Raw genomic sequence first — 57,671 nt, 5'->3', positions numbered from 1 at the left:
TGATTTTCATAAATCTATTTTTTTATGTGCTAAAAAATAAGGTTCTCTGACAATTTTGCACTATGTCGTTGGTGTTCCACCATAGCCGTAAGAGAAATCCTACCAATATGTAGTTCCTAACAGAACAGAATACACTCTTTCTCTCTTATTTTTACTACCAATATAAAGTTCCTATGGAACAGAAAGACAAATAACTTTTAACCTTACAGCTATGGTATTCCCACCGACAATCATCAATATTCAAGGTGCAAAAATTGTCAAACAACCAAAAATAATCCCCTTTAAAGGTGATAATCACAAAAAAAACTACTGACAAAGTTTAGAGCCGAAAAAGACAGTTTCCTATTTATAAACTGATAATTTTTTCCAACGTATAATCAATCAAATTATTGACTTCTTCTTGTGGATTCTCTGAAAACTCATGTGTGATTCGGTTGGCAAGAATAGCATTGAGAGAAAGCATTTTGTGTCCCAAAAGTCTGCCCATAGCATAATAACCTGCTGTTTCCATTTCCATATTAGTAAGTGGAAAATCTTTAATTTTATTTCTAATTTTATCTAAATAATTATCTGTTTTTGGTTTTAACCTCACTTCTCGTCCTTGTGGCGCATAAAAACCAGGGCAAGTAAGTGTATTTCCCTTTATCATCTTGACAGTTGTTGTATTTTGTGTAAAATGATTTACCAAACTTTCATCTGCCGAAACAATATAGGGATTAAAATCAACTTGTGCATTTTCTTTGATTTTTTGAGAAATTTCTTGTTCTTTTTGGCTTTGCTCTAACCTATAAAACTGCATTAAAGTGTCCATTCCTACAGCATTTTGAGAAGCTAAAAGTGTCCCAACTGGAATACTTTCTTGTAAAGAACCTGAAGTTCCAACTCTAATAATAGTAAGTGAAGTTAGTTTCTTTTTTATTTCTCTTGTTTTGAAATCTACATTGACAAGTGCATCTAATTCTGTCATCAAAACTTCTACATTATCTGTTCCCATTCCTGTCGAAATTACAGAAATTCGTTTTCCTTTATACGTTCCTGTATGTGTAACAAATTCTCTTTTATGGATTTTGACTTCTATTGTATCAAAAAATTGACTTACAAAAGGCACACGTTCGGGATCGCCAACAGTAATAATTATATCTGCTAATTGATGAGGTTGAAGATTGAGATGATAAATAGAATTATCAGAGTTGATGATGAGTTCGGAAAATGGAATCATAGATGTTTTTTTGTGTTATTGGTGTCTCCACCATAGCCGTAAGGCTATTGAGAAATTTTGATTTTTACTCCGTTAGGAGTTGTATGTTGGTAGTAAAATATGAAAAATTAGATTCATTTACTCCGTAGGAGTTTGATATTGGTAGCATTTTTTGTGTTGAACATCTTAGAATACTACCAATATGTAGTTCCTAACGGAACACCTAAAGTGTAACGAAAGCAGCGAAGCTAAAAAATCAAATAAATTTTTAACCTTATGGTTATGTTAAGGACACCAACAAGGGCAAAGTTGTTTTGGAATTAAAAAGTAAAACTACTAATTTATGATAAACAAAGTAAAAAAATAGCACAAAAAAACCTTTTCATTTTCAGAAAAGGTTTTTGGCAGAATAAAATTTTTAATTCAAATTATTCTTTTTTAGGAATAGTATTTTGAATAAATTTGATAATTGTATTTTCGGCTGTCAAATCGATATAAAACATATCTTCTTTTTTTTCTTCATCTTCTTTAGGATTTTTGAGAAGGGAATGTTTTCCAATAGCTTTTGCACAAGGATTATCTGAAAAGACAATATCTAAAGTATCTTTTTTAGTTTTGAGTCGCATTGCATATTTGGGCATCATCATACACTTTTTTTCTACATCAGAAATATAATTTGTAGTATCCAGAAGTGCTGTTTTGATACTGTCTGACTGTTCCGATGAAGTCGGAATTTTTTCGTAGGCTTCATAATCACACAAATAAACTTTACTTGTATCTTGTTCTGTGGGATTAGTTGGCGTATTTTGTATCAAAAAAAGCTCTATATCTTCTGATTCTTTGATGATTTTTTGCATGGCTTGTAATTCTTTTTCTTTACAACTACTCAGAATAAATAATGATAATCCAAAAACAAAAAAAGCAAGATAAAAAAACGTTCTTTGAGTAAGTTTCATAAGTAATGTATTTAATTTTGAAAAAATCATTTTTTAGGAATAGGAATTAAATAAACTACTTACTTCAAAATATTAAGTTATTGATATTCAATGTATTAAATTCGTAATTCGTAATCTTTAATTCGTAATTGTTTCTTATCTTTTACTGATTTTGGTGTAATAAACTGGATTTTGAGTAGTACAATTTCTACAACCATCATTTGTTTTCTTAACTGTATTTGTTTGAGATTTTTTCAAGATATTATCCCAAGAAGGTTCTTGTGTTTTGAGATAACTGATTTCTTCGTGAAATGCTTGTAAAAAACTAAGTGTAAAGAATCCACCATTGACACTATTCGACCAAGAAACTTGACCAGCTTGAGAAGAAGTAACAATCATATTTCCTTTGGTAGCCAAAAATAATTTTTGTAGTTTTTCTATGTGAGGAGTTTGGTACGAACGTCCAGCCAAAAAACTCGTTTCAGTCATTTTATTGATACCAATATCAGAATTACAACAATCTGTAATGACAATATTTAAGCGTGCGCCTTTTTTATCTAAAAGGTTATAAACCGATGAAACGGAAAGTGTTGTTTCTGCTGAAAGTTTGGTGTAAGGAGAAGCACGAATATCCATTTGAGGATAAGCATCTGTTTGGTCAGACCAACGAAAACCGTGTCCACTATAATAAAAAACAACAATATCATTACTTCCAGGGTTGAGTCCATTCAAAACTTGCATAGCATTTGTTTTGGTAAAACTACTCCCTTTGACTTCATATTTTCTAAAATCTACCTTCAATGCTGCTGCAATATCTTCAAATTCTTTAGTCATATTTCGGCTGTCTGTTTCGCAGCTTGCTCCAATATCTCCAATACTGCTATTGACAAGCATGACCAAGTGCATTTTTGCTGCTCCATAATTTGCTTGTTGTTGCTGTTGTTGGGTGGTATTGTTATCGTAATGTTCTTGTGCTACATGACTGTCTAGTTCATTATCACGCATATTTTGAAAGGCAATATATTCATCATCATCTGTACCAAAAAATTGATTGAGGTATGTATCTGTGAGTTCTGAAACTTTTAATTCCCTATATGAATCTACTCGTTTTAAAGATTCTTCACTGAAATTAGGGTCATCTGTTACGAATGGCATTTCGCCTTTTGTTTGTTCATCCCAAACCCACACAAAATGGTCAGGATTATAGGTTTGTTGATTTACTCGTGAGCCAGAATTGGATGTTATGAATCTAGGATTTTCGCCTTGCATGACAAAATAATTATAGCCATCTTCTTGTCCAGAAACCGAAATATAATCTACCTCTACTACATTATAAGCACTATTATAGGTATAAGCAATACGCATGTAAGCGTCTTCTTCATTAAAATAAACAAGAAAACCTGTATATTTTACATTTCCTGCTGAAAATTCAATTTCATACAAGGATTGAGAAAAAACTGGAACAGAGAGAGTTAGAAAGAATGAAAATAAAAGTATTCTCCAAATATAGGAACTTGTAATAAATTTTTTATGACTTTTCATAGGTAAAATATAGATAAGTAAAGAAGTTAGTTTTCAAAAGTACATAGATGTACAACTTCAAAAAGAAAGCCAAAATTTTTAACTTTCATTTTTAATTGAAAGTTTAATAAACTACTTAACTATTCTTTAAAATTTATGAAATAAAAAAGACATTTTTATAAAAAGTAGTAAATTACCTTTTACGAAAATGTCTTTCTAGTGTTGATTTCAACTTAGAAAAAGAAGCTTTTTTCTCTATTTTTTTCCTACTTTCATATTCTTCTCTACTTGTTTCTCCATTGTTTTTTTAATGAATATTAAAATTCCAATACAAATCAAAAAGCCGATAATACCAACTAAAATTATGGTAAAATTGATTTCTTCTGCTTGGGGAGATTCAAGCAATGTTCTATCGATATACAGGGCTAAAAAAAGTGTAATTCCATTATTCAAGATATGTGCCCAAATAGGAATTAAAATATTATTGGTGTAAACATACAAGTAACCAAACAAAGCACCTAAAAGCATACGAGGAATAAAACCATAAAATTGAAAATGAATGGCACTAAAAATAATAGCCGTAATCCAAATGGCTGCATGTTTGTTTTTAGTGAGGTTTTGAAATAAAGGTTGTACCACTCCCCTAAAAAAAACTTCCTCAGAAAGACCAGCTAAAACAGCAATCACTATAAAACCCAAAATAGTCTGTAAAGGTGAAGAAAAATCAGTCATAAAAAGAGTAAGCATTTGAGCAGCATCTTCTTTTGTTCTCATCCAATTTTCTAATCCCTTTAATGCTTCAGGAAATTCTATTGCGCCATTTAAAATTCCAGTTAATTGAACAGCAGGAAAAGCTACTATTGCAAGTACAATAACAACCAAAAAAATGAAAGCAGGTGTTTTGTATCTTTTCAAAAAAGGTTCTTCTAAAATCTGTTGTGCCAAATTAGGATTCATTACAGAAAGAGTTCCATTACTTGTATTGGCTTGATTGAATTTATACACGTACTTTGTGAAAAATAAAGCAACAGCTAAAAAACCAAAAATTTGTGTAGCAAAACCCTGTAACAATAAAATAGCAGTACGTAATTCTGGATGTGATGTGATATTTTTTAGAATACTATCAAATTCTACCAAAGGAATTTCATATACAATACAGATAAAAAAAACTCCAATAAGCTGTGAAGCAAATAAAGTCAAGATGGTAATTAGCAACAGAATCAGAAGGGAGAAAATATATTTCATTGTGAGGTTTTTAAACAAAATGTTATACAAAAAGTAGTGATTTTTCTAGTACAGTAGTAGCGTTTTTGTTCTCAAAATTACAATTAGGATTAATTACGAATTAAAAATTACGGATTACGAATGTAAATTACTAATTATCAATTAATTGCAAATTCGAAAATATAAATCTATTTAATTTACGTTCCTTAGTACACTGTTTCAAAAGTTTATTTATATTTATTGTGCGTTCAACTCCTCAGAGTTGAACGAAACGCTTCCTCAGAAGCGTGATTCAAGCAAATAAATGACGCTTCTGAGGAAGCGAAACATTCAGTTCTAAGGAACTGAATGCACAGTTAAAAACATTTAAAAACTTTTGAAACAGTGTATTTAGCTTATTTTGCAAAAAAAATATACATTTTAGCCCCTAAGGGTTTTGAAAACCCTTAGGGGCTAGCAATTACAAAACTATGAAATATTTAATTGTTGGACTTGGAAATATTGGTTCAGAATACAAAAATACACGACATAATGTAGGTTTTATGGCTGTCGATAAGATAGCAGAATCAAAAGGAGTTACTTTTGAAACCAAACGTTATGCAGATATAGCTTCTTTTAAGCACAAAGGAAGAGCAATTTATATGATAAAACCTTCTACTTTTATGAATTTGAGTGGAAAAGCTGTTCGTCATTGGCTAACCGAACTCAAAATTGATATTGAAAATTGTTTGGTAATCGTTGATGATTTGGCTTTGCCTTTAGAAACACTCAGAATGCGTAAAAAAGGTTCGGATGCAGGACACAATGGACTAAAAAACATTCAAGATTTGTTACAAACTCAAAATTATCCTCGTTTGCGTGTCGGCATTGGCAATGATTTTTCGAGAGGAAAACAAGTCGATTTTGTTTTGGGAGAATTTGATAAAAATGAATCGGCTGCACTTCCTTTAATTTTGGATAAAATAGAAGAAATGACACTTTCTTTTTGTAGTATTGGCATCGATAGAACGATGAGTCAGTATAATTCCTAGTTTTTGAGGATTACGAATTAAAAATTACGAATTACGGAAAATACTATTTATATAATTAATTCTATCGTAATTCGTAATTAATAATTCATAATTGATACTAAGCTACTTTCAAACTACGCATCATTTCAGACTTTGTAAATTGGTCTTTCGCATACTCTTGTGTGATAACCAATTCTGTTTGATTTGGATTTGAAGGAACTTCATACATCGCTTCCAAAACAATCGTTTCACAAATAGAACGTAACCCTCTTGCTCCCAAACCAGATTCCATAGCTTGTTCGACAATATAATCTAATGCTTCTTCTTCAAAAGTCAATTCTACATTTTCCATCTTAAAGAGTTTTTGATATTGCTTCGTAATGGCATTTCTTGGCTCTGTCAAAATACTTCTCAATGCTTCTTTATCCAATGGATTGAGGTGAGTAACGACAGGCATACGCCCAATAAGCTCTGGAATAAGTCCGAAAGAACGCAAATCTTGAGCATTTACATATTGCAAAATATTCCTCTCGTCAATATTTCGTCCTCTTTCTTCATTGCTCTCAAAACCTAACGCTCTAGTATTTATACGTTTTGCAATTTTTTTATCAATTCCATCAAAAGCTCCTCCACAAATAAATAAAATATTTTCTGTATTGACAGCAATCATTTTTTGGTCTGGGTGCTTACGCCCTCCTTGTGGTGGAACATTTACAATACTTCCTTCCAAAAGTTTTAAAAGTGCTTGCTGCACACCTTCGCCACTTACATCACGAGTAATGGAAGGATTATCCGACTTACGAGCAATTTTATCAATTTCATCAATAAAAACAATTCCACGTTCGGCAGCATAGACATCATAATCAGCAGCCTGTAACAAGCGAGTAAGAATCGTTTCTACATCTTCGCCTACATAACCAGCTTCTGTAATAACAGTCGCATCAGCAATACAAAACGGAACTTGCAAGGCTCTAGCCAATGTTTTGGCAAGCAAAGTTTTACCTGTTCCTGTTTTACCGACCATCAAAATATTTGATTTTTCGATAACAATTCCATCATCAATATCTGAATGCACTCCCATTGCTTGTCCAGAACGCATCAATCTTTTGTAATGATTATAAACAGCAACAGAAAGAATTTTCTTTGCTTTTACTTGTCCAATAACATATTCATCTAAAAGTTTTAGCATTTCCATTGGCTTAATCAAATTCAACTTGACTTTACCTTTTTTACGTGATAACTCTTCTTGTTGCCAAATTTGATGCGCTTGTTCGATACATTGATTACAAATCGTTACACCACCTGGTCCATCTACCATTAGCTGACGAGAACGAGCTGACGAACCACAAAAATTACATGATTTTTCTTTAGCCATATTTTTAAAGACAATTACGAATTACGAATTAAAAATTACGAATTAGTAATTTATTAACTGTTATTCCAATGTATAATGAGCTAATATAAAATAGTTAAATTTCAATTAGCTTATTTGGTTTAGATTTTAAGATTATACAAATATCGTATTTTTTTTGATAACTACAGGTTGCTTGTGAGGACACAAGCAACGGCAAGGTTAGCTTTTTACAACTAAATCTACCATTGCTCGTGTCCTCACGAGCGATATAAAAACAAAAAAAATTATTTCCGAAGTGATTTGATATGTGTAATGACAGCATCGATTTGTTTGTCATTCAATATTCCATCATAGGCAGGCATGTTTCCTTTTCCATTTTTGATTTGCATTTTAGAATCTGCATCAGAAATCATACTTGTTTGAAGATTTTTTGCACCTGAAAGTCCTGCTGCACCATCTGCCCCATGACAATTTTCACAATACTGTTCATATAATTGTTTGCCATAAACGCTTGTTTCGGCTTCATTATAAACTATATCTTGTTTTTCTGGCTTCAAATAACTTTTCTTTTTTACTTCTGCAATTCCATACGCTGCAAAAAGTAAAACTACAGAAAGAACTGCTAACGCCTTATTTTTCTTTTTAAAACCAATAACAGCCAAAGGAATAGAAGCAAAAACAGCTACAATTTTAATCAAGAAAAGTGTTTGAAATGGTTCTGCTACATTTGTCCACATCGCAATTCCTGTAACTAAAAAAAGAACACTCAAAATCACTTCGAAAATACGTGCAGGTTTGCTTGCCCTCATTTTATCCAAATTAGCTTCACTAAAAAGCAATAGAGCTAATTTAATAACATAAATAACTAGAAAAAGAAGGACGACTAATTTGTGTGTGTGCAAAAGTCCTGTGTATGCACCTGTTGAGATAGCGTTTAGCATTTGATTTTTTTGATAAATTTTAATTACGAAATACCGTAACTGATTAGTAAATGATTTTTATGATCTATATGATGAATGAAGATAATAAAAAATATTAAACAGCTACATCATTCTGACGTAAAGCCTCATTCAAAGAAGTTTTCAAGTCTGTACTTTCGCTTCTCTGTCCGATAATCAAGGCACAAGGAACATTATATTTTCCAGCAGGGAATTTTTTAAGATAACTACCCGGAATTACTACCGAACGAGGGGGAACATATCCACGATAAGTAACAGCTTCTTGTTTAGTTACATCAATAATTTTTGAGCTTCCTGTAATGGTTACGTTTGCGCCCAAAACAGCTTCTTTTCCAATTCTTACGCCTTCTACTAAAATACAACGAGAACCAATAAAAGCACCGTCTTCAATAATTACTGGCGCAGCTTGAACAGGTTCTAAAACACCACCAATACCAACACCACCACTCAAATGTACGTGTTTGCCTATTTGGGCGCAGCTTCCGACTGTTGCCCACGTATCTACCATCGTTCCACTATCCACATACGCACCGATATTGACATAAGAAGGCATCATAACGACATCTCTATTAATAAAAGCTCCATGTCTTGCAATGGCATGAGGAACAACACGAACACCAAGGTCTGCATAATTTTTCTTCAATGGAATTTTGTCGTGAAACTCAAAAGGAGGACATTCGATAGTTTCCATTTTGCGAAGAGGAAAATAAAGAATAACAGCTTTTTTTATCCATTCATGAACTGTCCATTCAGAAGCTACTTGTGCATCATGAAATTCAGTTGGTTCAGTTTTTACGTCTAAATTTGGTTCTGCTACTCTCAAAATTCCTTTGTCTAAATCTTCAATGGTTTGAAAGACAGCTTCTTGTACGACTGTATTTTGTAATAAAGTTCTGTCGTCCCAAGCTGCTTCGATTAATTTTATGCGTTCGTTCATTTTAGTTGATATATTTATAGGAAATGTTGTATTTTTAATGACTTATTTTGATTCAATTTCTAAGTAACAGACTGTTGTAGCATTTGTTTTTGATGCTATTGGTTGAGTTTGCTAATTTACAAATGTACGAAGCAATAAAAAAACAGACAATTTTTTGAAGTGTCTGTTTTGGTTTTTTATGAAGTTACAAAAAAACGTCACTTTGTATGGTCTTATATCATATCCATATTTTTGGTTTTAATAGAATTTTATTACATTTGTTTTTGTTCATCGTAAAATACAAATACTATCTAGGACTCACCCATTTGGAAACGAATGATACAGGGAATTTTGCGTTAGGAAGGTTTAAGTTCTAAACTCATAAAAAATAAAAATGATTTGTAATAATTGTAACTCAGAAAATACTCAAAAATTGAGTTTAATTTATGAAAATGGAACAAATAATATTTCTACAAATAGTAGCACTATAGGTTTTGCAGGAGGAATTGGAATTGCTTCGACGAGTACTTCAGGAATATCACAATCAATTTTAGCGCAAAAAGTTTCTCCTCCTAAAAAAAATTCATACTTATTAGCTGCCTTGGTAATAGGGCTAGGAGCTATATTTTTATGTAATATAATATATGGCTTAACCATTAAGAATGCTATTTTTGGTTTGATAGGAATATTTTTATTGGGTTTTGGAATTAAAATTTTCAGAGTAAATTATAAATATAATTCTAATATTTTCCCAAAAAAATATTTAGAATGGACTAAAACTTGGCATTGTAATAAATGTGGAAATACATATTTAAACTAAAAAAAATCCTCTATTGTGCCTCTCAAGATTGTTCTCGTTTTGCTCTGCTGAGTGAATACTAGAAAATCCGTTTCCTCTACAAGTTAAAAATGACAAAAGCCAAAAAGAAAAAAGGAAGTAAAATTCCTAAGAATAGAAAAAATATTCCAATCTTTCCTAGTATCTTGAAGGTTGTGGATTTTCTTATCATGAAATAAGAAAGAATCATCAATATAATTCCAAAAATAGCTCGTTTTCCTATTTGACCTACATGTAAAGAAGGTTGTATATCTCCTGCTTGTTGTAGAGCTTCTTGAAGTCCTTTGTAAATAAAATATTCTACTGAAAATTGAAAAGAAAAAAACAAAGCACCTAGAACAAGCACTAAGAAATTGAAGAAAACATCTTTATTCATTAGAAGATAGATTATTATGTATGATTTTGAAAATAAAAAATATTTTAAAAGTCTTTCACAAATAGAATTTTTTCGAACGAATCAAAACTTCTACATCTTGAGAAACAAGATAACGAATTGATTTTTTTTCTTTAATTAGAGTGCGAATATAAGTAGCCGAAATATTGAGTAAAGGAGCTTCTACAAATTTTACTTTTGGATGGTCATGAAACTCTGTTTTGATTGTTCCTTCTCTAGGATAAACCAAAACGCCGTAGTATTCCAAAATCTGTTCGTGATTTTTCCATTTATGAAAATGTGTCAGATTATCCTCTCCTATCAAAATCTGAAATTCATAATTTGGGTATTTTTCTTGAATATAAGTAAGCGTATCTATTGTATAACTTGGTTTAGGCAAATTAAACTCTATATCACTTACACTTAACTTTTCATTGTCAGCAATCGCCAAACGCACCATGTCATATCTATCAAACTCATGAAGAAGTGATGATTTTTTTTTGTGTGGATTATGAGGCGACACAACAAACCAAACTTGGTCTAATTCTGCACTCTGAACAATGGTATTCGCTGTAATCAAATGACCTACATGAATGGGATTGAATGAACCAAAATAAAGACCTATTTTCATAGTGTTGTATTTTTATGATGCTGGTGGTGATTATGTTGTGGCTTTCTCAAAATAAAATCTTCTACTATTTTCTCACTAAAATTTAATGCTTCACTTAGTGAATCATTAATTACTACTTCATCAAAAAAAGGAGCAAACTCCATTTCTATTTCAGCTTTCTCTACTCGTGCTTTGAGTGTCTCATCTGTTTCTGTATTACGAGATAATAATCTTTTTCGTAATTCTTTTATAGAAGGTGGTTTTACGAAGACAGCTAATGCAGCATCTCCGAATTCTTGTTTGAGAGCCACTCCTCCTTTTACATCCACATCAAAGACAACAACTTGTCCTTGACTCCAAAGGCGTTCTACTTCACTTCTTAGTGTTCCATAATAGAGTCCATCATAAACTTGTTCGTGTTCTATAAACTCTTTATTTGTTATTTTTTTTCTGAATTCATCGACAGAAATAAAATAATAATCTTTATTTGGTTTTTCGTAGGCACGAGAAGAGCGAGTAGTGGCAGAAATTGAAAAACTCAAAATCTCAGGATAAACACCTAATAAGTGTTTGACAATGGTAGTTTTGCCAGCTCCTGAAGGGGCAGAAAAAATAATTAGCTTTTGGCTCATAAATGGTTGTAAAGTAGTTGCTTACTTAGTTATAACTGATTTTTAGTAAAATCATTTTGACTTCCTTTGCAAGTGTTTACATACAAAATTACGAAAAAATAATGGTTTTCTACTGTGTTTTTCTTTACTATCAGAATCGAAATATAAAATATAAATGAAATAGATGTGAGAAATGAGCTAAAAGTTTTTAATTTTGTGATTCAAAATAAAAATTTTGCTTCCTATTTTATATTACTCAATTCTAAAATACAGAATGATTCAAGAAATTAATCAAAACAATAAAGAATTAGAAAATGATTATTGGACAGAAGAAATTGTACCCAAAGGCTCTTTATTCGATTTAAAATTAAAAGAGGTTTGGAAATATAGAGATTTGATATTTCTTTTTGTAAAACGTGATTTTGTAGCTCAATACAAACAAACCGTTTTAGGACCTATGTGGCATTTTATTGTTCCCTTCCTAACCACTATTTTGTATGTAATCGTATTTGGAAATATCATGAATGTTACTACAAATGGAGTTCATCCTTTTTTATTTTACTTGGTAAGTACATTATCTTGGTCGTTCTTTGCAAAATGTTTGCAAGGTACAGCCGTTACTTTCTCAGCTAATCAAGGTGTTTTTGGTAAAGTTTACTTTCCACGTTTAGTTACTCCTATATCCACTATTTTTTCTGCTTTATTAAGTTTTGGAATTAGTTTGATTTTACTGATTGGTTCGGTGGCTTATTTTTATTTTTTTACAGATGAGGAATTAATTTTATCTATTTGGATTTTAACTTTACCTCTGCTTATGTTTATTAGTGGAATATTAGCTTTAGGACTAGGCATTATAATATCTTCATTGACCTCAAAGTATAGAGATTTGACTATCTTTATTGGCTTTGGTGTACAGTTATTAATGTTTTTTTCTGCTGTATTATATCCCTTATCCCAAATTCCTGAAAAGTATGAATGGGCTGCTAAATATAATCCTTTGGTTACTTTAATGGAAGGATATAGAATGGCATTTTTGGGAGTAGGAAGTATTACAATGATTGATATTTTATACTTAGGAATATTATCCATTGTTGTATTCACTATTGGAGTTATTCTTTTTAATAGAACAGAAAGGACATTTATGGATACAGTGTAATATTTATTAGCAATAATTACCTTAAAAGAATAGCTAATTAATATACTTTATATTGATTTCAATTAATTAAATTTTGCATTCTAATTACTTTATTTTTAATAAAAAGTAAATCTATCAAAATGCAAATTATATAAATGATACTATGTTAGATTTAAACAACAAATCCATCTTTATTACAGGTGGTACAGGTTCTTTCGGCAAAAAGTTTGTCAAAACCATTTTAAACAACTACCCACAAGTAAAACGTTTGATTATTTTCTCTAGGGACGAACTCAAACAGTTTGAAATGGCTCAGACCTTTTCAACGGATAAATATCCTGCTATTCGTTATTTTATTGGAGATATTCGTGATAAAGAACGTCTGATGCGAGCTTTACATGGAGTAGATATTGTGATTCATGCTGCTGCTTTAAAGCAAGTTCCGACAGCAGAGTATAATCCCTTTGAATGTATCAAAACCAATGTTTTGGGAGCGCAAAATTTAATTGAGGCTTCTATCGACTTAGGCGTAAAACAAGTGGTTGCTCTATCAACTGATAAAGCTGCTGCTCCGATTAATTTATATGGAGCAACAAAGCTTTGTTCAGATAAACTTTTTGTTGCAGCTAATAACATAGCAGGAGAAAATAAAATTAGCTTTTCTGTTGTTCGTTATGGTAATGTGATGGGGTCTCGTGGTTCAGTTATTCCATTTTTCATGAATAAAAAAAGCGAAGGAAAACTTCCAATCACTCATGAAGGAATGACTCGCTTTAATATTTCGTTGGAAGAAGGAGTAGATTTAGTACTATTTGCTTTAGAAAATGCTAGAGGAGGTGAGATTTTCGTTCCCAAAATTCCTTCTTATCGAATTTTGGATGTAGCCGAAGCCATTGCTCCTGAATGTGAAAAAGAAATTGTAGGAGTACGCCCAGGTGAAAAAATTCATGAGGAAATGATTACAGAAAGTGATTCGATGAATACGATTGAATTAGAAAATCATTTTATCATTGTTCCAAATGCACCTTTTGCAAGTTATGAAGAGCAAGTCAATAAATATATGGGTTATCATGGAGGAAAACCTGTTGCAGATGGTTTTTCTTATAGTTCTGGGCAAAATACAGATTGGCTAGATGTTGAGCAGTTGCGTGAACTTATCAAAACTCATGTTGATTCTAACTTTGAAGCCTTTGAAGCTACTAGCTAATTTTCATCTCTTCCAATTTATTATTTTTTATACATAAGGTAAATAGTTATGACTACCACAACTACTTTTTCTATTCCTTACGGAAAGCAAAATATTACTCAAGATGATATAAATGCTGTTGTAGAAACGCTAAAAGCAGATTTCTTGACACAAGGACCAAAAATCGATGAATTTGAAAATAAATTTGCTGATTATGTAGGTTCAAAATATGCTGTCGCTGTTTCTAACGGAACGGCTGCATTGCATTTATGCGCCTTAGCTTTAAATGTAACTAAAAAAAGTAAAGTCATTACCACACCTATTACTTTTGCAGCATCAGCAAATTGTATCAAATATTGTGGAGGTGAAGTAGTTTTTGTAGATATTGACCCAAAAACATCACTTATTGACTTAGACAAATTAGAAGACTTACTAAAATCACATCCAAAAGGCACTTATGAAGGAATTATTCCTGTGGATTTTATGGGATTGCCTGTTGATTTGGAAAAAGTAAGAGAACTGGCAGATGAATATGGATTATGGATTATTGAAGATGCTTGTCATGCTCCTGGTGGATACTTTATGGATTCCAAAAACAAAAGGCAAAACTGTGGTAATGGTGCTTATGCAGATTTAGCTATTTTTTCATTTCATCCTGTCAAACATATTGCTTCTGGAGAAGGTGGAATGATTACGACAAATGATAAAGATTTGTACGATAAATTAATCAAACTAAGAACACATGGAATTACCAAAAACCCAGATTTATTACAAGAAAATCATGGAGGTTGGTATTATGAAATGCAAGAACTGGGATATAATTATCGTATTTCTGATATTTTAGCAGCTTTAGGAACTTCACAACTCTCAAGAGCTGATGAAATGATGCAAAAACGTCAAGAGATTGCAAAGCGTTATGATGAGGCATTTAAGAATACAAGCATTTGTTTTTTTCAATATCCAAAAGATAAAATATTTCATGCCTATCATCTCTACGTTATTCAAGTAGAAAACAGAAAAGGATTATATGATTATTTAAGAGAAAATAATATCTTTGCTCAAGTTCATTACATTCCTGTTCATAAAATGCCTTATTATCAATCTTTAGGTTACAAAAAAGACGATTATCCAAACGCAGAAAACTATTATGAATCTTGCTTGAGTATTCCGATGTACCCAACTCTTACAGAGGAAGAACAGAATTTTGTTATTGAAAAAACACTCTATTTTTTATTAAACAACTAAACTATAAACAATTATATGAAAACGAATCAAACAGAATTTTGGTCTGGACAATTTGGTGCAGAATATACCGATAGAAATACTCCCTCAACTCTAAAAGCTTGGGATGATAATTATATTACTAATTATGGAATTACTAGAAGTGAAATGTTTTCTCAACTATTTGAGGGAATAGATAAAAATATTAAAATATTGGAAGTAGGATGTAATTCTGGACTTCAATTAGCAGGGCTTCAGGCAGTAGGTTTTAAAAACTTATATGGAATTGAGTTACAAAGCTATGCAGTAGAAGTAAGTAAAACCATTACAAAAGGTATAAACATAATACAAGGTAATGCTTTTGATATTCCTTTTAAAGATAATTATTTTGATTTAGTTATGACTAATGGAGTTCTTATACATATTTCGCCTACTGATTTACCTAAAGCATTAAAAGAAATAGAAAGATGTTCTAAACAATATATTATGGGTTTTGAATATTTTGCAGAAGAAATAACAGATGTAAAGTATAGAGGTAATGAAGGTTTTTTATGGAAAGCTGATTATGCCCAAATTTATCAAGAACAATTTAAAAACCTTACTTTATCAAAAAACATAAAATATCCTTATTTAACTGAGCAAGAAAAAGGAAATATTGATAATCTGTTTTTATTAGAAAAGAAATGAAAAAAGTAGCTATTATTACCGCACGAGGAGGAAGTAAACGTATTCCTAGAAAAAACATAAAAAATTTCTTGGGAAAGCCTATCATTGCTTATTCTATTGAGACAGCTTTAAAATCTGACCTATTTGATGAAGTAATGGTTTCGACGGAAGATGAAGAAATTGCAGAAATTGCTCAAAAATATGGTGCAGTTGTTCCTTTTTTGCGCAGTAATGAAAATGCTGATGATTTTTCAGGTACAGCTGTTGTATTAATAGAAGTAATCAATGAATATCAAAGACAAGGAAAAAAATTTGATATTTGTTGTGGCATTTATCCAACAGCTCCTTTTATTACTATTGAAAAACTAAAAGAAGCCTATGAGTTATTAATTACAAATAGTTTTGATGTTGTTTTTCCAGTAAGTGAATTTTCTTCACCTATTCAAAGAGCTTTAAAGAAAGATGAATTGAATAAAATAACGATGTTTGAACCTCAAAATTTAGCGAAACGCTCCCAAGATTTGGACAAAGCTTATTTTGATGCAGGTCAGTTTTATATGTGTAAGACAAATACATTGCTAGAAAAGCAACAACTTTGGACAGACAATACAGGAGTAATAGTATTACCTCCCTTACAAGTTCAAGATATTGATAATCAAGAGGATTGGAAAATGGCTGAATTCAAATATAAATGGCTAAACCAATAACTATATGATTTGAATCAATATATGTTATTACAAATTTATGATACTATTAATCTAAAATAAAAATGAAAGCTATAAAAATAAACGAGAAATATACAATAGGAGAAAATAGAGTTTTTGTAATTGCAGAAATTGGCTCTAATCACAATCAGAACCTTGAATTAGCCTATGAAACCATTGATGCAGCCAAAGAAGCAGGTGCAGACGCTGTAAAATTTCAATCTATTGATGTAAACAAATTATATATCAATCCAAGTAAAGAAACCATTGAATTACATAAACGAATAGATTTACCTGAAAAGTGGCATTACCTATTACAAGATTATTGTACTAAAAAGGATATTTTATTTTTTTCCTCTCCTACATATTTAGAATCTATTGATATTTTGGAGGAGTTGAATACCCCAATTTATAAACTTGCGTCGGCGCAAATTGGGACTTTTCCACAACTTGTTGAGAAAGTAGCTTCTTTACAAAAACCCACTATACTCTCAACAGGTCTAGTAAATTATGGAGAACTAGAAAAAGTAGTTCAAATCTTTGAAAAAGCTGGAAATGATAAATACATTATTTTACATTGTAATAGCATTTATCCCACGCCATTTGAGAGAGTTCATTTGCCTTTGATGGATACTTACAAAACTATGTTTGATTGTATTGTAGGTTTTTCTGACCATACAACAGATATTTTTGCTCCTATAGCAGCAGTAGCTAGAGGTGCTAAAGTGATTGAAAAGCATTTCGCTATGAGCCGTTCTTTACCTGTTCCTGATGCTCCTTTTTCATTAGAACCTAAAGAACTCAAACAAATGATAAAAGGAATAAGAGCAACTGAAAAGATGCTACAACCAAGTGTAAGACTAAATATAGAAACAGAAGAGCAAGGTTTTAAAAGTGCTATTACTACTCGTTTAGTCCTCAATAAAGATAAAAAGAAAGGTGATAGTTTGAAGGAAGATGATTTTGTTTTTCGTAGAAATACAGAGGGGATAAATTGTAATGCATTAGCTTTTTTGCTTAGTAATAAGAAAAAATATAATACTGATATAGCAAAAGACGATTTACTTCAAAACCATCATATTAGTTAATCATACCCAATAAAATTAATGAAAAGGTTAATAAATATATTTAGTTTTTTTTTAGCATTATTATTTGTGATTTTTGCACTATTTTTTGGTGCTTCTTTTTTCAATATTACTATTGCTTCCAAAACGATTTATATATTTAATAGCATATTAGCCATTTTATTATTTGTGCGTATTTTTCGTTCCAAATCGGCTATCCCTCTTTTAGTAGGCTATAAAAATTATCTAGCTAAAAAGAAGAAATATATTTATTTTTATTATGCTTTTCTTACTTTGAGCCTACTTTTGATTATACCTTTTAGTTCTTGGCTAGTTAGTTTGTCAATTTGGCTACTTCATTCTTTTTTTATTGCAAAATCAAAGTATTATTCCATAGAAGATATTTATTTTCAGAATACTATTTTTCACTGTTTTCTAATTAATTTATCATCGCATTTTTTTTCTGAAACTCACCTAATTTTATCTTTAGTTTCTTTTTTTCTAGCAAATGGAATTATTATGTTTTCAGCAGGAATAGAAAAAATAAAAAGTCCATTATGGAGACATGGAGAAGGAGCATTATCTTTTATAAGCTTACCACATTTAGTAAAAAAAGGCTTTCACTTTTTTCATAAACTACCCAAACCTATTTTTATTTTAGTTTCATTTTTAATTGTATTTGCAGAAAGTACTTTACTATTTTCTCCTCTAAATGAGTACTGGTTGGCTATTGACTTGATTATTTTGATAGGTTTTTCTATTTCTTTATTCATTATTGTAGATATTTCTTTTATCGGACAAATTGTAACTTTATCTTTGTGTGGAATTGGCTTTTTGTGGATGGTTGGTGATTTCAGATTAGTACCTATTGCATCTAATCCCTTGTTAAATTATGACTGGACTAAAGTTCATTTTTCTATTTACCTTTTATCTACTTTTCTCTTAGTCACAAACGGAATTAGTTTGTTATTTACATTCTTTCCTCAAATAGCTCAAGCTATATCTTTGGGTAAAATACAAAAATTTCTTTCGGGTATAAATTCTCCTATTGGAGTATTTACAGAAGCTCACCAAGTAGGTTTTTATACCTATCGTCTTGTATTTGAAGATAAAAATGATTGTTTACAGACATTTTGTAATAAAGGATACCCTTCAAAATTTCAGTTTTGGCATCCACGTTATTTTCAAGCAGCAATGTACCCTGTTACAGATTTTTGTCTTAGTTGGAATAAATATGGTGAACCTTTAACCAACAAAAAAGAGCAAGTTATAGATTTACTTTTTACAGGTGTTCATCTTCAAGATGAATTTACTAATGTTACACAGAAAATATATTTATTAGTTAAAAAATTTGATAAAGGAGATTCAATAGACTCTTATACACAACAGAATTGGGTTAAGATATGTAGTGCAGAATTTCAACACAAAAAATTATTAAGTTTTGACTACATAACCACTCCTCCAGTCGTAAAAACTCATTTTCGTTCAATATGAATCAATATTTGAAATATCATTATGTCTAAAGATTATAAAAAAATACTCGTCATTGGTGCAGGCTGGGAACAATATGCACTATTAGAAACTATAAAAAAAGAGGGGCATACTATCATTGCAACTCACCCAAATCTGCAAGCACAAAGTTTTGAGTTTGCAGACCACCACTATATAAAAGAAAGTACTGATATTGCAGCTCATCTGCGTATTGCAGAGGCACATAAAATTGATGCTATTCTTACAGATAACTGTGATTATTCATTTTATACGGCTTCTATAATTGCCTCTAAGCTCAATCTACCTTTTGCGCCTATTGATTCGGCTATTTTATCAAACGATAAATTCGAACAGCGTCAGCGTTGTAATAACACAAAAGTAAGGCAACCTATTTATCGCAAAGTCAAAACACTAGAAGAGCTAGAAGCAGCAGTTTATCAAATTGGCTTTCCATTAATTTTGAAGCCTATAGATAGCAGAGGAACATTTGGTGTTACTATCATTAAAGAAGAGGAAAATTTAAAGTCAGCCTTTTATGATGCCATCTCAAACTCACCTTCTCATACACTTATTTGTGAGCAGTTTATTGAAGGAACTCTTGTAACCGTAGATGGTTTTTGTTTTAGTAACGGACACCAGTCTCTTGCTGTTGCTTCTCGTAAGTTTGAGAAGGGAACAAAACCTGTTACAAAAGAAATCATTTACCCTGCTCAGTTTTCAGAAGAGTTGAATCGGAAATTACTTGAAAATCACAATGAAGTAGTTTCTCTTTTGGGTTATCAATACGGACATACCCATGGAGAATACATTGTCAATCAGAATAATGAAATATTTTTGGTAGAATGTACTAATAGAGGTGGTGGAGTTTATACTTCTTCTGTCATTGTTCCTTTACTGACTCAAATTGATTTGAATAAAATTCTACTCAATCAGTCTCTAGGAAAAGATGATCTTAAAGTAGAAAATATAGGATTAGACTTTATGAAAAAGTCTATTATGCTCACTTTCTTAGATTTTGAAGTAGGGAAAGTTATAAAGTCTATCAATGTACAAGACATGCTTGAAAAAGATTATACAGTACGTTTCAGAAGTATTTATGGTGAAAATGATATGGTAGAATCTATCGAAAACTGTGCTTCTCGTCATTCTATGTTAGTCATTCAAGGAGAAAATAGTGAACAAACACTATCAAACTTCTCTGACTTTAAAAAAGAATTAACTATTGAATATTATAAATAATTTTTCGTTAAAGGCACATCAAAAAATAAAACTAATAGTATGATAAATATTGTAGAAAATACCTTGCGAGATGGTTCGTATGTAATCAATTTTCAATTTGATAAACTTCAAACAGCAAGAATTACAAAAGGCTTATATGAATTGGGTTTCGAATACATAGAAGTCGGACACGGTTTAGGATTGGGAGCATGGAATAATCCAAAGATTGGACTTGCAAAGGAAAATGACCAAACTTATATAAAAGCAGCAAAAGAAGCAGCACCCAATGCAAAAATTGGAACATTCTTTATCCCAACTATCGGAACGAAAGAAGATATAGATAAAGCTGTAGATGAAGGAATTAGCTTTATACGCATTGGAAATAATGTGGACTCCTTCGAAAAAATTCAAGAGTATGCAGAATATGCTAAAAAGAAAGAACTTATTGTAGGCGTAAATCTAATGAAAAGCTATGGTGTAAAATCTTATGAGTTTACTAAAATCGTTCAAGAAATAGATAGATGGCAAGTTTCTGATGCTATTTATTTGGTAGATTCGGCAGGCTGTATGATGCCACATGAAGTCTATGAATATATCGACAGAACAAAACAAGTTATTCAAACGCATTTAGGTTTTCATGGACATAATAATATGGGATTAGCTATTGCGAATTCTTTAGAAGCTGTTAGAGCTGGAGCAAATTATGTCGATACGTGTATTCGTGGAATGGGACGAAGTGCAGGAAATGCTCAAAGTGAAATAGTAGTTCATCTTCTTCAAAAAATGGGAATTAGTCCTATTGATACAGAAATTTATGAATTTTATGAGTTTGCAAATAAAGAAATTGTACCACTCATGCCACGCATACAAGGCTTAACTGATGAAGAAATTCATATAGGAATTAGTCGTTTCCATACCAGTTATATGCCTATTGTAAATGCTACTTCTGAGAAATATGGTATTGATAAAAAACGATTAATCAAAAAAGTATCTGATATTAATTGTATCAATCCAACTGAAAAATTGTTTGAAGAAATTGCTATGACTTTATAAGACAAAAAAGACATTTAAAAATTTGAACCTTTTTATTATAATTTAATGAAAAATACTACAGCCTTCGAAGAAATTTCAGAGCAGATGATAAGCCGTTACTCCCAACGTTATAAAAAATTAGGCTATCATGTTCAAACTCTAGGTTGGGGGAATTCAGAACAACAGACTTATCGTTTTGAGCAAACTTTAGAAGGAATCCAATTTTCTAATCAAAAATCAATTCTTGATATTGGTTGTGGTTTTGGAGATTATTTAGCTCTTTTGAAGGCTCAGAACAAAGAATTTAAAAATTATATAGGCTGGGATATAAACCCAGATTTAATTAGTGAAGCCAAAAAAATTTGGAAAAAAGAAGAAAAAGCAAAATTTGAAGTCATAAATATTGGAAATACTACTTTTTCTGAACCTGTTGCTGATGCAGCTATTATGTTGGGTGTTTTAAATCTAAACTTAAAAGACAAAGTAGATAATTATGAATATTCTTTCAATTTTATCAAAAATGCTTTTTCTTTGGTCAATGAAGTTTTGGTAGTCGATTTTTTGAGTGAAAATTTGGTAGAAGATTATCCAAAAGAAGATTTTGTCTTTTATCATAATCCTTCAAGAATGTTAGAGTTTGCTCTTTCACTTACTCCAAATGCTGTTTTGAAACATAATTATGCTGCCATTCCTCAAAAAGAATTTATGCTTTTCCTTTATAAATAATAAAAATTAATGCAGATTTTTGATTTTAATATTCACCTTCCTTTTATAGAAAATGACGATGTAAATGTAGTCATCGCCCAAGATTTAAACCTTGATGTTGAAGGAATTTCTAAAGGTCTTCAAACCCATCAAGATACAATTAAAAAAGCAGTTGGAGCTAATTTTTTACTCTTTAATACCAAACTTTTTGACTCAGATGTTACTCCTTTTTTTGAAAAAGCAAATCAACTTTTCGAAAAAAACACTTTTACAGCTTTAATGGATTTTCGTAGATTTGATGCCTTTGAATATATCGAAAAAGTAGCTGAAGTAGGAGCAAAAGCAATCATGTTTAATTCTTATCTTCAGAAAATAAGTGATTCTGATTTTGTAGAAGTAGGCAAAATTTGTCAATTTGCTCAAAAAAAAGACTTAATTATTTGTATTGATGGAAGTTATGGAACTTCAAAAATGTATGCCTATGACAATCTAAAATTAGCTTGTTTCGTGGCTGATTTAGTTGAAAAAACACCTATTGTTATTGTTCATAGTGGAGGATATCGAATTATAGAAGCTATGCTTTTGGCTGCTGATAAAAAAAATGTTTGGTTAGATACCTCATTTTCTCTCCCTTCTTATATTGGTTCTTCTTTAGAAAAAGATTTTGCTTTTGTTTACAAAAACATGATTGATAGAGTTGTTTTTGGAACAGATCATCCTTATTTTAATTTTGATGAAGCTATCAAAATTCATAAAGATTTCTTTGAGAAATATCATTTTACACAAAAAGAACAAGAGCAGATTTTTTATAAAAATGCCTTACAGCTTTTTAATATTAATTAATTTTTTTTACAAAATTCAATTCTATGAACAAACTTCTTATCCTTACCGAAGCAGGCGAATCCATTGGTTATGGACATTATATGCGATGTTTGGCTTTGCAAAAGGAAGCACAAAATCAAAGTATTAGTACAAAAATGATTTTACATGTAAAGGGAAATGAAAAATTTGATGTAAATGGAAAAATTTATAATTGGCTAGATAAGAGTGAATTGAATATTAAAATTGATGCTGAAATAAAAAATCAATTTGATACCATTTTGGTAGATTCTTATTTGGCTGATGAAGAAATATATCGTTTTTTGAAAACTAAATTTAAGAAAGTAATTGTAATAGATGATTACAACAGGATAAATTATGATGCCGATTTAATTATTAATCCAAATGTTTTTTTCGAACAAATAGATTATTCCAATCAAAAAGCAAAATGTATTGGAGGAAAAAAATTTGTTTTGTTGCATTCCATTTTTACTTCCCTAGAAAACAAAACACAAGAAAATGATAACACACAAAATCAAAACCCTCAACCTGTAGAAAACATTTTAATTACCCTCGGAGGAACAGATTTTAGAGATTTATTGCCTCAACTTATTTTAATTTGTTTGAATCAAAATTTAAAGAAAATTCAAGTAATTTGTCCACAAGATACTCAAAGAGAAGAATTGGAAAATAAATTTCTTGAAAAAATTAAAATTAAAAATCTTACTATTTTAGGAAAACAATCAACACAAGAAATGTATAATTTGTATCAAAAAAATGATATTATTATTTCTGCTTGTGGACAAACTCTTCACGAATTAGCCAGTCAAGGAAAACCAACTATCGGAATTTGTCTTACCATTGACCAAGTTCCTAATCAAAAATATTATCTTGATAAGCATTTTTTATTAGAAAATATAAATTGGAATGACAAAGCCCTTGAAGAAAAAATTAGTTCGCAATTAAATACTTTTCAAAACTCTCACTTACAGAAAATAATTCAAAATTATGCACCTTCTTTAGTAGGACTAAATGGAGTAAAAATATGTATGGATTCTATATTTCCAAATCAATTACTCACTTTCAGAACAGCACAATTAAAAGATGCTCAAATTTATTTTGAATGGGCAAATGATGAGTTATCAAGAGAATATGCTTTCAATAATGAGCCAATAAAATGGGAAAATCACTTAGTTTGGTTTAAAAACAAAATTAATTCAAACTCCCTTTTATTTATTTTTTTCTTAGAAAATTCTAACGATGCTATTGGACAAACTAGAATAGAGTGGGATACACAAACTATAAATGAAACTGAAAAAACAATAGGCTGGCTAGATAATAGTGTCAGCAAAAACCATAGAGGAAAAAAACTAGCAACACAAATGCTTATTCAGATTATTCAATTATTAGAAAAATTACCTATTTCTATTACTTTAAAGGGAATTATAAAAAAAGAAAATTTAGCTTCTCAAAAGTCCCTTTTAGGAGCTAATTTTATACATACTGAGACTCAAACCATAAATAATTCTGATTGTGTAATTCTTCAATATGAAACTTGTCCTACAAAATAAGGAGGTGCTACACAAAGTATGATATTTCAAGAATGCTCAAAAAGAATTCAAAAAACGAAAAAATGGAGAAAAATTATCTCCTTTTAAAATAATTAAAAATTAACCTTACGTCTATGGGGTCTCCACCAAAAACAAAACACGTATCATACTTTTTACCCCCCCAAAAAAATAATTATAGATAATCAAAAATGATAAATTTTCAAAATAAAAAAATATTAGTAGTAGTAGCCCATCCAGACGATGAACTTTTAGGAATTGGCGCAACCATGCACCATCTTATCAAAAATTATAATTGTCAAGTGAGAGCTATTATTTTGGGAGAAGGAATTACTTCTCGTTCGGATAACAGAGATAGAGAAAAATGGGAACAAGAACTACAAACGCATAGAAATAATATTTATTCTGCTCAAAAATGTATTGGTTATCAAAGTGTCGGAATTTATGATTTTGCTGATAATCGTTTTGATTCTGTGGCTTTATTAGATTTAGTAAAAGTCATAGAAAAGGAAAAACAAGAATTTGAGCCAAGCATTATTTTTACGCATCATGGAGGAGATTTGAATATTGACCATCGCTGTACTTTTGAAGCTGTCATGACGGCTACTCGTCCGATGGAACATGAAAAAGTGCAACATATTTTCACTTTTGAAACACCTTCTTCTACCGAATGGCAAGCCTTTAATTATCCCAATCCTTTTCAACCTAATTTTTTTGTAAGTATAGATGAAGAAAGTATAGAGGCAAAAATAACAGGAATGGAAAGTTATGAATTCGAAAAACGTGCTTATCCACACCCTCGTTCACCAGAAGCATTACGCATACAAGCGCAGCGTTGGGGCGTAGCTGTTGGAAAACATTTTGCAGAAGCATTTATGTATGTGCGTGGAATTATGTAATTTTTTACAAACTTTTTTTCACTAAAAAACGTTTTACGGAATAGACTACTCTTGTTTTTAGAGATTTTTAAGACAATCCTAAATATTTTTGAGTAGTTTTGTAGTACAAATATCAATTATTTAATAAATAAAGAGTTCACAGAACTTTCAATTCTGGCTAGAATAAAATTTTAAATTTATACGCCAAAACGAAACGTTATGATTACAATTACAGAAAAAGCTGCTACCCAAATCAGTCAGCTCAAGCAACAAGAAAATCACGCTCCTGATAGTAATATCCGTGTATCCGTACAAGGAGGAGGCTGTTCAGGACTTATGTATGACCTTGCTTTTGATGCTTCTATTCAAGATTCAGATCAAGTATTTGAAGATAAAGGCATCAAAATATTAGTCGATAAAAAGAGTTTATTATATCTTTTGGGTACTTCTCTTGATTTTACAGATGGGTTAAATGGAAAAGGATTTCAATTTGTAAATCCAAACGCTTCACGTACTTGTGGATGTGGAGAAAGTTTTTCAGTTTAATTTCAGATACAGTTGTAGCCTAAAGACCTATGTACAATAAAACAAAAAACCTTTCAAAAGTACTTTTGAAAGGTTTTTTGTATATAACAACATTAGAAAGCATCGGCACATTATACTAAATATTTTTCTGTTAGTGTAGCTTCTACTTTTCCTGTTTCTTCATTAGAAAGTTTAACTAAATGCCCATCATCTAAAGTCAAAACATTTACATCTTCACTTTTTAGTAATTGTCCATTTTCTACAATTTTGTTAAGAGTATCTACTATTTGAGAAGAATGTGTAGAAAAAACAAGTTGATTTTCTGGATGTGAAGTAGCAAACCAAACTAAAAAATCAGTAAGCGTTTCGTGTAAATCTGTTCTTACATGTGCTTCTGGATGTTCGATAAAACGCAACACAGGTTTTTGACGAAGTGCCGACAAAAACAAATCTTGAATCATACGAATAAGTTCTTGTTGATGTGTTGAAGCATTTTGAAGATACACATATTTTTCAGGTAATTCATAAAATATTTTTTCTCCAAAAGTATCTGTTTGATATGTTCCTTGAAGAAGTTCTGCTATTTGTTTGCTGGTAGAATCTATTGTCAGATTTGCATCTGTACTAAACTTCATAACATCAAAAAACACATCTTTGAGTGTACTATTTCTTTTAAAAACTGGAACTACATTATTTTTGATATGTTGTACAAAGCGTAAGTGAAAAAGCTCATGTTCAGAATCAAAACGTAAAAACCCTTTACTTTTGAGTGTTTGTTCCATTTCATCAAAAAGTGTTTGCACACGATTTCCGATAGCAAACCAAACACTTCTATTATTAGGAATATAAAGTTCTTGTGTATTATCGCCAAAAACAATATTCAACCTTTCTCTAAGCGCATCCAAAACTTCTTGCCATTCGGGTGCAGTGCTATCCAATCCTTTATTTTTTAGTACGACTAATTCCTCAACAGCAGCAAAAGAATTATCTAATATTTTATCTCCAAAATCATCTACAAAAAATAAATCTAAATCATTATTATCATTGATATAAAAACAAACTAATTCTCCAGAGGGTGTATAATAATCTATTGTAAAATCAGCTAAATGTCTTGTCGAACCAAAATGATGTACAAAAGCAATTCTGACAGCTTGTTTCATACGCCCAAAAAAGTTATGTCTAAAAATTTGAGGGGCATTGGCAGATACTTCGTTTATTATTTCGTCTTGTAAATGATGCATAAAATAAGCCACTTTCATGAGTGTACTTTTTCCACAAGCATGTTCACCTACAATAATATTAAATTTACGTAAATAAAGGTCTGCATCTTTGATTTGCTTAAAGTTTTTGATGTGTATTCTTTCCATATTATATCAAAATAAAATTTTCGTCTGAAATTAAAATAAAATCTAATACGATTAATCTATCGGATTAGGGGAATTGAGTTTATAATCTATAAAGACAAATATAACCTAAATTTTACAAATGTAAAAAAACGTTTGAGTCTTCTGACAATTTAACGATAAATTCCTAATTTAGCCTGTCTATTGAATATTAACACAAAGGTCGTAATCATTCCTAACAGCGTTAGTATTTATCAGGTAATATTTTTTTTCAAATAATTTAATCAAAAGCCTCTGTAATTATTTACAAAGGCTTTTTTTATTGATTTATCATTTTTTAAGAACAAAATACAATACCTTTCCATAAATTGCCTACAATAATTTTATCAAAACAATTCAAAATTATATTATACTCACTTTATTGAATATGCAAAACTCTAAAAATCAACCCTTTATAGTATTTTTAGTATTGTTTTTAATGGTGTTTGTGTCACTTTTTTCGTATCACAAAACACTTGCTCAACAAACTTTTTATACTAATGGCATCACAGACGAGCGAAATACAGTCTATGCTTTTACTAATGCAACTATTTATACAGATTATCAAACCAAAATATCAAAGGCGACTCTAGTTATTAAAGAAGGCAAAATTTTGGCAGTCGGAACTGATATAAGCATTCCAAAAGGTGCAGTTATTGAAGACCTTAAAGGCAAAGTAATCTATCCCTCTTTCATAGATTTATATTCAGATTATGGAATGCCTGCCCCCGAAAAATCTAAAGGTCGTGCGTGGTACCAACTCCAACTTAACCCTCAATCTTCTTATGCTTTTGGAAATAATGAAGCTGTAAAAGCACATCACAAGGCAAGTGAAATGTTTAATCCAGAAGATAAAGCAGCTCAAAAAGAAGCAGAAGGTCTAAGAAAATTAGGTTTTGGAACGCTTCTTTCTAACCAACAAGACGGAATTGTGAGAGGAACATCTGCCCTTGTTTTTTTAGGAAACGGAACTTCACACGAGCAACTTTATAAAACCGATGCAGCAGCAGGACTTTCTTTTAATAAAGGTTCTTCTTCACAATCATATCCTACTTCTTTAATGGGTTCGATGGCACTCTTGCGTCAAACATATCTTGATGGAAAATGGTATGCAACTGGAGGTGCAAAAGATAAGAATTTAACTCTTTCAGCTTGGAATACATTACAAAACCTCCCTCAAATCTTTGAAGTAAATGACAAAATGAATGCTATTCGTGCTGATAAATTAGGAGATGAGTTTGGAAAACAATATATTTTGAAAGGAAGTGGCGACGAATATCAAGCTGTTGATTTAATCAAAAATACTGGAGCTTCTTTTATTATTCCTCTTAATTTTCCTAATGCTTTTGATGTAAATGACCCTTTAGACGCTCAATTTATCTCTTTTACATCCCTCAAACATTGGGAATACGCAGCTTCAAATGCAGCTATATTAGAAAAAGCAGGAATTAATTTTACTTTTACAACAGACGGACTAAAAGACAAGTCTAAGTTTTTGGAAAATCTAAGAAAAGCAGTTGGTGCAGGTCTTTCCAAAACGGCAGCTCTAAAAGCTCTTACTTATACGCCAGCTAATCTTATTGGAGAAGGAAATAATTTAGGAACTTTGAAAAAAGGTTCAGTTGCTAATTTTATCATTACTTCAGGTGATTTATTTTTATCAAAAACAAAAGTATATCAAAACTGGGTAAAAGGACAAAAAAATGAAATTGTTGCGTTTCCTAATTCGTCTTATGCAGGAATTTATGATTTGACTTTGGAAGAAGATGGAAAACCAAAATTGTATAAATTGGAAGTTTCGGGAGAAGAAGATAATTTAGATTACAAAATTATTGATGGAAAAGATACATTGAAAGCAAAGGCAAGTTACGAAAAAGGAATTTTTGCACTTCAATTTTCTCCTCAAAATCAAACTGAAGCTACTCGCCTTACAGGTTGGTACGACTCGGAAGGAAAATACTGGGAAGGTTCTACACGCACAGCAGGTGGAAAATGGGTTACTTGGAATGCCAAAAATTCAGATTCGAATATGAAAATCAATCAGAATATTGGAGATGCGCCAAAAGTTGATTCTACGCTGCAAGCCTTCCAACCTATTTTTCCTTTTGCACCCTATTCTTTTCAATCGCAGCCAAAAGCTGAAACGGTTTTGATAAAAAATGCTACTGTTTGGACAAATGAAGTAGAAGGAGAAACAAGTGGTATTTTAGAAAATACAGATGTTTTGATTATCAATGGAAAGATAAATAAAATTGGTAAAAATCTTTCTGCACCAGAAGGAGCGAAAACTATCGACGGGACAGGAAAACACCTAACAAGTGGAATCATTGACGAACATTCGCATATTGCTATTTCAGGAGGTGTAAACGAAGGAGTTTATGCCAATAGTTCAGAAGTCAGAATTGGAGATGTTATCAATCCAGAAGACGTAAATATTTACCGTCATTTGGCTGGTGGTGTTGTGGCTCTACAACAATTACACGGTTCTGCAAATCCAATTGGAGGACAGTCGGCTGTGATAAAATTACGTTGGGGAAAAACTGCCGAAGAAATGAAAATCAAAGGCGCACCTGAAAGAATTAAATTTGCACTAGGAGAAAATGTAAAACACTCAAACTGGGCAGAATATGGTCGTTATCCTCAATCAAGAATGGGAGTTGAGCAGTTTTTAACAGATGCATTTACAAGAGCAAAGGAATACGAAGCAGCTAAAAAAGCAAACCCAACCACAACAAGAACTGATTTGCAAATGGAAGCACTTTTAGAAATTATCAATGGCAAACGTCTTATTTCTTGTCATTCTTACGTGGCTTCCGAAATTCTTTCTACTATGCGTGTTGCTGAGAAATTTGGCTTCAAAGTAAATGTATTTACACATATTTTGGAAGGCTATAAAGTTGCTCCTGAAATGGCAAAACATGGTGTTGCAGGTTCTACTTTTTCGGATTGGTGGGCATACAAATATGAAGTAAAAGATGCTATTCCGTACAATGCTGCGCTTATGAATCAAGCTGGAGTTTTGACTTCAATCAACTCTGATGATGCAGAAATGGGAAGAAGACTCAATCAAGAAGCTGCCAAAACTGTAAAATATGGTGGTGTGTCGGAAGAAGAAGCGTGGAAATTTGTTACACTCAATCCTGCAAAAATGTTAGGCATTTCTGACCGTACAGGAAGTATAAAAGTAGGTAAAGATGCTGATATTGTCTTGTGGTCAGCAAATCCATTATCTATTTATGCAAAAGCTGAAAAGACATTCGTTGATGGAATTCTTTATTTTGATAGAGAAAACGATGAAAAACTTCGTCAAGAACTAGCTGCCGAGCGTGAAAGAATCATTCAAAAAATGATTGCTGCCAAAAATGGAGGCTCACCAACAATAGGCGTGAAATTCAAAAAAGAACATCTTTGGGATTGTGAAGAATTAGATTTTGATTATTGGAATACTGTAAATGACGGAGAATAAAAAAATATCGCTTGCACTTTAGCATGAGATGTAGCTTATGCTTTAGCGTGAATAAAATTGTACCGAATACTTTAGTGTTCGTCTAAAAAACACAACACAGATTGAAATTTTATTTTTTTAGTCTGTGTTTTCTATTTGTGTATAATTTCGGCTTGCTATAATTCTTCCTGTATAATTTCTTTGTATACTTTTTGCAATTCCTATTTCTTTTTTGTCTCTAGTATAATAGTGTATTTCTGTAAACTGTGCAGCCCAAGCAAGGGCAAAAAGAAATGATTTGGTATTTTCGTAAGATTTAGAGGGTAGTTCTTGTTTTATAACTTCTCCGTTCTTCAAATAAAGATTCAAATATATATCTGTTTGTTTGAAAGAAAAATCTAAGTTTTTTTTCTTGACATATTCTATTTTTTGTATTTCGTAATACGAATAAAACTTATCATTTTGTAGCTCTATTCCTGTTTCTAATACTTTAACTGTATTTTTGTGTACTCTCAAGGCTTTTCTGATTAGCTTATTTTCCTTTAGCTTTTTAGTATAAATGATAATAAGTAATCCTACATAAGAAAAAATAGCTGCTAAAATAAATAAACTAGCTACCCAATGATTTATGTTTATGCCTACTAAGGATAAAATTACTGGAACGATAAAAAGTAAGTACAAAATATTACTATTTCCAATTTCAAAAATTAATTTATCATCATTATTCTTTCCTCTAGCTTTCTTTTTAGCTCTTAAAGTCGGAATTGGTGTAGGAACAAAACCAAGTGTTTCAGTCTGATTACAATGTTTTTGGTTCATATACTCCCAACTTTCCACTAAAAAAACAGACTGACAAGCACTACAAAAAACAACTTCATCATTTGGTTTGATTGTATCGCCTGTAACAGAATCTTGTCTTCCTATGATGTGAGAATGATTTTGAGAATTTAGTTTGTGTGATTTGTAGTTCATTGAAAGAAAATTAACACAGTTTTTGAAACGGAAAGTTAAAGATAGTTTGAATATCTATTTTCACGTTAAAATCCAAAAAAAAGATTTCTAAATTCTGTTTTTTTATAATGAAATTTGCAAAAGAATATGGTTATCTGACAATTTTTGTGGAGTGTGTAACATGGTAGTTAAATTACAACTCATTAATACACTTATTTGCCTTTCTGTTCCGTAGGAACTTGATATTGGTAGCAAAGTTAAGAAGCTAGAAACTGTATTCTGTTCCGTTAGGAACTACACATTGGTAGCATTTAGAATAGGTAGTAAAAAATGCTATACAACTCCTACGGAGTAGATGAGTTTTAACGTTTCTATTTTTTTACCAATATAAAACTCCTAACAGAGTAAAAATCAAAACTTTACAAAAATTGTCAGATAACCAAAAATATTTCTAAAAATCATTCAAATTAGCCTTTTATATCAACTCTAATTATATTTCAATGCTTCATCTTCCAACGAACTATATTTTATTGTCATAATATCTAAAGGATAATTTTGATTTAGCTTCCAAGGAATTTTCGAACCTTGTTTTGGGAGTGCATCAATCGAACGCAAAACATACGACGAATTAAAATCAAGAATAGGCTCATTCGAAAAAGTATCTTCTAGTTCTTGTGTCAAATGAGGTGTACAAATATCAAAGTTATTTTTCTTCATGTGATTGAGCAAACGACACACATATACACACGTCAAATCAGTTTTGAGTGTCCAAGACGCATTGGTATAACCGACACAAATTGCCATATTCGGAATATCTGAAAACATCATTCCACGATACATATAATGGTTGGGTAATTCTAGTTTTTCATTGTCTTTTTTGAGTGTTATTCCACTCATAATATCTAGTTTTAAGCCTGTGGCAGTTACTATTAAATCAGTTTCTATTTCTTTTCCAGATTTTAATAAAATTCCTTTTTGAGTAAACTTTTTAATATTATCCGTTACAATTTCTGCTTTTTTTTCTTTAATTGCATCAAAAAGGTCGTTATCAGGAACTAAACAAAGACGTTGCTTCCAAGGGTCGTATTTTGGTGTAAAGTGTTTATCTACATCATAATTTTTGCCTAATGTTTTACGAGTTTGTGTTTTGATATATTTTTTTACAAAATTTGGCTTTTTTATGGCGAGCTTGTAAAAGAATAAACTAAACAATACGTTTTTCCATCTATTAAATTGATAGGCAATTTTGGAAGGGAAAATTTTTCTAAAAAAATCAGCAATTTTATCTTTTGAAGGTTGGGAAATAATATAGGTAGGCGAACGCTGCAACATAGTTACTAATTCTGCTTTTTTGGCAAGCTCTGGAACGAGTGTTACGGCAGTTGCACCACTTCCAATAACGACTACTTTTTTATCTTGATAATCAATATCTGAAGTCCATTTTTGAGGGTGTACAATCGTGCCTTCAAATTCATCAAAACCTTCAAAATCAGGTGTATAACCTTCATCATAATTGTAATAACCACTACACATCAAAAGAAAATTACACGAATAGTTTATGATTTCTTCTTCTTGTGTATCTTTATTTTTACTAACTGTTTCGATGTTCCAAACCTTATCTTTTGAAGACCAATTTGCCAAAACCAAACGTCTATTAAACTGAATTTTTTTATCAATTTGTTCGTCAATGGCCGTCTGTCGAATATAATTAAGAATAGAAGAACCATCTGCAATCGCTTTGGCTTCTTTCCAAGGACGAAACGCATAACCGAGGGTGTACATATCCGAATCTGAACGAATACTGGGGTAGCGAAACAAATCCCATGTTCCACCAATAGCATCACGCATTTCCAAAATGGCATAAGAACGGTCAGGACAACGAGTTTGAATGTAATGAGCTGCACCAATTCCTGAAAGTCCTGCACCGATTATCAAAACATCGAAATGATTATGATTGTTATTTTTAGTTGTAGGATTCATTTATTTTATTTGCTGGTTGGTTTTGTATATCATTTTCATCGAACTAATTTTATTTGTATTGGTTTAGAAAAAAGATAAATTTGCATTACTTTTTTATAAGAATATCAATTGTAGAAACACTAAGAAATGGCAAATTATTAATGGTAAATGGTAAAATAAATTCTTAACTTGAATGAATAGCTAATAAAAAATAGTATAGTAGGAAACTAAAACTCAGCAAAAGCTAAAATGGCTTGCCTTTTTAAAACACAGTAATATAAAAAAAATGCAAAAAGATACGTATAAACACCAAGGATTAAGAAGACAGCTTGTCGATGAAATTATAGAAATGGGAATAAAAAATGAACAAGTTTTAGATGCTATCTTGACAGTTCCTAGACATTTTTTTATGGACAGTGCTTTTTTACAACATGCTTATCAAAACAAAGCCTTTTCTATTGGAGAAGGACAAACAATTTCTCAACCTTATACAGTTGCTTATCAAAGTGAACTTTTGAATGTGCAAGAAATTGAATCAAACACTATTCTAAAAATATTAGAAATCGGAACAGGCTCAAGCTACCAAACGGCTATTTTAACACAAATTTGCAAGAATAAAAAAGCACAAATTACAAGCATAGAATATCACGAAAATCTACATCAAAAAGCAAAACAGACATTAGAAAATTTGAGTAATTATTCAAGAGAATTTGACTTTCAAAATGTAAATTTAACTTGTGGAGATGGTTCGAAAGGATATGCTAAAAATGCTCCTTATGATAGGATTTTGGTAACAGCAGCCACACCAAATTCTCCCCAAGTATTTAAAGAATGGTTTAATCAATTAAAAGTAGGAGGACAAATAATTGTTCCTGTGGGTAGCCAAGAAAGTCAAATTATGTGTCGCTATACAAAAAAAGACGAAAAAACTATCGAACAAGAAAATTTTGGTGGTTTTCGTTTTGTTCCCCTTTTGGGAGAAAAAGGTTTTTAGAATTAATTAGCTAGGAATTTTTATGATATCTATGATAATTACAGGACAATACATTAATGAAACTGAGTTATGTATCAGCCATAAGTATGAATTGAAATTGCATTTATCCTGTAATTCATCATACAAATCCTGTAAATCATTCGCTGACCTTATGCCGTTGTTGGTGTCCCACCAACGACATATACTCTAGTTCGGATTCCAATAATATCCTTCTGAAAACACTTCAAATCCTTTGGGTTCGCCAAGTCGTTCCCAAGCCGAATCAATTAAAAAAAGATAGCCAAAAGAAGAGTTTTGCAAAATAATTTCCTCAATAGACATTTGAGAAAACGCATCAATCGCATCTACTCCAAAAGCTGCTGCCATATATGAAGGAGCAACCGAAAGTAAAGAAAAAATCTCTGACACAGCTTCTTGCAAAAAGGTCGGATTTACGGTAGCTGAGAGTGCATTTTTTTGAGCATATTCCAATTCTTCTTCACTATCAAAAGCAAAAAGTCCTTCAAAAGAAACACAAGCTATCCAATATCCATCACCTCTACGAACTGCATTTGCTTCGGAGGCTATTCGTTTTCCATTCGATAAAACAGGAATATTTTCTCTAAAATAAGCACAAAATTCTTGCGCCGATTCGTAGCCTTTACATTCTGCAACTAAATTGTAATATTTCATTTTTTACTTTTTAACTATTACTAAAATAACCATCAACGAGATTTTGCTCTCGTTGAGATAAAAAAAATAGGTTGTTTGACAATTTTTGCACCTTATTGATTTTATTCGAATTTTGAATATTGATGGTTGTCGGTGGAGACACCGACAACGGCTATAACCTGCCGTTGTTGGTGTCCCACCAACGACATAGTGCAAAAATTGTCAGAGAACCAAAAATTATTTACTGAAGAAAAATTCGTAATTCGTAATTCGTAATTCGTAATTTATACCAAAATTTCCTTTACTTTCTTAGCTGTCCTAACCGAAACTCCTTCTGTCTGAATTTGATTTTTGAGAGCAATATATTCTTTTTTCATAAAATTATATCGCTCACTTTTTGTATCTAAAAGTAATTCTAATTCTTGACTAATGTTTTCTGCTGAGGCATCTTGCTGTAAAAGCTCTTTTACAATCTCTTTATTTGCAATCAGATTGACAAGAGAAACCCATTTTACTTTAATTACTAATTTTGCAATCTGATACGTAATTGCATTTACTTTATAAATTACCACTTGAGGAACTTCAAAAAGTGCTGTTTCTAACGTAGCTGTTCCAGAAGCAACAATGGCGACATCTGCATGAGAAAGCAAATCATAGGTTTGCTCAAAAATCACATCAATTCCATTTTCTTTTGCCTCATCATACAAACTCTCATCTAAACTAGAAACACCAGCCAAAATAAATTTATAATCAATCGTATTTACTTCTGCTTTTTGCTTGAATTTCTTAACAACTTCTATCATTACAGGCAAAAGCGACTTTACTTCCTGCTTTCTACTTCCTGCCAAAAGGGCAATTATTTTCTGATTAGAACCTTCTACTTTGTCTTTCAAATTATTTTCCATTAAAAAATTATCATTTGGTTTATAATTTTCTATTGCATCAAAAAGAGGATTTCCGACATACGTTATTCTATCAAAATCAAATTTTTTATAAAACTCAATTTCGAAAGGCAGGATAGAAAACATATAATCGATGTTTCTTTTAATTTGTTTGGCTCTTGATTGATTCCACGCCCAAAGTTTTGGAGAAATATAATAGAATAGTTTTGGCGTTTTTATGTTTTGAGAAGTAGAGTTTTTAATAAAATAATTTCTTAAATACTTTGCTATTCGCAGATTGAACCCTGGGTAATCTACAAAAATAACGGCATCTGGTTTAAATTCTAAAATATCTTTTTTGCAGAATGACAGTAATTTTCTAATTGTTCCCAAATTTTGAACAACTTCAAAGAAACCCATAAAAGCAGTTTCTCGGTAATGTTTGGCAAGTGTTACGCCATTTTTTTCCATCAAATCGCCTCCAAAACCTCTAAAAATAGCTGTTGGATATTCTTTTTTAAGAGCATTTACTAAATTAGAAGCATGTAAATCGCCTGACTTTTCGCCAGCAATGATGTAGAAACGCATTGATGTTTTGTTTTTGATAAAACACAAAATTAGGAAAAGGCGTGCCTTTTCCCTACAAATACTGATAATTATATTGAATTTTATAAAAACTTCAAAATTCCACCTTCTTTATTCACTTCAAAAATTATGTTTGCACCACAGATAACAGTTTCATTCTGAGAAGTATGTCCGATTGGAAAATTAAAAGCAACAGGATAATTGTATTCTTTTACCAAATCTATAATCATTTGTTCGACTGAAAAACCAAATTGCTGGGCAGTTTGCTTTGAACCTGAAAAACTTCCTACAACAATTCCTTTTAAGTTTTTAAATTTTCCTGCTCGGTAAAGTTGCCAAAGCATTCTATCAACAGCATAAAGATTTTCGCCTACTTCTTCTAAAAAAAGAATTTTATTATCTGTATTTATTTCGGTGGGAGTAGCAAGACTGTTGATTATCATACTTAGATTTCCTCCTATTATTTCTCCTTCTGTTTCTCCTAATTCATTTTTTGGATGAGATAAAGAGTTAATTTGATATGATTTACCTAATAGAGCTTGTAAAAAACTTTGTATAGATTTTTCAATCTGAATTTTATCAGACATTTCACTTGTATTTTGCTGAAGAGTATTTCTCACTCCTTTTTCACCTTTTTTACTCTGTTGAATTTGTACTTTCTGAGAATTTGTAAATGCTTTTTGAGCTTCTAAATTAGTTTGAGGTTGATATAAATACTTAAACTGAACAGGCATAAAACCATGCATACTTTGAAAACCTAATTGATTTATTTTTAGATGAATAGCTGTAATATCACTAAAACCGATGAGCCATTTGGGATTTTCTAAAAATTTATCCCAGTTGAGTTTATCCAAAATACGTCCCATTCCATATCCACCACGAATACACCAAATCGCTTTTGTTTCCTTACAATCTAAGGCTCGTTGAAGGTCAAATAATCGATGCTCATCAGTTGCTGCAAAACGAAAAAAATTATCTGTTAAATGAATCCCGACTTTTGGAGTAAAACCATTTTCCATTATCCATTCAACAGCTTGTTCTATATTATCAGGCTCTACAATTCCAGAAGGAGCAATCAAACGAATAGTATCTTTGGGTGTTAGAAAAGGTGGAGATTTCATAAGTAAAGTAAAAAATATTAATTAGGACATAAATTATATTCTTGCTAGTATCTAAACTACGATTTGTTATAAAATAAAGTTTTGAGAAATTGGTCTAAAACTTAAATTTCTGTAAAAGAAAAACACTATGAAAAAATTTCATAGCGTTTTATATAAAAGATGATAGGGAAAAAATTAAACCCTCTCCATCTTCATTTCATTAAAATACATTCGTGTAGCCAACATATGTTCACACGCACCTTTTCTAAGATTATTCATTTTATAAAAATTACATTCACAACTTGCATCTACAATTCGCTCATCATTATCTATCTGAACAAGTGTTGGATAGGTTGTGTTTTTATCTTTCACTCTGCCTTTCAAAACAATTCGTTCACTTTTTTCTCCGTCTTTATTGACAAAATTTGTCGTATCAATTTCTACTTGTACACCATTATTTTTTATAAAACTCGTTGCTTTTTCTTCTTCTTCACTAGCAAAACGCAGTTTATCCATTGGTAAAGGGTCTTTCGAAAGCTCACGAACACGATAAACGCCCATTTTCAAATCATAAATTACTCGTCCAGCCTGTGTGTAGGCAGCCAAAGCAGAAGAAACTGTTTTTGTATCTAAGTTTAGACGACGAGCCAATGATGCCGAACTCTCAAACCAGTTTTGTTTTAAAGCATTAAAAACTGTTTTTTTAGTAAAATCATCTACTTCACTTCTTGGTGCCATCAAGTCAAAATTTCCTGCTCTTGACCAATCATTAGAAGTCCAACCCGAAAGACCAAGCGTAAAAGTCATATCTGATTCTAATTCAGCTATAAAAAATGAAGGCAATCCAGAACCAAGCAAAACAAGTTTGAAATTTTTGGCTACTGGAATTAATCTTTCCAAAATCAAAATACGTCTTCTTCCCCAAATACGAATTTCCTTAGATTCGTGTCCTGTATAAATCGAACGATTAAAAATGAGTTCCTTATTCCAAGGCTCAATAATTATTTTGATAGGTTGATTTGGTTCTAACACAAAACGCAACGAACGAGGACTTTTTTTCTCCTTAAATCGTCTTAAAAACTGACACAAACTAAAAATATCCATTGGATGTAAATCTAGTGTAGTCGAAGGAAGAGTCATAGCAGAACTTACTTGCAAAAATCCACGCACCCACGTATCAGGCAAATCAATTTTGACTTCTTTATAACTCTCTTCGTTTGTCGTCTGAACCTCAAAACCACTTGGGTCAATCTTGAAATCAGTTTCTTTATAGTTACGAATTTTTTGAAACTCATTATATAAAGTAGATGAATAATCTACATTTGTAGTTCCACATTCAAACTCATTGATTTCCTTAAAAACATTATAACTACAACTCAATTTTCCATACGTAGATTCATCTTGACTAAAACATTCAAAAAAAACCTCGTCTGGATGAACCGTAATTACAGGGTCAAGCACAAACCAAGCATCTTTATCTTTTTCATAGAGATACTTGAAATATTCACGCTGTGCTGTGTAATAAGGCTGTAAAATTTTATTACTTTCTTTATAGGATTCGTTTAATTCCTTTCTGATTTTCTCCGTTTTGGCTTTTACTTCCTCAATCTGAAATGATTCCATATATTCGGCAAGCCAAATTTGTTCTTGTTTTTCTGCCCACGCTTTGTATTCTGTTTTGTCTTTGGGTTTGAAACGCAAATCCGAAACAACAACGTGATGAAGCGCAGAAATTGCTTCACGAAAATTTATTTTTTTATCTAATTTTCCTACAAAAAAGGTAGGTTCACGAAGCGCATCAGGAGCAAAAGACATCGAAGTTTGCTCTGAATTATTTATGATGTTGGTGTTGCCACCGTATTTATATTCGAAAAGCATAATTTTATTTTTTGTGATGTTTGGTGTGTCACTCGTGGAACACGAGCAACGGATATGACAATATTTTTAATTAATAACTTATTTGAAATCATCTTCTTCTATTTCTTCTATTATATCCTCATCATAATTAAATTCAACTTTACTTTGCTTAATTATTTCATTAAGAACCTCATTTATTTTTCCTATTTTTTCAACTTCATCTAGTGTCTCTTTCAGTTTTTGAATGTTTATTATTTCCTCTATACAAGCAACATACTTGTTTACTACAGCCTCTACACCATATTGTTGTTTAGCACCTTCTTTTATTTTCTGTTTTAAACCTTCTACCTTTTCAGTTGATTTGACAACAAAGGTTATCGGAAATTTTTCAAGTTTGTCAATATCAAGAAAGTATTTTTTTACATCTGTTGTTTCTGTTACTTGAAAAAAACGTCCTAACGGTTTCATAACAAAATCAATTCCTCCATCATTTGCATTTGTTCTTCCTGTCTTATATAGTTTCAAATTCTCCTTTTCTATTGACTCAAGAGTAAAACCAAAAAACACAAATTGTTCAAAGTAACTTGCTTTCAATATTGAATAACTAACTATTTCAAACATCCTTGCATCTACGTTAGGCTGAAGTAACCCCGAAATAAAGAGTTTGATTTTATCTACTTCCTTATCTCCAATATCTTTTAATTCTTCGCAGGTTTGAATAAAACTCTCAAGTGCACTTCTCTTTGTCTTAATATATTCTTCAATGATTTCAATTATGGCGTGAGAAATATTCACTTTTTCTTTGTTTACTTCCAATTCGATTAGATTCGGATTTATCCAATACCTCTTGGTTTTAGATTCTCTAGTTATCGGAATAAAATCACAATTTGAAAACTTTTTCTTAAACTCTTGATTCATTCGGTGATTTAAAGCGTGATTCTGTAAACCTGCCCCAAAAGGAAGTTCTCTTTGTCTTGTAAATAAATCTGAAAATTTAGCTCCTTCGTATTTTGAATAGTCACCTTCTTTGTCAAATTTTTTATCCAAATAATCTTCGACTAAAACATATATCGCATAAAGATTTCCAAAACTACCTCTTGCCTTCGAACCTTTATGAGCCGAAACAGTTTTTTGATTTATGTATTGAATAAGCTCACTATTCTTAAATACTTGTTTTGCATTATCCTTGAAATATTTGGCTAGTATTTCATCAATTTTTTCTGTAAATGAGTGCTTCATATTTTTGGTTAAAATAAATTTTGCTGTTGTGTATTTTTAATTTGATATATTTTTGGTTCTGGCTCTAAAGATTCTCCATTAAGCGTGGTTTGATTTAATACTCTACGGATTCCAATTTTTGTAAAATCCTCATTTATTTCTATTCCAATAGATTTTCTATTCAATGATTTAGCAACATAAGAAGTTGTGAAAGTTCCAGAGAATGGGTCAAGAATAACATCTCCTTCGTTTGAACTAGCTTTTATAATTCTTTCAAGCAAAGCAATCGGTTTTTGAGTTGGATGATTTTCATATTCTTCCATTCTGTACCTTACTCTCGGAAAATCCCATACATTTCCAGGGACTTTTTTTGTATTGTAAGGCTGTGGTGGATTTTTACGATAATCAATTAATTTACGTTTTGCCCCTGTTTTGGCTTCTACTTGAATTTTATTTGAGTTAAATGTATAATTCTTTTTATCCTTTACACAAAAAATAATTGGCTCGTACATTGAACCAAAAAAGTTTTTAGCTTGTACTCCAGAACTATCATACGACCAAACAATCCTTGAAAGAATATTGATTTTATCTCTTAAATAAATATCAAAGTAAGGCATAAATTGTGTTGAAGTCATTATGTAAAAACTTCCTGTATCTTTTAGTTTTTTCAAACAAAGGTCAATCCACTCGTAGCACCAATTTAAATAGGCTTCATCAGTTTCCCATTTGTCGATAAGTCCATTAAAATCTTTTCCAATATTATAAGGTGGGTCTATAAAAATCAAATCAATGCTATTATCTTCAATTTTTGTATTAAGTATGTCGATAACATCACCGTTATAAATTAAATGATCTTCTTTTTTATATTCTTTTATCATAATTATATTTATTTTTACTCAAAAACTAAAGCTACTTTCAAATTCTCATATTTAGTTTTTAGTTTTTGAAGAATCTGAATAAATCGCTCTTTATCTTGAACAGCACTTGTAGCCACCAAATCATTAAACAATGGAACAACCCAAAAAGCAGTTTCTTTTGAAGATAAAGCCTCTTTTTCTAAGAAATCAAGAACTCTATCTTTTGCAATTCTACCTTTATTGACTTGCATCAAAACACAACGGAAATAAAATTCCATTTCTTTCAAACGCTCTAGATTTCCAGTTGCAAAACGTTCTAAATAATTGGTTGCAAAAAGTTGCATCGAATTACTTGGATGCTGACTGAGCATTGTGAGGTATTTCTCTCCATCTTTTTCTTCAAAGAATTTGGTAATCAGTTCTTTTCCAAATGCTTCTATATCTGGACGAACCGAATCAGCAATCGAAACCAAACTATCTACATCCCAATCGTTTTCTGTAAAGTTTTCTCTAAAAAATACCATCGCTTTTTGGCGAATATCTTCCCATTTTGCATCCAAAATTCGTAAAGCCTCATCACGTTCGTAACGAATACGAGCAAGATTATTTTGATAATACTCTAATGTCCAGCTACGAATTTCTAAAAGTTCGTGAGCTGCTAAGGCAACAATCTGACGAATAGAAACTTCTTCTTTATTGGTTTGATTAGCAACAATATGATTTTTGAGAATATGAAAACCTACAAACTGTCCTTCTCTATAATTTCCATGAAGAAGATTAAGCGTAGTTTTGAGTGTAACATTTGATAGATAAGAATCAAAATGATTGATTAAAAGGTCTGCAATTTCTTTATGAACACTTAGCTGTTCGGAAGAATCACCTTCACTTTGAATTTCAGATTTATTTTGATTATTTTGCTCTTGTTGTTTTTCTGTTTTTGCTAACTCTTCTCGTTTTATTTCTTCTGGGTCTTTTTTACGAAGAGCCAAAACTAATTTTGTTACAATAGATTCAGAAAACTCTTTTCCTTCTTTTGATTGCTGATTGACTTTATTTTGAGTCAGTTTTATTATAATTTCTCTTGCCGAATTTCTCAAATTTTGATAAGGAGAAATAAGCATATTTCCTAAAAGCTGATACGCTTCTAAAAGTGCGCTTTCAGGATAATCTGCAAAAATTTCCATTCCATTTGCTCGTATTTCTTCTGATTTACTTTCAAAAAATCCATTCAAAATAGAAAAAGGAATATCTGTTGCCTTTATGAGTTTAGATTTAATAAGCAAAATATCACTTGCAAAAACTTGATTTTGAAGGTTTGCGTCTTCCAAAAGCTCCAAAACAATATTCCAACCTACATTTTCTAAAACAGGTTTTGCATTTGCTTTCAATATATTTTGAGCATCTTTAAGTAATAGAGTAGAATAATTTTTATCTGCACTAAGCATCTCAGAAATTGCTTTTCCTACAATAACCTGCCATTTCTCAGTTGATAAAGCAATAGTTTGTAAAAACTGATTTATCCAGCTTCGGATATCTATATATTGATTAAAAACAAGCTCAGAGACAAAAAGTGTAAAGTTTACATCTTTTGTAAATTCTTGGCTGTTCTTTTCTATGATTTCTTTTGCTAATCTTCGTCCTTCTTCTAGTTTTGAGTTTAAAAGAACTAAAGTCAATTCTTTATCAAAATTTTCATTTAATTTATCCTTACATATTTCTACTCCAAAAAGTGCAGGAATTTCAAAATCAGAAGAAATTAGTTTTTTCAAAAGTTTTACATCAAATTTTGCAATTATATTTTCATACTCTGAATGTACTTTGAGATTTTTATAGGCAAACTCATGTATACTATCTAGTTTTGCTTCTACTAAAAGTTGAACATAAGCCTGTGGCAGAGCATCCCATTTTTGAGGAAAAAACTCTGTTCTTTTTTCTTCTTTGTGAAATTCTTTTTGTTCTTGAAGTGTTTTTCTGTTAAAAAACATTATTCGTTGCAAACTAGAAGGTTGCTCATTTTGAACAGTTGGCTGTGCATACCAACTATCCGAAACTATCGTAATTTTTTCTTTTTTATGCCATTTATTGCTGACTAACTCTAGTTCTTTATTATTTCCATTCAAAATCAAATTCAATAATAAAGAAGATGCATTATCAGGAAAAACAGTAAAATTATGAGTATATTTTCTAGTAGTTCTATCCCAAGATGCATAACCAAAACTACTTACAGAATGGGCTTGATAATCTTCTTTTTGATAAGAAAGCAGAATAGAAGTAGCCAATTTTACATAATTGTGATTTCCTGTTTCTAATGCAAAATCTTTCAATCTTCTCAAATCTCTACGCTGAAGATATTCTCTAGTTTGCTCTGAAAAGCCAATTTTTGAATTTTTAGTTTTAACTTCTTTGGTAATATCTGCTACTTGTTCGCTGAGTTCAAAAATATACCTTCTCACTTTGTAACTATAACGCCAATGACTTGTGTCTTCACCTTCTGAAATGGTCGTACTTTTATACATTCCTGTCGATTTCTCAAAACGATAAGAGAGCAAACCCAAAACTCTAGTATCATCACGCAGTTCTGCCAGTTTGTAAATTGAACGAATATACTTGAAAAAGGGAGGACGAACAGATATTTTTGAAAGTGAATTCAGAACTACTTTTTGCAAAAATGGATACACATGAACAAGCAAATAAAGCGTTTCTAAGAATTGAAAATCTTTTTGTTTTTCATTTATTCTTAACTGAATTTCTTTTTCTAACTCTTTTATATTTCCATTTTTGACATATTCTTGAATAATTGGAGGAAGAGAATCAAGCAGTTTTTCGATTGTAGCCTGTTTTTCACTCTCAATATTCAATAAACCTTCTCTTGCTATTTTTTGAATATGATGGGGATATTTTCCATTTCCTATATAATTTTTAAAAATAGAACCTGCTTGTTTGTCTTTGCATCTGACTAGTGCATAAAGAATAGAATAAATATCTACTATTTCTAGGCTATCATCTTTTTCAAGAAGTTCAATAAGGAATGGAATTGCTGATTTTAGTTTTAGTTCGCCTACTTGCCAAACTACTCTTCCTATTTTCCATTCTGATTTGAAAACACTTTTTTGTTCTCCAGTTGGATTATTTGCCTTGTTTACAGCTTCTCTCAAACGCTGCAAAATAGCTTCTTCTTTTGAAGAAATTGATGATGGAAAAACTTTTTCTTTTTTCTCTTTTGGCTGACTTTCTTTTTTATAGCCTTTTTTCGTTTTTTCAGTTTCCAAAGCTGTAAAAACGGCTTGTGCTTTTATTTTTCCTACTGGAGAAGGAGTTTTTGTTCCGTCTTTTAGATTTGCACCTCGTTTTCCATATCTAAAATTAACTACGTATAAGTCTGTTCCGACTTCACAAAGGTCGATTTCATAGACTTTATCCGAATTTCCTTGCTTAAAAAAGAGTTTGCTTTGTTCTATTAATTTCATATTATTTCAATTACGAATTAAAAATTACGAATTACGAAATAACTCTTTATTTTTAGATAAGAATGATTTGTAAAACGAGAAATAATTTAGTTTAAAAAATAATGCTCCTTAAAAAATATCCCACCAATCCGATTCATTTGATTGATTTTCTATTTCTTGATTTTGTTCTTCTGTTTGATTTTGATTTAACTCAATAGCTTGTTTATCATTCTTTTCCTCAGAAACGAATGCACGAGTAGGATTTTCTAAAACAGCATTTTCAACATAATTTTCTTCATTAGGAATAGAGTTTATTTGTTCCATAAATTTCTCTCCTTTTTTGGCATCAACCATTTTTATAAAAGAGGCAAAACCTAAAGCTGCTTGTTTTGGATCAGAATGAATACCCCATTTCTTATCTTTTGCATCCTTATCTATTTTCCAACCTGTTTTAGAAGTTTGATGCAAAAAAGCTCTAAATTTTCGGATTGTTTTTCTATCAATTCCTAATTTATTATCAGCATTTTCATTGACAATAATTCCTGTAACTTTTTGCTGACTTCCTTTTCGCATAATATGCGTTTTGTCTGGATGCAGTTCAAAACCTTCACTCATTACGACCTTTTTGATAAAATAAAGCAATGAACCGATAATCTTGTCTGTATTTTTTGTATCTTTTTTTAAATCCAAATCAGACGAAAAAGTCAAATCATCAGCATAACGAGTGTAAGTAAAACCCATTTTTTTGGCTAATCCTTCCAAACGTTTATCCATTTTGTAGGCAATGAGCGTAGTAATGGCAGGACTTGCAGGCGAACCTTGAGGAAGAAAACGGTTTGTTTTGCCTGTGTCTTTATCCACCTTTTGAGCATAATAAACTTCGCCATCTACATTTAATTTATCCGTTTCATTGTGTGTAGTGAGTAGCGCAAAAATTGTAGATAACTGCTCAGAATAGCCAAATTTTTGAAAAAGTCCTTTTACTCTTTTATAGGAAATAGAAGGGAAAAAGTCTTTCAAATCTAAACTAATTACTAGATTTTTATTTTGATGTGGCTCTGCATTTGTCAAAATCGAACGTTCTTTTACAAAACCATGAACATTTTGATTTGCTTCAACTTTATCTAAAATATGTTCTTTAATCCAATTTTGAGTAGCTTTTAGCTTTGGTTTTGGTGCAGAAATAAGACGTTTTCCACCCGATTTTTTAGGAACATAATAATTATGATATTGACTGACTTTCGAAACCGAGCGTTGAAAAGCCAAAAAACGAAGTTCTGAAATAGGTTTTTCTATTTTTTTAGAAAAATCTACCACGTTTTCAAAATAAGGAAGGTTTAGATTTTCTAGTTTTTCTTTATCAGAAATTGTATTATTTAAGCCTTTAGAAACTTCTCCACCCAAATAAATAATATTTGTTTTCTGAGTTTCAGCCCATTTTTCAGCCTTCAAACAAACTTTTTCTTCGTTTCTGGCTTTTGTTTCTTTTTGTTTTTCTTTGGAAGCTTTCATGCGTTCAAGACGCATTTGTTTTAGCATGGCTTCTCTGCTGTCGTATTGTCTTTGTTTTTGAGTGAGTTCTGCGAGTTCTTTTTGAAGACTTGCTTGTCTATTGATAAGTTCTTCGGCAAGAGTTGGTTTTTCGGAATTTCCCCAAAATCCTAAACGCTTCATTTCTGTTAAAATGTAGTCTTCTTTTGAGGTGGCACGAATTCGGTCGTAGAGTTGTTGGCGTGTAATTGACATAAAACAAATAGGTTAATTTGGCAATTCTTTTATTCAATTATTTTAAAATTGATAATTGATTGAATCAAAAATTATTCAGCAAAAAATGACATAGCAAAAAAACATTTTTACTAGATTAAATGCTAATCTAAATAAAAAAAATGGTAATTTACTAAGTTGTAAAAGCTAAAAAAGACTAATTAATTTCTATTTGTTTGTTTGTTATTATCTATCATTAGTGAGAATCTCAAACAATGACAGATGAGTTGCACATAGAAGTGCATAAAGATTTGAGTAGTTAAACTCTCTCTTTTTTATTTAAAAATAGTTTTGAAAACCTTCGTATTATCTGAGGACTATATCTATCAACTCCAGACTAATGGGTACTACCGTGAATTTAAGAGCATCGCTCTTACACCGTAAAATCATGGTAGTACCTATTAGTCATCATAAAGATAGTATGTAGTGATGTATGTTGTGTAAAAGTTCTTGAATGACGAAACATCATTCGTTCTAAGAATAAACTTAGAAAGCAAGGTATTTTTCAAGCCACTATGAGCTACTATTTTATTTTGTCTTAATATAAAAATACAATTTATAAAATCTTCGTATTATCTGAGGACTATATCTATCAACTCCAGACTAACACTACCTATACGCTATTTAAGTGCAGCGCACTCAAACCGTAAATGGCGTATAGGTAGTTGTTAGTCATCTTAAAGATAGTATGTAGTGATGTATGCTATGTAAAAGTTCTTGAATGACGAAACATCATTCGTTCTAAGAATAAACTTAGAAAGCAAGGTATTTATAACTACTGTATTTTTAATTTAAAAACAACCTTTTGTGTTTCTATGTTCCAAAGGTAAAAATAAATTTCTAACTTACAAAGCATTTGCTAAAAATTATTGTTTTTTTTGCACTAATCTACTAGATTAGAGAAAAAGGGACACATTAAAAAGTTGGGGATTTTGAGTAACTTTGATTAAAAAAAAGTAGATGGACTCTTCTCTTCTATCCTTGTTTTTACCTAGTGGATTATTATCTCATTTTGAAATTACTGATTTGAAAGAAATAGAGCATCTTCAAACAAAAAAGAACTGTTTTTATATTTATTTAGAAGAGAAAAATGCTCTTCCAGAAGGGTATGATTCATCAGCTTATGAGTCAAAAGGCTTCTATATGACTGTTTTTAATACAGCAGCAAACAGTCTTAGCTTATCATTTATAAACTATTTTAAATTTCTTCAACAATAGAAATACACAGGGCATGTTCATAAAAAATAATTGAGCTTGTGAATATGTTTAATCAAATAAGTTATAGCATTTTTTTAACTTTGACAGTCCTTTCAGAAGGCTGTCAATAGTTGGAAAAATAAGCTCGTCTGTACCTAAACTATTGTCAGAGTTATTTTGGATTACCAAAAACTACTGACAAAGTTTTTATGAACATGCCCTGTAGAAATACAAATGCTGAATCATTTAATGCTAAAATGAAACTATTTAGAGCAAATCAAAGCGAGGTAGTAGATGTCAAATTTTTCCTATTTAGAATGGAAAAACTATTTGCCTAATCCCCAACTTTTTAAACTAACCCTATTTTACCCTAAAAAGTATCTGTTGTATTTAAAAATCATCTGCGTTTAGTCTTCCTTCATCTTTGTAATCGTCATAGTTCTCATCATCTTCTTCTGGAGCTGGTGGAATATCCAAACTATCGATAAGCTGTTCTATTTCAGCAGCTTCTTCTTCTGTTTTGTCAATAAAAAACTCTAAGTTAGGAACTTGACGGAACTGATGTCTTACTCTTTTTCCAACTTCACTACGGATTAAACTACTTTTTTTCTCAATTTCTTCCATAACAGCATACTGCTTTACAGGAGGGAAAACACTGACATAAATTCTGCAAAGCCCCAAATCTGCAGCAGATTTCACAGCCGTAATTGTAACTAACGCATCTTTACCTATATTTTGAATTTGAAAAATTTCGCCAATATCTTTTTGTATAATTTTTGAAACTTGTTTTTGTCGTTGGGTTTCGTTGTGCATAATGCTATTTTTTTCGTTATATTTTTTTGTCAATAAGTCGTCGGTGGGGACACCGACAACGGCATTTTTTTTAAAAGTAACGGATTAAAGTATAGAAAAGTTCGTTTTAAAGTAGGCGACACTTTGTAAGTGTCGTAAAATTTCTGACAGTTGGAAACTGTCAGCTACTTGAAAACGGCTTTTGTAGCTCCGTAGCCAAATTTATCTTTATAAGCATCTTGATAATATTTCACATGTGGATGCTGACTAAGTCTTCTATGAATTTCTTGTCTTAGTTTTCCAACTCCTATTCCATGAATAAAAATAATTGATTCCATATTGGCAGCCAATGCTTTATCCAAATAAATTTCAAAATGTTCTAATTGCATCGTAATAATTGCCTCATTTGTCATTACGTCATAATGGTCAGGCGACAAAATTTCAATATGCAAATCAATTTCTGAGGGTGGAGCTTCTGTTTTGTAAGGAGAAACTTTTGAGCTATTTTCTATAATTCGTTCTCTAAGACTACTTACATCAATAACTTGTGGTTTTTCAACTGGCAAATCAGGCTGAATTTCTCGTCCTTCTACTCTAAAAAGATAGGATTCTGCTTCCAAAACTGGTGCAGTTCGTTTGATTCTGAAAAAAGAATTATTAAAACCCATTTGAAAAAACAGGGTTTGTTTAGGCTCAAAATTTCCTTCTTTGAAAAATATAGCTCTAATAATGAGAGGTTTCCAATTATTAAACTCTTCTCTACTTAGTCTATGAACTCTTGGCGCATCTTTTTTGTCTATTTGTTCTGAAAAAAGATGTTTTTCATGACCATTTTCTAGCTGTTCACCTACCGTAACAAGCATAGAATAAGCCATATTATTTACCAAATAAACATTCAATAATTTATCATTAAAATCAGTAAAGGCAAGATAAATTCCTTCTCCGACAGTAGATTTTTTTACTTTTTTGGTGGGTTTGAAAAGTGGCTTTTTCTCTTCTTCTACGACTGAAACAGGCGATTTTTTTCCAAAATATTTTTCTTCTTGTTTATGGATTAAGACTACTTCGGCAGCCATAACAGGCAGACGAAAACCCTCTTCAATTTCTACTTCTACTTGTCCGTGTTGTAAGATTTTTGTGATAACGCCTTCTTCTGTTCCCGAAAGCATACGCACTTTATCGCCTATTTTCATTTTTGATTGATTCTATTTTGAATTATCGTATTATTTTTTCTGTAAAAATACAGCTTTTGAGTTTGGTAAGCAAGAAGAGAAATTTTTGAAGTATTTAGCTAGTTAATTCAAAACTACTCTTGTTGCAAATAATTAAATTTATTGTCTTTCCAAAAAGTAAAATTTCCTCCACAAGCCTCTGCTGCATGAAGCAAAAAACAGTCGTAAGTCAAGAATACTTTATCTTTTTCTGGAACTTTGTCAAAATCTATCCAATCTTCATCATAATTAGACCAAAGAGGAGTTCCAGCATTTATTTTTACAAAAACTCCGACCCATTCATAACCATCTTCTTCACTCAAAAAAGTAAGTTTTGGTTCTTTTGAACTTGTATTATAGTTGAGAATAACTATATTTTTATCGTAATATCCTTCCTTATTTTGCTCTTTTCTTTTTAGTAGAATGGCTGTATCAGTAATTTTATCACCCAAAAAATCGCCTTTTAAGCAAAATATATCATTTTCTGTATCTAATTGATAATCTTTGAGTTGAGTAAATTTTGAAAACTCGTCTTGTATTTTAGCTACAAAAGTTTGTTCATCATCTAAGAAAATATTGAACACAAACCCTTCTTTTTGTTCTCCTGTTGCATAACATGAAAATGTGTGAGTAGAAATTTTTACCCAATATCCTATTCTTTGTTTTCCTTCAATAAGAAGTGTATCAGCGTACTGCTCTGTTTCGTCTGATAAATGAATACGTGTTCCAAACTCAAACTTTCCTAATACTTTTGAGGAGATACTGGGATTTTCTCTAATAATCAATCCATTTTCAGCAGTAACAAAACAAGTAGAGTTTGCTACTAGAGCAGAACTATATAAAAAAGAAAAAAATAGAAAGATGTAAAATAATAGATTCGATTTCATAGTAAATTGATTTTTCTCGTCATTTTAATCATTTTTCTCTAGGCTTTAGTTCATCAAGTTGGTGTTTTTTTTCATTCCATATAAAGATAGCTGGCTCAAAATGAGAATAAAAACCAGACGAATCTGTAGGATTAACAATTAACATTCTACTATCTTTTCTAAAATCATAGCCAATAGAACTGTGTGGCAAATCATATACTTTTCCATCAATAACATCTACTATAGCTCCATGAGAACAGGGTGAACCACATCCCCAAGTAATTAGTGAATAATGCCCTGCAAAATTAATACCTTCACTTTTATAACCTTGGGTTAGCATTGTTTTATATTGCCTAGCAATCAGATTACTTTTATAATTGATTGCTGTTTGATTTGCTTTGTAATTTTTTGAAATTTCAAAATCTTCAAACCAAATATAAGGATTGAATTTTAATTTATAAAAGTAGATTTTCTCCTTTTCAATCGTGGTATCTCCTACAATTTCTAAATCATCACTTTTATAAATTACTCCACTAACTTCCCATTTACTTTTTTTTGGTTTCGTATTTTCTTTACTGACTATAACACTATCTTTAGAATCATTTTCTATGACAGAAGAATTATTTTTAGTTTGACAAGACACAATAAAGAACACCAATAAAAATAGAGCAATACGTATCATATTTTTTTTAATTTAAAACCTACTTCAATTCCTCTCTCAAAAACTTAGCAGTATAGCTTTTCTTGTTTTTGGCTACTTTTTCAGGAGTTCCTTCTACCAAAATTTGTCCACCTGCTGCACCTCCTTCCATACCTAAATCAATAATCCAATCAGCTACCTTGATTACATCCAAATTATGTTCGATGACCAAAACAGTATTTCCTTTTCCTACCAATTTATCCAAAACATCTAGTAAAAACTGAACGTCTTTAAAGTGCAAACCCGTTGTAGGTTCATCAAGAATATAAAATGTTTTTCCTGTGTCTTTTTTGGAAAGTTCACTTGAAAGTTTTACTCGCTGTGCTTCTCCACCTGAAAGTGTTGTGGCATGTTGTCCTAGAGTGATATAACCCAAACCAACATCATTGAGCGTTTTGATTCTACGCAAAATATTAGGCTGATTTGCAAAAAACTCTGAGGCTTCTTCTACACTCATCGCCAAAACATCAGCAATAGATTTTCCTTTAAAACGAATTTCTAAAGTTTCTCGGTTGTAACGTTTTCCTTTACACATCGGACATTCTACATGAACATCTGGCAAAAAGTCCATTTCTATAAGTTTACGTCCTGCTCCTTCGCACTCTTCACAACGTCCACCTTTTACATTAAACGAAAAACGTCCAGGTTTGTAACCTCTAACTTTTGCTTCTGGAAGCTGTGTAAATAAAGCACGAATATCTGTAAAAACACCTGTATAAGTTGCAGGATTTGAGCGAGGAGTACGACCAATAGGTGACTGGTCGACTTCAATAACCTTGTCAATATTTTTTAAACCTTCAATTTCTTTATACTCTAAAGGCGTTTTGACTCCTCTATAAATGTGTTTGTTCAGAATTGGATAAAGCGTGTCATGAATTAATGTAGATTTTCCAGAACCCGAAACGCCTGTAATACAAATCAGTTTGCCCAATGGAAAATGTGCCGTTACATTTCTCAAATTATTTCCTGTTGCACCTTTCAAAACGAGTTCTTTATTGTTTCCTTTTCTTCTTTCTGTCGGAACTTCTATGCGTTTTTGATTATTGAGATATTGTGCTGTCGTGCTATTTCCCTTCAAAAATTCGGTTGGCGTTCCTGCTTCTACCACTCGTCCTCCGTGTCTTCCTGCTCCAGGTCCTATGTCTATCAAATAATCGGCTGCCAACATCATATCTTTATCATGTTCAACAACAATTACTGTATTTCCTAAATCTCTCAAATCTTGTAATGCCTTTATCAGCTTCACATTATCTCTTGAATGAAGTCCAATACTTGGCTCATCCAAAATATACAAAACTCCGACAAGCTGTGTTCCGATTTGAGTCGCCAAACGAATACGCTGTGCTTCTCCACCTGAAAGCGTTCTTACAGGTCGGTCAAGGGTTAGATAATCCAAACCAACATCCAACAAAAATCCGATTCGTTTTCTAATTTCTTTCAATATTTCGGCTGCAATAATATTCTGACGGTCTTCAAGACGGCTTTCTATATCTTCAAAAAATTCTCCTAACTGATTAATATCTTTTTGAGCTAATTCTGAAATATTTTTATCTGCAATTTTGAAATATAATGATTCTTTTTTGAGCCTTGCTCCATCACACTCTGGACAAACTGTAATAGTCAAATAATCTTGTAGATTAGATTGTTGTTTGTCGCTTCCTCCTTCAAGTTTGTATTTTTCTAAATAATCGATAACTCCTTCAAATTCACTATTCCAAGTACGGTCAGAAGATTTGGCTTTTACTTTTACAATTTCTTTTGAGCCATAAAGAATTTTTTGTTGAACCTTTTTATCAATTTCGTTCCAAACTGTTGTAATATTTACTTTTTGACTTTTCATAAAGGCAGCCAATTTTTTGAAAAAATACGTATCACGATATTCTCCCAAAGGCGCAATCGCTCCTCTACTAATACTTAAATCTTCATCTGGAATAATAGATTCTTCAGTGAGCTGTTCGATTTTGCCCAAACCGTTACAAGTTTGGCACATTCCATAAGGCGAATTAAAGGAAAAAATATTTGGTGCTGGTTCGTCATACGCAATTCCAGTAGTTGGACACATCAAAAAACGAGAGAAAAAACGAGCTTCCGTACTCTCATGTTCTTGCACCATCACAATTCCATTACCTACCTTCATAGCTGTTTTCAAAGATGCCATGATTCGCTTTTCATCATCTTTCGAAACAATAATTCTATCCACAACCACTTCAATATCGTGTGTTTTGTAACGGTCAGTTTGCATTTTCGGAACGAGTTCCATTATTTCTCCATCAATTCTAACTTTTGTATAACCACTTTTACGAAGTTGCACAAAAAGCTCTCTATAATGTCCTTTACGTCCTTTCACGACTGGCGCAAGAAGTACCAATTTTTTATCTTTATAATCTTCAAAAATTATCTCTGAAATCTGCTCTTCTGTTTGACGAATCATTCTTTCGCCTGTGTTGTACGAATAGGCAATACCTGCACGAGCATACAACAGACGCATAAAATCATAAATTTCTGTCGTCGTTCCAACTGTTGAGCGTGGGTTTTTGGAAGTTGTTTTTTGTTCGATACTAATAACTGGGCTCAAGCCATTTATTTTATCCACATCAGGGCGTTCCAAATTTCCCAAAAAAGAACGTGCATACGCCGAAAAACTCTCCATATAACGACGCTGACCTTCTGCATAAATGGTATCAAAAGCAAGCGACGATTTTCCACTTCCACTAATCCCAGTAATGACAATGAGCTGCTGACGAGGAAAAGAAATATCAATATCTTTCAAATTATGCTCTCTCGCTCCAAAAATTTCTATAAAATCGGTTGTGTTGGGATGATTTCCATTCGAATGAATAGAATCTACAACTGTTTTAGTTTGTTCTGTTTTGCTTTTCGTTTGCTTTGTCGTCTTACTTTTGGTCTTTTTAGGAGTAGCTGATGCCATAATTATATTCTAGGGAAGTAAATTTCTATATTATTTTTTACGCTAAACAAAGGTAACAAATTTATAGCCTTTTGGTTAGAATTTTAGCAAGATTTGGGAGTAAATGTAGACACTCTTTTTTTGTTCTAATTTAATACATTCTTCTACTTGGTCAAATTTTGTTTAACTTTTTATCAAATTATGCCTTATTATAGCCTGCGTAAGTCAACAATCTAGTGTATTGAAATAAGATACCTTATAGTATAAATTTTTTATAACTTAAAATTCTTTATACGAATGAGGACCCAAAATAGAAATTTCACAACCTACATTTTATCAAAATCTAAGATTTCACTAAATGAGATAAACTTATTAATAAACTGGTATTCAGAAAATGAAAAACATATTGAGACGCTAGAAAAAAAAGAAGAAGATTTAGAAGAAAAGAACTATGACTTATTCGAACAAATTGTCCTAGACTTACATGTTTGCCGTTCCGATTTCAAATATACTTTTAGTAGCTTCCTCAGTAAGATGAAGAATAAAAGTCTAGAATACGTAACTAATATTCTATCAAAAAGTATAATTTCATTAGAAGATAAAAACCTATTATTAATAGATTATTTTTCACAACAGGAAGAATATAAAAAGAATTTGTTGGATAGAATTAAAGGTTTAGAAGAGGAAAGAAAAATTCTACACGAATACGAAGATAATGCTTATAATTCGCATACTCATCCTGCTGAAAGAAACTGATACATTTTAATAAAAAGAGATTATTCAAAAAAGAATAGTCTCTTTTACTAAAAAAGCAATTACTAAACCCCATAAATGTCTTTCACAGGCAACTCACAACCCAAAACCTCCAAAATATCTTCTAGTTCTAAAACATCTTCAATAAAACGCTTTTCATTTTCCAAATTACGAACATGAACAGTTGGTTTGTTATCTTCCAAGTTACTTTCAATCATGATGTATTTTTTGAGAGTTTTTATTCTACGATAACACTCAAATTTATCTCCTTTATCATAATTTTTAGTAGCATTTGAAAGAACTTCTATAATAATTGTCGGTTCTACAAGTGCATAAGTTCCATGTTTTAGTTTTTCGGTTTTTACCTCTCCACAATAAATATGAATATCTGGATATAAAAATGCTTTATCGCATTCTGGAGAGTGCATTCTCATACTTCCTGTAACAAGTGTACAGCCTTTTTTCTCTAAGCACTCACTTAATTTTCTTACTAAGCGCATGACAATCATTTCGTGTTCAATGGTTGTTCCTGCCATTGCTTTTATAATTCCATTGAGATACTCCAAACGGTCATCTGAAATATCTTGATAACGATGATATTCTTCTACAGTTATTTTTCCTTGTGGAATAGACATAATTTTATTTTTAGTTGTTTATCAAATATACTAAATTTAGAGCGTTTTAGTTTGTGTTGATAAAATAAAAATTATGAAATCACTTGAAGAAGATTTTACTGGAAATGACAAAGATATAGTTGCTAGTTTTGAACGAAAGAAAACGATAATTCTTAGAAAACTAGAATCAGTAGAAGATAAGAAAGTACTTATAAACTCTCTGCTAAAACTTGCTAAACCCTTATCAAATCAATCAAAGTGGTATATAATTGCTACTGATATTTTTACGATATATGAGAAAAAAATACTGAATCAGAAAGATGTTTCTTCTTCGCAATTTCATCCGATGGCAAAACAAAATGTATCTCAAAATGAAATCTCCAATTATAAATCTAGTTTTTCAGCAGAAGAACAGCAGCTCATAAACATCTTTTTTAGAGCTTGTATGGAAGCTAAAAGAGAGAAAGTAGCCAAGGAATTAGTACAACTATCAGAAGAAAATGGTTTTTTGATAGAAGATGAGAAGGATTATAAGACTAAATTTATAAAAAAGAAGAAAAAAATGACTAAGCAAGATATTAAGTATTATATATTTGCCTTAGTTATCGCTATTTCTGTCATTTTCGTATTGTATTTATTAGATTTGAATGAAGAGGTAAGAGACAAATGGATAAATTATTCATTACTGGGATTGGCTTTTATAGAGTTAGGATTGGCTTTTTATTTAAGATACAAAGCACAATTTTTTGACTAAATCATTATTACTTTTACGTATTTAAAAAATAAAATTATGATTGTAAAATTAGCTGAAGGAACTTTAAAAACAAAGTTTGGCGAGTTTAAAGAAGTTCTCTATTATGATGGACAAAAAGAATCTATTGCTTTTATGATGGGAGAAGTTGAAAATGAAGAAAATGTACTTTGTAGAGTGCATTCTTCTTGTATTTTTGGTCATTACTTTAATAGTATTGAATGTGATTGTCAAGAGCAAATGGATATTTCTCAAGAGCTTATCCAAAAAGCAGGAAAAGGAATTATTATTTTATTAGAACAAGAAGGGAAAGGAAACGGACATTTTGCACTTTTGAATAGTGTAAAGTACAAAAGAGAAGGAGTAAAACAAGCTGATGCGTATCAAGCTGTTGGTTTCGAAGCCGATGCAAGAAATTTTAGTAGTGCAGCCAAAATTTTGAAAGATTTAAACGTAAAATCTATCAAAATGCTTACAGGAAATCCAAATAAAATCAAAACACTTACTCAATTTGGAATAGAAGTGAGTGGAATACAAGATACAGTTTTATAAAAAAATACTAGAAAAAGGTTATCATAAGAATGGAAACTTATTTGCAAAAGTCCTATTTTTATAAAAAAAAGAAAGTTTTAGAATTGACTTTATTATATTGCAAAACAAAAAGCACTTCACAAAGAACTACTAGAAAAATCAGTTATGGAAAACGAAAAATACACAGAAAATCCAAATTTAGAAGCAGCAAATGCAATAAAAGATTTGATTGGTAAAAAAGATTTTATTGAAGCTACAAAACTCAATAAATACCACATCGAATTATTTGCAGGGCTACTAATGCGTGCCTTGAAATTGCAACAAGCAAATGACCTTTATAAAGCGATTGCCAACAATGAAGGACTTGATTTTCTGAAATCTTTTTTTGAGTTTTTGAATATCAAAACGATTGTCAATGAACAAGAATTAGAGCGTTTTCCAAAAGAAGGTGCATTCATTACAGTTTCTAACCATCCTTTTGGAGTAATTGATGGACT

General features: G+C 31.2%; 51 protein-coding genes (2 of these 51 cut by a window edge). 23 read left to right on the top strand and 28 right to left on the bottom strand.

Annotated features, from left to right (window positions below; translation table 11 throughout):
• From ACE193_RS24075 to ACE193_RS24055, 5 genes are all read right to left on the bottom strand, one after another.
• On the bottom strand, positions 1-10 hold the 5' end (the start) of the coding sequence (locus tag ACE193_RS24075) for a hypothetical protein (RefSeq protein ID WP_375560735.1). It extends 1,352 nt beyond the left edge of the window; only the first 10 of its 1,362 coding nucleotides appear in the window; its start codon is at positions 8-10; the stop codon falls past the left edge of the window.
• 336 nt (positions 11-346) lie between these two features.
• Entirely contained in the window at positions 347-1,219 is an 873-nt protein-coding gene (locus ACE193_RS24070) for a nucleoside phosphorylase (RefSeq protein ID WP_375560734.1), read from the bottom strand.
• Positions 1,220-1,626: 407 nt separating this feature from the next.
• Complete coding sequence (locus ACE193_RS24065) at positions 1,627-2,154, bottom strand: hypothetical protein (protein WP_375560733.1); 528 nt, start codon at positions 2,152-2,154, stop codon at positions 1,627-1,629.
• Positions 2,155-2,289: 135 nt separating this feature from the next.
• Positions 2,290-3,675, bottom strand: coding sequence for a caspase family protein (locus ACE193_RS24060; protein ID WP_375560732.1), 1,386 nt, complete (start codon positions 3,673-3,675; stop codon positions 2,290-2,292).
• Between the two features lie 234 nt (positions 3,676-3,909).
• Positions 3,910-4,899, bottom strand: coding sequence for a lysostaphin resistance A-like protein (locus ACE193_RS24055; protein ID WP_375560731.1), 990 nt, complete (start codon positions 4,897-4,899; stop codon positions 3,910-3,912).
• 449 nt (positions 4,900-5,348) lie between these two features.
• Here ACE193_RS24055 and pth point away from each other — a divergent pair, with 449 nt between their 5' ends.
• Positions 5,349-5,909: an aminoacyl-tRNA hydrolase gene (gene pth / locus ACE193_RS24050; protein ID WP_375560730.1), complete on the top strand. Its 561-nt coding sequence runs from the start codon at positions 5,349-5,351 to the stop codon at positions 5,907-5,909.
• Between the two features lie 97 nt (positions 5,910-6,006).
• On the opposite strand, the gene clpX is transcribed toward pth, so the two are convergent.
• The 3 genes from clpX to ACE193_RS24035 all read right to left on the bottom strand — a co-directional run bounded on the left by clpX (position 6,007) and on the right by ACE193_RS24035 (position 9,138).
• Positions 6,007-7,263 carry an ATP-dependent Clp protease ATP-binding subunit ClpX gene (gene clpX, locus ACE193_RS24045; RefSeq protein ID WP_375560729.1) on the bottom strand — a complete coding sequence of 419 codons (1,257 nt, stop codon included), beginning with the start codon at positions 7,261-7,263 and terminating at the stop codon, positions 6,007-6,009.
• Between the two features lie 263 nt (positions 7,264-7,526).
• Complete coding sequence (locus ACE193_RS24040) at positions 7,527-8,183, bottom strand: c-type cytochrome (RefSeq protein WP_375560728.1); 657 nt, start codon at positions 8,181-8,183, stop codon at positions 7,527-7,529.
• Between the two features lie 94 nt (positions 8,184-8,277).
• Entirely contained in the window at positions 8,278-9,138 is an 861-nt protein-coding gene (locus ACE193_RS24035; protein WP_375560727.1) for a 2,3,4,5-tetrahydropyridine-2,6-dicarboxylate N-succinyltransferase, read from the bottom strand.
• A 412-nt stretch (positions 9,139-9,550) separates the two neighbouring features.
• On the opposite strand from ACE193_RS24035, the gene ACE193_RS24030 reads away from it, so the two are divergent.
• Positions 9,551-9,937: a hypothetical protein gene (locus ACE193_RS24030; RefSeq protein ID WP_375560726.1), complete on the top strand. Its 387-nt coding sequence runs from the start codon at positions 9,551-9,553 to the stop codon at positions 9,935-9,937.
• Positions 9,938-10,013: 76 nt separating this feature from the next.
• On the opposite strand, the gene ACE193_RS24025 is transcribed toward ACE193_RS24030, so the two are convergent.
• Genes ACE193_RS24025 through gmk form a run of 3 tightly spaced genes read right to left on the bottom strand, consistent with a single transcriptional unit; the run spans position 10,014 to position 11,570 of the window.
• Entirely contained in the window at positions 10,014-10,331 is a 318-nt protein-coding gene (locus ACE193_RS24025) for a hypothetical protein (protein WP_375560725.1), read from the bottom strand.
• Between the two features lie 55 nt (positions 10,332-10,386).
• Positions 10,387-10,959 (bottom strand): nicotinate (nicotinamide) nucleotide adenylyltransferase, encoded by a 573-nt coding sequence (gene nadD / locus ACE193_RS24020; protein WP_375560724.1) that lies wholly within the window; start codon positions 10,957-10,959, stop codon positions 10,387-10,389.
• Positions 10,956-11,570, bottom strand: a complete 615-nt coding sequence (gene gmk, locus ACE193_RS24015) for a guanylate kinase (protein ID WP_375560723.1) — start codon at positions 11,568-11,570, stop codon at positions 10,956-10,958. Before gmk ends, nadD begins: the two co-directional genes overlap by 4 nt.
• A gap of 253 nt (positions 11,571-11,823) precedes the next feature.
• Between gmk and ACE193_RS24010 the strand changes: the two genes are divergently transcribed.
• The 14 genes from ACE193_RS24010 to erpA all read left to right on the top strand — a co-directional run bounded on the left by ACE193_RS24010 (position 11,824) and on the right by erpA (position 25,782).
• Positions 11,824-12,705 carry an ABC transporter permease gene (locus tag ACE193_RS24010; protein WP_375560722.1) on the top strand — a complete coding sequence of 294 codons (882 nt, stop codon included), beginning with the start codon at positions 11,824-11,826 and terminating at the stop codon, positions 12,703-12,705.
• Between the two features lie 142 nt (positions 12,706-12,847).
• Positions 12,848-13,891, top strand: a complete 1,044-nt coding sequence (gene pseB / locus ACE193_RS24005) for a UDP-N-acetylglucosamine 4,6-dehydratase (inverting) (protein WP_375560721.1) — start codon at positions 12,848-12,850, stop codon at positions 13,889-13,891.
• A gap of 48 nt (positions 13,892-13,939) precedes the next feature.
• On the top strand, positions 13,940-15,115 hold the full coding sequence (gene pseC / locus ACE193_RS24000) for a UDP-4-amino-4,6-dideoxy-N-acetyl-beta-L-altrosamine transaminase (RefSeq protein ID WP_375560720.1): 1,176 nt from the start codon (positions 13,940-13,942) through the stop codon (positions 15,113-15,115).
• Positions 15,116-15,130: 15 nt separating this feature from the next.
• Complete coding sequence (locus ACE193_RS23995) at positions 15,131-15,778, top strand: pseudaminic acid biosynthesis-associated methylase (protein WP_375560719.1); 648 nt, start codon at positions 15,131-15,133, stop codon at positions 15,776-15,778.
• Entirely contained in the window at positions 15,775-16,464 is a 690-nt protein-coding gene (gene pseF / locus ACE193_RS23990; protein WP_375560718.1) for a pseudaminic acid cytidylyltransferase, read from the top strand. Before ACE193_RS23995 ends, pseF begins: the two co-directional genes overlap by 4 nt.
• A gap of 62 nt (positions 16,465-16,526) precedes the next feature.
• On the top strand, positions 16,527-17,549 hold the full coding sequence (locus ACE193_RS23985) for an N-acetylneuraminate synthase family protein (protein ID WP_375560717.1): 1,023 nt from the start codon (positions 16,527-16,529) through the stop codon (positions 17,547-17,549).
• Between the two features lie 18 nt (positions 17,550-17,567).
• Positions 17,568-19,019, top strand: coding sequence for a hypothetical protein (locus ACE193_RS23980; RefSeq protein ID WP_375560716.1), 1,452 nt, complete (start codon positions 17,568-17,570; stop codon positions 19,017-19,019).
• Between the two features lie 21 nt (positions 19,020-19,040).
• Positions 19,041-20,255, top strand: a complete 1,215-nt coding sequence (locus tag ACE193_RS23975) for an acetyl-CoA carboxylase biotin carboxylase subunit family protein (protein WP_375560715.1) — start codon at positions 19,041-19,043, stop codon at positions 20,253-20,255.
• 39 nt (positions 20,256-20,294) lie between these two features.
• A complete protein-coding gene (locus ACE193_RS23970) occupies positions 20,295-21,287 on the top strand; it encodes a hypothetical protein (RefSeq protein WP_375560714.1) in 993 nt (330 codons plus the stop codon).
• Between the two features lie 45 nt (positions 21,288-21,332).
• Positions 21,333-21,992, top strand: a complete 660-nt coding sequence (locus ACE193_RS23965) for a class I SAM-dependent methyltransferase (protein WP_375560713.1) — start codon at positions 21,333-21,335, stop codon at positions 21,990-21,992.
• 9 nt (positions 21,993-22,001) lie between these two features.
• On the top strand, positions 22,002-22,814 hold the full coding sequence (locus tag ACE193_RS23960; RefSeq protein ID WP_375560712.1) for an amidohydrolase family protein: 813 nt from the start codon (positions 22,002-22,004) through the stop codon (positions 22,812-22,814).
• A gap of 23 nt (positions 22,815-22,837) precedes the next feature.
• The gene (locus ACE193_RS23955) at positions 22,838-24,361 is read left to right on the top strand and encodes a GNAT family N-acetyltransferase (RefSeq protein ID WP_375560711.1); all 1,524 of its coding nucleotides are present in this window, start codon (positions 22,838-22,840) and stop codon (positions 24,359-24,361) included.
• Positions 24,362-24,549: 188 nt separating this feature from the next.
• Positions 24,550-25,257, top strand: a complete 708-nt coding sequence (locus tag ACE193_RS23950; RefSeq protein WP_375560710.1) for a PIG-L deacetylase family protein — start codon at positions 24,550-24,552, stop codon at positions 25,255-25,257.
• A gap of 198 nt (positions 25,258-25,455) precedes the next feature.
• The gene (gene erpA, locus ACE193_RS23945) at positions 25,456-25,782 is read left to right on the top strand and encodes an iron-sulfur cluster insertion protein ErpA (protein ID WP_375560709.1); all 327 of its coding nucleotides are present in this window, start codon (positions 25,456-25,458) and stop codon (positions 25,780-25,782) included.
• A gap of 110 nt (positions 25,783-25,892) precedes the next feature.
• Here erpA and ACE193_RS23940 read toward each other — a convergent pair whose 3' ends face one another.
• Positions 25,893-27,128: an AAA family ATPase gene (locus tag ACE193_RS23940; protein ID WP_375560708.1), complete on the bottom strand. Its 1,236-nt coding sequence runs from the start codon at positions 27,126-27,128 to the stop codon at positions 25,893-25,895.
• A gap of 403 nt (positions 27,129-27,531) precedes the next feature.
• On the opposite strand from ACE193_RS23940, the gene ACE193_RS23935 reads away from it, so the two are divergent.
• On the top strand, positions 27,532-30,609 hold the full coding sequence (locus ACE193_RS23935; protein ID WP_375560707.1) for an amidohydrolase family protein: 3,078 nt from the start codon (positions 27,532-27,534) through the stop codon (positions 30,607-30,609).
• Positions 30,610-30,726: 117 nt separating this feature from the next.
• Here ACE193_RS23935 and ACE193_RS23930 read toward each other — a convergent pair whose 3' ends face one another.
• Both ACE193_RS23930 and ACE193_RS23925 read right to left on the bottom strand, forming a co-directional pair.
• Entirely contained in the window at positions 30,727-31,560 is an 834-nt protein-coding gene (locus tag ACE193_RS23930; RefSeq protein WP_375560706.1) for a hypothetical protein, read from the bottom strand.
• 465 nt (positions 31,561-32,025) lie between these two features.
• Positions 32,026-33,519 (bottom strand): flavin-containing monooxygenase, encoded by a 1,494-nt coding sequence (locus ACE193_RS23925; protein WP_375560705.1) that lies wholly within the window; start codon positions 33,517-33,519, stop codon positions 32,026-32,028.
• A 265-nt stretch (positions 33,520-33,784) separates the two neighbouring features.
• On the opposite strand from ACE193_RS23925, the gene ACE193_RS23920 reads away from it, so the two are divergent.
• Positions 33,785-34,492, top strand: coding sequence for a protein-L-isoaspartate(D-aspartate) O-methyltransferase (locus ACE193_RS23920; protein WP_375560704.1), 708 nt, complete (start codon positions 33,785-33,787; stop codon positions 34,490-34,492).
• Positions 34,493-34,678: 186 nt separating this feature from the next.
• On the opposite strand, the gene ACE193_RS23915 is transcribed toward ACE193_RS23920, so the two are convergent.
• The 8 genes from ACE193_RS23915 to ACE193_RS23880 all read right to left on the bottom strand — a co-directional run bounded on the left by ACE193_RS23915 (position 34,679) and on the right by ACE193_RS23880 (position 46,833).
• The gene (locus tag ACE193_RS23915; RefSeq protein WP_375560703.1) at positions 34,679-35,164 is read right to left on the bottom strand and encodes a hypothetical protein; all 486 of its coding nucleotides are present in this window, start codon (positions 35,162-35,164) and stop codon (positions 34,679-34,681) included.
• Between the two features lie 263 nt (positions 35,165-35,427).
• Entirely contained in the window at positions 35,428-36,612 is a 1,185-nt protein-coding gene (gene lpxB / locus ACE193_RS23910) for a lipid-A-disaccharide synthase (protein WP_375560702.1), read from the bottom strand.
• 80 nt (positions 36,613-36,692) lie between these two features.
• Positions 36,693-37,730 (bottom strand): LD-carboxypeptidase, encoded by a 1,038-nt coding sequence (locus tag ACE193_RS23905; protein WP_375560701.1) that lies wholly within the window; start codon positions 37,728-37,730, stop codon positions 36,693-36,695.
• Positions 37,731-37,904: 174 nt separating this feature from the next.
• Positions 37,905-39,587, bottom strand: coding sequence for an SWIM zinc finger family protein (locus ACE193_RS23900; RefSeq protein ID WP_375560700.1), 1,683 nt, complete (start codon positions 39,585-39,587; stop codon positions 37,905-37,907).
• A 78-nt stretch (positions 39,588-39,665) separates the two neighbouring features.
• Positions 39,666-40,805, bottom strand: a complete 1,140-nt coding sequence (locus tag ACE193_RS23895; RefSeq protein ID WP_375560699.1) for a hypothetical protein — start codon at positions 40,803-40,805, stop codon at positions 39,666-39,668.
• 8 nt (positions 40,806-40,813) lie between these two features.
• Positions 40,814-41,662, bottom strand: coding sequence for an adenine-specific DNA-methyltransferase (yhdJ, locus tag ACE193_RS23890; RefSeq protein ID WP_375560698.1), 849 nt, complete (start codon positions 41,660-41,662; stop codon positions 40,814-40,816).
• 14 nt (positions 41,663-41,676) lie between these two features.
• A complete protein-coding gene (locus tag ACE193_RS23885; RefSeq protein ID WP_375560697.1) occupies positions 41,677-45,108 on the bottom strand; it encodes a hypothetical protein in 3,432 nt (1,143 codons plus the stop codon).
• 108 nt (positions 45,109-45,216) lie between these two features.
• A complete protein-coding gene (locus tag ACE193_RS23880; protein WP_375560696.1) occupies positions 45,217-46,833 on the bottom strand; it encodes a reverse transcriptase family protein in 1,617 nt (538 codons plus the stop codon).
• A gap of 978 nt (positions 46,834-47,811) precedes the next feature.
• Here ACE193_RS23880 and ACE193_RS23875 point away from each other — a divergent pair.
• Positions 47,812-48,069 (top strand): hypothetical protein, encoded by a 258-nt coding sequence (locus ACE193_RS23875; RefSeq protein WP_375560695.1) that lies wholly within the window; start codon positions 47,812-47,814, stop codon positions 48,067-48,069.
• Positions 48,070-48,438: 369 nt separating this feature from the next.
• Here the strand turns inward: ACE193_RS23875 and rbfA are convergent, their stop codons facing one another.
• From rbfA to uvrA, 5 genes are all read right to left on the bottom strand, one after another.
• Positions 48,439-48,861, bottom strand: a complete 423-nt coding sequence (gene rbfA / locus ACE193_RS23870) for a 30S ribosome-binding factor RbfA (protein ID WP_375560694.1) — start codon at positions 48,859-48,861, stop codon at positions 48,439-48,441.
• A 164-nt stretch (positions 48,862-49,025) separates the two neighbouring features.
• Positions 49,026-50,033 carry a Smr/MutS family protein gene (locus ACE193_RS23865; protein WP_375560693.1) on the bottom strand — a complete coding sequence of 336 codons (1,008 nt, stop codon included), beginning with the start codon at positions 50,031-50,033 and terminating at the stop codon, positions 49,026-49,028.
• 113 nt (positions 50,034-50,146) lie between these two features.
• Positions 50,147-50,938, bottom strand: a complete 792-nt coding sequence (locus ACE193_RS23860; RefSeq protein WP_375560692.1) for an SH3 domain-containing protein — start codon at positions 50,936-50,938, stop codon at positions 50,147-50,149.
• Positions 50,939-50,966: 28 nt separating this feature from the next.
• A complete protein-coding gene (locus ACE193_RS23855; protein ID WP_375560691.1) occupies positions 50,967-51,599 on the bottom strand; it encodes a hypothetical protein in 633 nt (210 codons plus the stop codon).
• Positions 51,600-51,618: 19 nt separating this feature from the next.
• On the bottom strand, positions 51,619-54,546 hold the full coding sequence (uvrA, locus tag ACE193_RS23850) for an excinuclease ABC subunit UvrA (protein ID WP_375560690.1): 2,928 nt from the start codon (positions 54,544-54,546) through the stop codon (positions 51,619-51,621).
• Between the two features lie 276 nt (positions 54,547-54,822).
• Between uvrA and ACE193_RS23845 the strand changes: the two genes are divergently transcribed.
• On the top strand, positions 54,823-55,281 hold the full coding sequence (locus ACE193_RS23845; RefSeq protein WP_375560689.1) for a hypothetical protein: 459 nt from the start codon (positions 54,823-54,825) through the stop codon (positions 55,279-55,281).
• A 62-nt stretch (positions 55,282-55,343) separates the two neighbouring features.
• Here the strand turns inward: ACE193_RS23845 and ACE193_RS23840 are convergent, their stop codons facing one another.
• Entirely contained in the window at positions 55,344-55,913 is a 570-nt protein-coding gene (locus tag ACE193_RS23840; protein WP_375560688.1) for a Uma2 family endonuclease, read from the bottom strand.
• Positions 55,914-55,986: 73 nt separating this feature from the next.
• Here ACE193_RS23840 and ACE193_RS23835 point away from each other — a divergent pair, with 73 nt between their 5' ends.
• From ACE193_RS23835 to ACE193_RS23825, 3 genes are all read left to right on the top strand, one after another.
• The gene (locus ACE193_RS23835; RefSeq protein ID WP_375560687.1) at positions 55,987-56,646 is read left to right on the top strand and encodes a hypothetical protein; all 660 of its coding nucleotides are present in this window, start codon (positions 55,987-55,989) and stop codon (positions 56,644-56,646) included.
• 36 nt (positions 56,647-56,682) lie between these two features.
• Complete coding sequence (locus ACE193_RS23830) at positions 56,683-57,195, top strand: GTP cyclohydrolase (protein WP_375560686.1); 513 nt, start codon at positions 56,683-56,685, stop codon at positions 57,193-57,195.
• A gap of 144 nt (positions 57,196-57,339) precedes the next feature.
• A protein-coding gene (locus tag ACE193_RS23825) for a GNAT family N-acyltransferase (RefSeq protein ID WP_375560685.1) crosses the window boundary here: on the top strand, positions 57,340-57,671 show its 5' portion. It continues 1,486 nt past the right edge of the window; the window shows 332 of its 1,818 coding nt (coding positions 1-332); the start codon lies at positions 57,340-57,342; the stop codon falls past the right edge of the window.

Origin of the sequence: Bernardetia aquimarina, from assembly GCF_042180575.1 — a bacterium.
In the GTDB taxonomy this organism is placed as follows: Bacteria; Bacteroidota; Bacteroidia; order Cytophagales; family Bernardetiaceae; genus Bernardetia.
This window is presented reverse-complemented; position numbering and strand designations above follow the sequence as displayed.

What these genes read in the sequence shown, in the direction of transcription:
- ACE193_RS23865 (WP_375560693.1), bottom strand. Translation starts at nt 50,033, where the DNA reads ATGAAAATAGGCGATAAAGTGCGTATGCTTTCGGGAACAGAAGAAGGC.
- ACE193_RS23855 (WP_375560691.1), bottom strand. Translation starts at nt 51,599, where the DNA reads ATGATACGTATTGCTCTATTTTTATTGGTGTTCTTTATTGTGTCTTGT.
- ACE193_RS24040 (WP_375560728.1), bottom strand. Translation starts at nt 8,183, where the DNA reads ATGCTAAACGCTATCTCAACAGGTGCATACACAGGACTTTTGCACACA.
- rbfA (WP_375560694.1), bottom strand. Translation starts at nt 48,861, where the DNA reads ATGCACAACGAAACCCAACGACAAAAACAAGTTTCAAAAATTATACAA.
- ACE193_RS23960 (WP_375560712.1), top strand. Translation starts at nt 22,002, where the DNA reads ATGCAGATTTTTGATTTTAATATTCACCTTCCTTTTATAGAAAATGAC.
- ACE193_RS23905 (WP_375560701.1), bottom strand. Translation starts at nt 37,730, where the DNA reads ATGAAATCTCCACCTTTTCTAACACCCAAAGATACTATTCGTTTGATT.
- ACE193_RS23985 (WP_375560717.1), top strand. Translation starts at nt 16,527, where the DNA reads ATGAAAGCTATAAAAATAAACGAGAAATATACAATAGGAGAAAATAGA.
- ACE193_RS24035 (WP_375560727.1), bottom strand. Translation starts at nt 9,138, where the DNA reads ATGAACGAACGCATAAAATTAATCGAAGCAGCTTGGGACGACAGAACT.
- ACE193_RS23900 (WP_375560700.1), bottom strand. Translation starts at nt 39,587, where the DNA reads ATGCTTTTCGAATATAAATACGGTGGCAACACCAACATCATAAATAAT.
- pseC (WP_375560720.1), top strand. Translation starts at nt 13,940, where the DNA reads ATGACTACCACAACTACTTTTTCTATTCCTTACGGAAAGCAAAATATT.
- ACE193_RS23975 (WP_375560715.1), top strand. Translation starts at nt 19,041, where the DNA reads ATGTCTAAAGATTATAAAAAAATACTCGTCATTGGTGCAGGCTGGGAA.
- nadD (WP_375560724.1), bottom strand. Translation starts at nt 10,959, where the DNA reads ATGAAAATAGGTCTTTATTTTGGTTCATTCAATCCCATTCATGTAGGT.
- ACE193_RS23965 (WP_375560713.1), top strand. Translation starts at nt 21,333, where the DNA reads ATGAAAAATACTACAGCCTTCGAAGAAATTTCAGAGCAGATGATAAGC.
- ACE193_RS24010 (WP_375560722.1), top strand. Translation starts at nt 11,824, where the DNA reads ATGATTCAAGAAATTAATCAAAACAATAAAGAATTAGAAAATGATTAT.
- ACE193_RS23860 (WP_375560692.1), bottom strand. Translation starts at nt 50,938, where the DNA reads ATGAAATCGAATCTATTATTTTACATCTTTCTATTTTTTTCTTTTTTA.
- ACE193_RS23880 (WP_375560696.1), bottom strand. Translation starts at nt 46,833, where the DNA reads ATGTCAATTACACGCCAACAACTCTACGACCGAATTCGTGCCACCTCA.
- yhdJ (WP_375560698.1), bottom strand. Translation starts at nt 41,662, where the DNA reads ATGATAAAAGAATATAAAAAAGAAGATCATTTAATTTATAACGGTGAT.
- ACE193_RS23845 (WP_375560689.1), top strand. Translation starts at nt 54,823, where the DNA reads ATGAGGACCCAAAATAGAAATTTCACAACCTACATTTTATCAAAATCT.
- ACE193_RS23955 (WP_375560711.1), top strand. Translation starts at nt 22,838, where the DNA reads ATGAACAAACTTCTTATCCTTACCGAAGCAGGCGAATCCATTGGTTAT.
- gmk (WP_375560723.1), bottom strand. Translation starts at nt 11,570, where the DNA reads ATGAGCCAAAAGCTAATTATTTTTTCTGCCCCTTCAGGAGCTGGCAAA.
- ACE193_RS23830 (WP_375560686.1), top strand. Translation starts at nt 56,683, where the DNA reads ATGATTGTAAAATTAGCTGAAGGAACTTTAAAAACAAAGTTTGGCGAG.
- pseF (WP_375560718.1), top strand. Translation starts at nt 15,775, where the DNA reads ATGAAAAAAGTAGCTATTATTACCGCACGAGGAGGAAGTAAACGTATT.
- ACE193_RS23925 (WP_375560705.1), bottom strand. Translation starts at nt 33,519, where the DNA reads ATGAATCCTACAACTAAAAATAACAATCATAATCATTTCGATGTTTTG.
- clpX (WP_375560729.1), bottom strand. Translation starts at nt 7,263, where the DNA reads ATGGCTAAAGAAAAATCATGTAATTTTTGTGGTTCGTCAGCTCGTTCT.
- pth (WP_375560730.1), top strand. Translation starts at nt 5,349, where the DNA reads ATGAAATATTTAATTGTTGGACTTGGAAATATTGGTTCAGAATACAAA.
- uvrA (WP_375560690.1), bottom strand. Translation starts at nt 54,546, where the DNA reads ATGGCATCAGCTACTCCTAAAAAGACCAAAAGTAAGACGACAAAGCAA.
- ACE193_RS24070 (WP_375560734.1), bottom strand. Translation starts at nt 1,219, where the DNA reads ATGATTCCATTTTCCGAACTCATCATCAACTCTGATAATTCTATTTAT.
- ACE193_RS23895 (WP_375560699.1), bottom strand. Translation starts at nt 40,805, where the DNA reads ATGAAGCACTCATTTACAGAAAAAATTGATGAAATACTAGCCAAATAT.
- ACE193_RS24025 (WP_375560725.1), bottom strand. Translation starts at nt 10,331, where the DNA reads ATGAATAAAGATGTTTTCTTCAATTTCTTAGTGCTTGTTCTAGGTGCT.
- ACE193_RS23885 (WP_375560697.1), bottom strand. Translation starts at nt 45,108, where the DNA reads ATGAAATTAATAGAACAAAGCAAACTCTTTTTTAAGCAAGGAAATTCG.
- erpA (WP_375560709.1), top strand. Translation starts at nt 25,456, where the DNA reads ATGATTACAATTACAGAAAAAGCTGCTACCCAAATCAGTCAGCTCAAG.
- ACE193_RS23930 (WP_375560706.1), bottom strand. Translation starts at nt 31,560, where the DNA reads ATGAACTACAAATCACACAAACTAAATTCTCAAAATCATTCTCACATC.
- lpxB (WP_375560702.1), bottom strand. Translation starts at nt 36,612, where the DNA reads ATGCGTTTCTACATCATTGCTGGCGAAAAGTCAGGCGATTTACATGCT.
- ACE193_RS23995 (WP_375560719.1), top strand. Translation starts at nt 15,131, where the DNA reads ATGAAAACGAATCAAACAGAATTTTGGTCTGGACAATTTGGTGCAGAA.
- ACE193_RS24055 (WP_375560731.1), bottom strand. Translation starts at nt 4,899, where the DNA reads ATGAAATATATTTTCTCCCTTCTGATTCTGTTGCTAATTACCATCTTG.
- ACE193_RS23940 (WP_375560708.1), bottom strand. Translation starts at nt 27,128, where the DNA reads ATGGAAAGAATACACATCAAAAACTTTAAGCAAATCAAAGATGCAGAC.
- ACE193_RS23980 (WP_375560716.1), top strand. Translation starts at nt 17,568, where the DNA reads ATGAAAAGGTTAATAAATATATTTAGTTTTTTTTTAGCATTATTATTT.
- ACE193_RS23915 (WP_375560703.1), bottom strand. Translation starts at nt 35,164, where the DNA reads ATGAAATATTACAATTTAGTTGCAGAATGTAAAGGCTACGAATCGGCG.
- pseB (WP_375560721.1), top strand. Translation starts at nt 12,848, where the DNA reads ATGTTAGATTTAAACAACAAATCCATCTTTATTACAGGTGGTACAGGT.
- ACE193_RS23835 (WP_375560687.1), top strand. Translation starts at nt 55,987, where the DNA reads ATGAAATCACTTGAAGAAGATTTTACTGGAAATGACAAAGATATAGTT.
- ACE193_RS24060 (WP_375560732.1), bottom strand. Translation starts at nt 3,675, where the DNA reads ATGAAAAGTCATAAAAAATTTATTACAAGTTCCTATATTTGGAGAATA.
- ACE193_RS23935 (WP_375560707.1), top strand. Translation starts at nt 27,532, where the DNA reads ATGCAAAACTCTAAAAATCAACCCTTTATAGTATTTTTAGTATTGTTT.
- ACE193_RS23840 (WP_375560688.1), bottom strand. Translation starts at nt 55,913, where the DNA reads ATGTCTATTCCACAAGGAAAAATAACTGTAGAAGAATATCATCGTTAT.
- ACE193_RS23970 (WP_375560714.1), top strand. Translation starts at nt 20,295, where the DNA reads ATGATAAATATTGTAGAAAATACCTTGCGAGATGGTTCGTATGTAATC.
- ACE193_RS23920 (WP_375560704.1), top strand. Translation starts at nt 33,785, where the DNA reads ATGCAAAAAGATACGTATAAACACCAAGGATTAAGAAGACAGCTTGTC.
- ACE193_RS24065 (WP_375560733.1), bottom strand. Translation starts at nt 2,154, where the DNA reads ATGAAACTTACTCAAAGAACGTTTTTTTATCTTGCTTTTTTTGTTTTT.
- ACE193_RS23950 (WP_375560710.1), top strand. Translation starts at nt 24,550, where the DNA reads ATGATAAATTTTCAAAATAAAAAAATATTAGTAGTAGTAGCCCATCCA.
- ACE193_RS23875 (WP_375560695.1), top strand. Translation starts at nt 47,812, where the DNA reads ATGGACTCTTCTCTTCTATCCTTGTTTTTACCTAGTGGATTATTATCT.